Origin of the sequence: Pedobacter sp. UYP1 (assembly GCF_040547305.1) — a bacterium.
Taxonomy (GTDB): domain Bacteria; phylum Bacteroidota; class Bacteroidia; order Sphingobacteriales; family Sphingobacteriaceae; genus Pedobacter.
In genome coordinates this window covers 57672-113494 of sequence record NZ_JBEPPL010000008.1, presented here as the reverse complement: position 1 = coordinate 113494, position 55823 = coordinate 57672, and the positions used below count along the sequence as shown (strand labels likewise).

Here is a 55823-nt window from a genome sequence, read left to right as displayed (position 1 = left end):
TCTTATACCGATACGCAGCTTTCAAGATTAGGAGGGCCGAATTTTCATGAGATTCCAATTAACAGGCCAGTTTCACCAGTACACAATAATCAAAGAGACGGACACATGCGCCAAACCATCAATACCGGGCGCACCAGTTATCAGCCTAACAGTATCAATGATAATTCACCATTGCAGGCCAAGGTTTCAGAAGGTGGTTTCAGCTCTTATCAGGAAAGAATTGATGCGAAGAAAATCAGAGCACGCAGTGATAGTTTCTTTGATCATTTTTCTCAGGCTACACTTTTCTATAACAGTCAGTCCGAAACAGAAAAGAATCACCTCGTTGATGCATTAAGATTTGAACTTGGGAAAGTGGAAATCGAAGATATTAGAAAACGTATGTTGGGTATTTTAACGCAAGTGGATCTTACACTTGCCAAACGCGTTGCAGAAGGCTTAGGTCTGGAAGTGCCATCAGGGCCGGAAAAACCAGTTAATCATGGTGTTCCTGCAGATGCTGATCAACAAAGTTACGAACCTGAAATTGTAAAGAGTACGTTGAAATCGAGTGCAGCACTGAGTATGAAAGATACGCCTAAAGACACTATTAAAACCAGGAAAATAGCTATCCTCGCTACTGACGGTGTGAATGGGAACCAGTTCGATGCTTATAAAAAAGTACTGGAAGCAGCTGGAGCAGTTCCGAAAATCGTGGCGACTCACGACGGACATATTAAAGATGATTCAGGGAAATTAATTAAAGTAGATTTTACTTTCCTGACTACTGCATCTGTTTTATTTGATGCGGTGTATGTACCCGGTGGTGAAAAATCAATCCAAGCCTTAAGTGCCGAAGCAGATGCAGTACACTTTGTGGAAGAAGCTTTCCGACACTGCAAAGCTATCGCTGCTAATGGAGAAGGAGTGGAGTTCATTCTGCTTTCTAACATTCCTGTTAAAGATGAAAAGGAATCGGTTGAAGGATTATTGCTTAACAAAACAGCTAAAGATTTTGAAAAAGCAATACAACAACACCGTTTCTGGGAGCGTGAAAAAAAAGGGAAAATACCAGCTTAATTTTATTTGAAATATAAAAAAGGCGTGATCAATATTATTGATCACGCCTTTTAATATAGACTAAAAGCAGTTTTTGAAATCAATTCGCGTTGCCACTTAGATTTTCCTGTTCCAGCAACGCAATTCCAGCTTCATTTCCCTGCTGAGCTGCCAGATCAAAAACAGATAAGCCTCTGGAATCCAATATTTTCTTATCCGCCCCATAACTTAACAGCAATCTCACCAGTTCATTCCTTCCGAACATCGCTGCAAACATCAAAGCAGTTCCTCCATTTCCATGTTGAAGATTCAGATCAGCCCCATTACTAATCAACAGCTCAGCAATATCAGGATACCCCTTAAATGAGACCCCCATTAACGCCGTATTTCCACCAAAATCCTGCGCATTAACGTCAGCACCGGCATCCACCAATAATTTTACAGCTTCATACCTGTTATTGTAAGCTGCGATAATAAGTGGAGAATATCCCTTTTCATCCTGACCATTTAAATCGGGATTGTCTTGCAGTAATGTTTTTAATTGTTCCAGGTCTCCCGTTCTTGCAGCATTGATGAGCGTATTGGTTTGATTATCCATTTGTTGATCTGATTAAGTTCCGTATTAATGAGTAATAGGAACACCAGAATCCTGAAATGGTTTATTAAAAAGCTCAAAACCGTTTAAGATTCCCTTATTGCGGCCCTTCGCCGGAAAATTATTAGTTTTGAAGATCACCAGGAAAAACAAGCTATGACATTGAATGAATACATTGCTGAAATGCTGAGTACAGATGAAACTTTGCCATTTCCTACCGTTACTGCGGCGTATTCCAAAAAATCTGTCATGACCAGTATAGGGCAGATAGAAAGAAATATCTACTTCCTGAAAGAAGGAATTATAGAAATCGGGATGGAAACCGAAATCGGAAATAAAATCATTGACTTCTGTTTTTCTAACGATCTGGTTTCTTCTTATACCTCCTTTTTAGCGCAAGAGACATCAGACGTATATCTCTACTGTCTAACAGATTGTATCGTGGAAATTGTACCCTATACACAGTTAAATGAGGCCTATAAAAGCTCCCTGCTGGCTAATCAATTTGGCAGGCTCGCTACCGAAGGGCTTTATATGAAAAGAGTGCGGAAAGAAAAAGATGCGCTCACTAAAAATGCAGAGCAAAGATATCTGGAGCTAATTAAATACAGGCCCGAAATGATCAAAGAAATCCCTGTTCACCGTATCGCCAGATACCTGGGAATCCATCCCGAAAGCCTGAGCAGGCTCCGTAAAATAATTTCCTAACATAGGTCAGTATATTCGATAAGCACTATCTGTTACCTTTGTCGCTATAAATAACCCGTAGAGATCATGGTACATTTTCAAAAAAAATTAGCATTACGCTGGGCCGATTTAGATCCCAACTTTCACCTCAGACATAGTAGTTATTATGACCTGGCTGCTCAATCCCGGTTAGAAATTCTGGGCGAACTTGGGTTGACAATGACCGTGATGCAAGAACAGCATTTTGGCCCTGTTATCTTCAAAGAGTCCTGCACATTTATCAGAGAAATCAAATCAGAAGACCAGATCAACATCAATATCAAAGTCGAAAAGATGAGTGTAGACGGTTCAAAATGGTCCATCTTACAAGAATTTACTGATCAGGAAAATAAGGTGAGAGCTATTCTTACTGTTGAAGGTTCCTGGATAGATACAAAATTACGAAAATTGGCAAGACCTGTACCTCAGGTTGCTCAGGATGCTTTTAACCTGTTACCGAAAATAGAAAAAACATTAAACGATAGTTTTTAGTTTATACTAGTATCATCGCAGAATCGGCTAAATAAAATGTAAATTAGAGCTATTGCGGGAAATTCATTGCCCTATGAGAAACGATTACCCAAACAGACTGGTATTTATTGGTGTGCTGTGTATTTCGCTATTGCGAGTAAACCAGGTGCAAGCCCAGCAAGTACCAGATTTACCCACACTGATGCAGCGTGCAGTCAATAAAGACGCTGAACTAGCCAATAAACAGCTTGACGTAGAACAAAGCAAAGATTCCAGGCAAGCATTATCAGATGCCTATTTGCCACGTGTAAGCAGTATGGCAAGCTATGCCTATCTAAACAGCATTGTTAACGCTAGTTTACCATCTTCCACCTTTCCGATCTTAAATATTCCGATTCCGGCATTAGATGGTAGTTTCAACATGCACAACAATACCTGGCTGGCAAATGTAAGCGTAAAAGCATTACTCTTTGACGGGTTTAAAATTGGTAATTATAAAAAAGCAATCACTGAAAAGATGAAAGCTCAGACCGTCATTTTAGAGAATGACCGCCAGGTAATTATCGGCAAAGTAAGTGAAACCTACGATATGCTTGCGCTATTAAAACAGAGCAAAGTAGTACTGGACAATAGCGGTAAACAACTGGAAGCACAATCAAAGATAGCAGATAAAGCCCTTTCTTATGGGCTGATTACTAAATATGAACATAAAAAAATTGAAGTAGCCCGCGCCCAACTACAAGCGAAACTGGTGGAATACGAAGGCAAAAGAAACCTGGTCCTTAAACGTTTAGAACAGCTGACCGGGATCGGAACTGACACCCTTCAATTCATTGACAATAGTTTGGTGCCTTACCTGAATGTTGTCCCAAATCAAGATGTCAATAACCGTCCGGAATTTGCAGCATTGGAGGCTCAGGATAAAGCTTATAATTATCAGCTTAAAGCTAAAAGAAATCATTTGATACCTACCGCTGCAGCATTTGGTTCCGTATCTTATATGAGTTTGAACAACCTGGTTTTTCAGAATAAAGCGGGAACATTAGGATCTAATACCGGCGATGTAAAACTACAGATGAACAAACTGGAATTATTCCCTACGTTTATTGCGGGTGTAGGTGTAAAATGGGACATCTTTGATGGATTTGAAAGTAAACATGAAATCAGGAAAATAAAGATAGAATTACAACAAGTCAGGAATAAAAAAGAAGAGGCAAAGGAACTGCTCTCGCTCGGTCTGATCAAAGCAAATACTGATTACAGTATTGCTACGGCACAAATTGCTGCAAAAGATAAAGAAAAAGCCGTATCTCTGGACGCCTTGCAAATTGCTACTAAAGAATTCAGGACCGGACTGATCAAACCAGCCGATCTTATCACTGCCATAACCGACAGTGAAAAAGCTGAACTAAGCTATTTAGAAACTGTATTCAATCAAAGAAGAGCTGCCGACGAAGCACATAAGGCTGCGGGAAACCTGACTATAGACAAATTCAAATCAAAGAATTAAATATTCTATCAAGATGAAGCATACAAAAATATTATTGCCGTTAATTATGATTTTCTTTGGTATTACTTCCTGTAGCCAGAAAAAATTAGAGAACGCATTTGAAGGAAAGATAAAAAGAGAGACCATTGCTTTTACCACTAAAGTAGCTGGACGTATTTTGAAAATATATGTAAAAGAAGGAGATCTGGTCCACCGCGGAGATACACTGGCTATGTTGAATTTGCCAGAAGTTACAGCCAAAGTAGCTCAGGCACACGGTGTGGTAAAAGCTGCCTCTGCACAGCATACTATGGCCGACAACGGTGCTACCTCAAACCAGCTCAAACAAATACAGGCCAAATATAAAGCCACTTCAGAACAATTCTCCTTTGCACAAAAATCTTTTAAACGTGCGAGTGCAATGTATGCTGACAGTATGATGGCTCCTCAGGCGTATGATGAAGCATATGCTAAATATCAAGGCGCAAAAGCTCAGCTTGAAGCAACAACAGCAGAGCTGAATGAAGCGAAAAAAGGTCCGCGTGCAGAAACGAAAGAGGCTGCAATGGGGCAACAGCAACAAGCAGAAGGCGTATTACAAGAAGCAGAAGTAGCTTACTCTGAAAGGTACATCATTGCTACCAATGACATGGCTGTAGAAACGATTACTTTACACGAGGGAGAACTGGCTACACCTGGTTATGCAATATTCAGTGGTTATATTCCAAGTAGCACCTGGTTTCGTTTCACTATTCCCGAAAGCCAGATTTCTGAACTTAAACAAGGGGGGGAAGTGGCTGTGAAAGTTCCTTACAATCAGCAAACTTTTACTGGTAAAATAGTGACGATTAAGCAAATGCCTAAATATGCGGATATTACTACAGCCTACCCTGATTACAAAATGGACGAAGCCGTTTACGAAATTAAAGTGCTTCCGGCCGATCTTAAAAAAGCTGAAGTATTGCTTTTTAATGCTGCCGTTTTATTACCAAGGCCTGTTGTCATTTCCAAATAAATCTTTCTAATTTATAATTCAATGCACCAGCGGATCAATACCTTCTTCTATTTGGTTAAACGAGAGTTTGGCCTTTTCTGGAGCAACAAAATCTTTGTGGTTGCATTTTTGATCATGCCAGTTATTCTTGCTTTTTTATTGGGCAATGTCTATATGGATGGTGCAGTGAAACACTTGAAAATAGTGGTTGTAGACAAAGATAATACGGCTATGAGTACCAAGCTCATTGATATGTTTTCCGATCATCCAACCCTGCATGTACTGGAAGTAAAACATGAAACTATAGATCTGGATCAAACTATGCTCGACACGCGTGCGATCGCTATTGTCGTGATACCTGAAAGGTTTGAAACTGACGTGCTGAATAAACGCAATCCTGAAGTCAATACTTATCTGAATATGAGCAATACCGTTGCTGCGGGGGCAGTCGGAACTGCAATCGCACAATGTAATGGAGCCCTGAACGCAGGGATCGGTATAGAGGCCATGAAAAAATCAGGTTTGCCTGCAAGCGTTGCAGCGCAAAGAATTCAGCCTTTTCAACTCAACTTATTTCAACTTTATAACCCTGGTCAAAGTTACCTTGTGTTTCTATGGCCTGCACTTATTTTCTCCATTCTCCACCAACTGCTTTTATTAGCAATGGCTGTTAGCTTTTCCCAGGAAATAGAAAACAATACCTTCAATAAAGCAGGTCTTTTAGGGTTTACAACCTCACCATTTCAACTGATCATTATCAAGATGTTTCCTTATTTGATACTGTCAATGATTACTCTGCTGGTCTTTTATTTATTCAGTTTGCACTTTAAATTACCACATCCTGTTCATCCTGAAGTCCTGGTTCTATCACAAATTCTGATGGTCATCAGCACTTGTTTACTGGGCGGTTTATACAGTCTTATTTTTCCATCTCAACTCAAAGCTACCGAACTGCTATTATGTATTGCATCACCTGCATTCACCGTATCAGGCTTTACCTGGCCAGCAGATCAAACCCCTGTTGTTTTAGAAGTTTTTGGTAAAATTATCCCATTAACGCCCTATTTAAGAAGCTTAAGAGCTTTATTGCTTGAGGGGGCAAACATCCATGATGTCATGCCTTTTATCCAGCATCAGCTTATTTTAATAGCGGTGTTTTTTTTATTAAGTTTTATACTGCTGAAGTTAAAAATCAGAAAAAGCCTGCGGGTTTCAAAAGAAGTTAACGCGGAAGAGGAATAACCATGAACAGATTTAAAACATTTTTATCGTTAACCGGAAGGGAATTCAAGTTGTTCAGAAACAATCCGATTATGGTGATGCTGTTTATAGGCGGGCCGATTCTGTATGGGATCATATTTGGTGCAGTTTATCAAAAAGGTAAGTTTACCGATTTGCCTGTGCTGGTTGTCGACAAAGATAACTCTGCAATGAGTACAAAATTTATTGATATGCTCGATGATATGGATGTGCTGAAAGTTGTGAAAGTGAAACACGAGAGCATAGACATGAGAACAGTCCTAATGAATGATAAAGCTTTAGCGGCCGTTGTGATACCTGATCGATTTGAAGCTGACCTTTTGCAGAACACACATCCTGAAATTAATGCTTATGTAAATAACGCGAATCTGATGACTTCCAGTTATGTATCCCGTGCATTACTTACCGCCGGCGGAACATTGAATGCTGGTGTAAAAATAGGGGCAATGCAAAAGCAGGGATTACCGGCAGCAGTTGCTTCAAGCCAATATGAAGCCTTTCATTCCAATACCTTCCGTTTATACAATCCGGCCTCTAATTACATGATTTATTCCTGGCCATCTTACCTTGCTATTATCTTGCAAACCGTAACTATTGTAGTGATGGCTTTGAGTTTTACTTCAGAATATGAAGCCAATACCTTTAAGGAATTGTGTCAGAAAAGTAAAACTGTATCGATGATGATGGCTATAAAAGTCATTCCTTACTGGATCATATCCATAGGTTTAGCTGGTATTCTGGCGTGCTTTTATGTATTTTTCAGAGAGCCCTTCCCCAAACATATCCTTGATGCAGCAGTGATATTTTTCCTGTTTATAGCCGCTGCAACTTTCATGGGAATGGTGGCGAGCATTATTTTTAAAACGCAGCTGAGAGCCGTACAATTTTTAATGGTGCTCTCTATGACCGTATATATTGTATCAGGATACAGCTGGCCTTTTGATCAGACCGGATGGGCAGCACGTGTATTTGCTTATATCTTTCCAATGATGCCATTTGTAAATGGATACAGAATCTTGTTGTTTCAAAGCGGCACATTAAACGATATCAGTGACTACACAACTACTTTGACTATTCAGCTTTGTTTCTATGCCTTACTTTCTTACATTCTTTTGAAAATAAAGGCGCTCAAGGAAATGAAAACGAGCAAGGCATAAGCTAATGACTGAGGAAATGAAACTTTTTGACAGCCTTGCTGTTCTCCAGTTATTATTAAGCGAATAAAGAAATGAGATTACACCAAACCAGCAAGATACAAAATATAGGTCGTATCCTATTAGGTCTGATTCTGCTAATTGCAGGAATTGGCCACCTGAGCTGGGCAAGAGTAGAATTCCTTGCACAAGTGCCGGATTGGGTTCCACTTGATAAAGATCTTGTTGTTATTCTGTCTGGAATTGTGGAAATTTGCATGGGGCTTTCCTTAGTATTCTGGACCAGCCAGCGTATCAAAATTGGCTGGATCTCAGCCTTGTTTTTTGTACTCGTTTTTCCTGGTAATATTTCTCAGCTGATCACGCATACAGCTGCTTTTGGCCTGAATACAGATTTACTTCGTGGTATCAGGTTATTATTTCAACCAGTACTGGTAATCTGGGCATTGTGGAGTACAGGAGCCTGGGCAGCGAGGCGAAAAATTAAGCGCTGAAAAAAGGAATTAATAGTCAATCTTTATCCAGTTTTTTAGTACTATAAGCGGCCTTAATTTCTTTGATATTTCCTGCCGTTTGATTGAAAAAAGTCATAATTCTTGGGTAAAAGCTTTTGAATGCAGGATACTGATCTCTGGAAGATTCGTATTCTCCTAACAGTGAGACTAATTCATTTGTCCAAAGGAAACCCTTATTTATCTGTTCCTGAATCTCGGCCTGTACAACCCGATCATCACTTTGATGATCAATTAAATATCTCACTACACAGGCTCTTACTAAAGATTCGTTGATTACAGTTTGCCAATCGTCATAAGCTTCGCGCTCCATCTCAATACGCTGTGAATCCAGCAAAATCTTACCACTGGTTTCGAGTAATTTCTCATTGCCTTGCTCTTCCAGTATATGATTCACAAACGAATGGTTAAATTCGTGAATTAAGGTGGGCAAATAATCAGTAGTGGAGAATAGCGGTTGACCAGCCCCGTCATAAGTCCAGGAACCCATAATTGCATAAACAATTTTTTTCTGTCCAGCAGGAAATGCACTTGGACCATAATTAGCACCGCCATTTGCAAGCCCTACAACAGTTTTGTAAACTACGCTATGATCACCATAATAAGCTAAATACCAATCAGGATCGAAGGTCACTGCTGCTTGATTAAACCGGGCTGTGGCTACCTTATAAACCTCCTGATGATTTTTAAAGAATACATCAAATGCAGAAATTTTATAAAATTTATTCAGCAGCTCAATAAATTTTAGCGCATCTTCCATTTCCCATTTCCCGGCTATACTGCTTTTTGAAACCTTAATCAAAGAGAATTGATCATTTTTGAATTCAAGATTTGCAGCAAGGAACATGACTCTTGAAAAACCCATTCCTTTTTCTGCGCTTAGTTTCTTTGCAAAACCAATCACCGGCTGATCTTTATATTTTCCAAAATAGGCGTTTATATCTTTCACATATTGCCTGGCAAAATTCATGTTATATTCAGGATTGCCCGCGAGCCTGAAGACAATACTTAATAACTCTACTCTCCGGTCTACTGTTGATTCAACAATCTTGTTTGAGCTAAACATATTGGCTTGTTTTGTAAAAGCTTTCATTTTTGTAAAAGAAAAAGTCAATAGCAGCAGAAAAGTAATAGTTAATTTCATTTGTTACGCGTTAAAATCTGAATAACCGAAGTTATAAAAAAATAAAATAGAACATAATCCCCATCATAAGCGTTATAACGATTGAAAACCTATAAAAACAGTACAATGAAGCATACAACCTATCAGGAAGCGATCGAAGAATACGAATTAAAAGAAAATGAACAGGCTTTATTGCTTTATGCACATTATGGCAGAGCAATCTACATGGGGCAGGTCTTAGAACAACAAACCATCAATATGTTAGCTATAGATGATATCGTTAAAACTAAACCTGATTCACAAGATGCCTATGAGGCCATCTGGGCTAAATATGACCACAGTAAAATGATGGTGGGGGTAATGACTACGTTATTACAAGAAGCCTATCAGATTAGTGATATTGATATGGAAGAGTTTAGAGAAGTGTTATTATTGAGAAATAATCTAGCTCATCGGTATTTTAGATTTAACGATGTATTATTCTCGTCGCACGGTGGACGTAAACGTATGATCAAAGATTTTGTCGATTTCACCAACAGTATCAAAGCAATAGAAGAAAAATTATCAGTTTATATTTCTAAATATAACAGTGCCGCAGGTTTAAGTGCCGAAAGAATTGCCGAATTACTGGCGGAAAGAAAAGAAGAGTGGAAAGATAAAGTGATTGATGATACTTACGATAGTTCATTAAAGTATAACTAACCTGTTACACAAATTAACTCATAATTTCTATAATTTGATCATATTTACGGATCTCGTACTAAATCCTTAAAATGATCAAATCAATTACAATTCATGACTTTATCAATTTACCTGAATCCGTTCCTTTAATTGATGTCAGGACTCCTGCAGAATTTGAGCAGGGTAGGATACCAGGTGCATTTAATGTGCCGATTTTCAGTAACGAAGAACGTGTTCAGGTAGGTACGGCTTATAAGCAAGTGGGAAGAGAGCAGGCAATTTTACTCGGCTTCGATCTGACAGGGAATAAATGGTCTTCTTTTATCAAAACAGCTTTAGCTATTTCGCCCGGAAAAAAGATTGCAGTTCATTGCTGGCGTGGAGGAATGAGAAGTGGCGCAATGGCCTGGGCCCTTGATTTATATGGTTTTGAAATTTATCTTATTGAAGGCGGATATAAGAATTACCGCAGGTGGTCTGCTGCACAATTTGAAAAACAATATCAATTAACTATAGTAGGAGGGATGACAGGTTCCGGTAAAACCAAACTGCTTCATCAGCTCCGGACTATGGGTGAGCAAATTATTGATCTGGAAGAATTGGCACAGCATCAGGGTTCCTCTTATGGGACTATGAATAAAATGGTGCAGCCTACACAAGAACAATTTGAAAACAACCTTGCTTTTCAACTCAACAAGCTAGATCAACAACGCCGGATATGGGTAGAGGATGAAAGCCTCACCATTGGGAAAAGATGTATACCGAATCCTTTTTGGTATCAAATGAGAAACTCTCTTGTATTAAATATAGCTATTCCTTCAGAATACCGTATAGAAGTGCTGGCCGCAGAATATGGAGCTTTAGACCCTGACTTCTTAATAGAATGTACCCAGCGTATCTGGAAAAGGCTTGGCCCGGAACAGACTAAGAATGCTATTTTGGCTATTCAGGAGAACCGTATGCCAGATTTTATCCGGATAGTGCTGGTTTATTATGATAAAACTTATGAAACCGGACTTCAAAAACGGAATCCGGAGAAAATCAAAACAATAGCTATGGATAGCAAAGATATCAAAGTGAATGCAGTTAAAATACTCGCCTCAATACAGGAATTACATTCCGCTTAACAATTATAAATCAGAAAGATGGAATCAAATCCTATAAAACTTACCCAATACTCACATGGTGCAGGATGTGGCTGTAAAATTAGTCCTGCAGTACTGGACAAAATTTTACATACTACAGTTCCTGCTCAAGCTGATCCTCGTCTTTTAGTCGGGAATGATAAAAGAGATGATGCAGCAGTATTTGATTTAGGTAATGGAACTGCCTTAATTTCGACTACAGATTTTTTTATGCCCATTGTGGATGATCCTTATGAATTTGGCAGGATAGCGTCAGCAAATGCAATTAGCGACGTTTATGCCATGGGAGGAAAACCAGTGATGGCGATTGCAATTTTAGGCTGGCCAATTGAAAAGCTTGCACCAGAAGTTGCGCAGAAAGTTTTAGAAGGTGCAAGAGCTATTTGTGCCGAAGCCGGAATTACCCTGGCCGGAGGACATAGTATTGACTGCCCTGAACCAGTTTTCGGATTATCAGTGAATGGGTTGGTTAATATTTCTCAGCTCAAACAAAACTCTACCGCTACTGCCGGTTGCCGTTTATATTTAACAAAAGCATTAGGCGTAGGCATTTTATCTACTGCGCAAAAGAAAGGTGTTTTGTTAACTCAGGATGCAGCAATAGCACTTAAAAGTATGACTACACTCAATAAAATGGGGGAGCTATTTGGTCAGTTACCAAGTGTGACAGCGATGACCGATGTGACTGGTTTCGGTCTGCTGGGCCATTTGGCTGAAATGTGTGATGGAAGTGGTTTATCTGCAATCATTGAATTCGATAAAGTTCCGGTAATTTCATCTTTACCCTACTATCTTTACCTGAACTGCTATCCGGGGGGGACACAAAGAAACTGGAATAGCTATGGACACAAGATTAGTGAATTAACAGATCATCAGAAGTTTATTCTGGCAGATCCTCAAACCAGTGGAGGTTTATTAGTTGCTGTAGAGGCTGAAGGAGTCGAAGAATTCGAAGCACTTTTAAAAAATCAGGGATTAACTGACGCGCATATCGTTTCTTTTGGCTGGCTTGAAAATACGGTAAATGAACCCTTGATTAAAGTAATTTAAAACCTGATATTGACAAACTATGCTTAAGAACATTTTATTAAAAGTATCATTTAGTGCATTGTTATTCATAGCTTTAACAGCTGTTGGTTATGCGCAGACTTCAAAACAACACTTCCAAAGCAATCCATGGAAAGAAGACCAGTTAATTTCACCTGCTGCACTGGCTGGAATGATCAGTAAAAAAGAAGACGTTAAAATTTACAATATCGGAGTTGTTCAAAATATAAAAGGAGCAACAAATCTGGGTGCTGCAAGCGAAGCAGAGAATCTGAATAAGCTGAAGGAAATTCTGAAGACCACACCTAAAAATAAAGCTATTGTAATTTATTGCGGATGTTGCCCGATGGACAGATGCCCCAATATAAGACCAGCATTTAAAGCCTTTGTAGATCAGGATTTTACGAATGTGCGGTTATTAGAACTTCCCACAAATATCAAAACAGATTGGATTGATCAGGGATATCCCGTAGACTAAAAATTACTATTATAGGATAGTTCATGCGAATCAACGGATTCCCCATTTAGCTATCTTAAACCGGAGTAATCAAACTTAGCAAATCACCTGCGATTTTGGATTAAACGGAAGTTATCAAATCAAAAATGGTTATATCATTTTAACCCTCAAAAGATGAAAGAAGTGGATACCTGGGTAGCACAATTCCGTGCACAATGGGAAAGCCGCTTTGACCAATTGGATGAACTATTGAAAAACCAAAACCATAAACAATCATGACAAAAAGAGAAGCAGTCTTTTCAAAGGACATGGAAAACAAAAAAGTTAGCGTAGTCAGGTTATTTGACGCCCCATTGGAACAGGTATGGAAAGCCTGGACAACAGCAGAAATACTTGATTTATGGTGGGCCCCCAAACCCTACAAGGCAGAAACCGGGCTGATGGATTTTCGCGAAGGTGGACAGTGGCTTTACTGTATGGTGAGTCCCGAGGGGGCAAAAACATGGTGCAGGGTAGATTACCACACCATTGATTCCCAAAAGAGTATTACCAGTGTAGTTGTATTTTGCGATGAACAAGGCAATGAAAATCCGGACTTTCCTAAAGTTTACTGGAAGAAGCAATTCAGCCAGTTACACAGTAGCACTACGCAGGTAGACGTCGAAATAAGTTTTGACCAAACAACTGATATGGAAATGCTCCTGAAAATGGGTTTCGAAGGTGGATTTACCTTGGGCTTGAATAATCTTGACGAATACCTTGAAAATTTATAATTGAATAGAAGAATTTATCAGCCGTTTTATCGTGATCAGGTGAGCCAGTAGTACGCTCGGCACTATACAACAGGGAAGCCAGACAAAAGGAAAGTAAAGCAGGGCCAAATTAGGCTGGTTGAATGCGAATTGCTGAATAGGAAAAGGTGAAGATAAAACGGCTGTTGTAACAATATTAGCAAGAGACAGTAAACAAAGAATATTCCATGCGATTAATACTTTGCTGTTCAGCACTTTTTTGATATAACCAAAGTAATAAACTATTGGTGCCGTTAGCCCGCATAGTATATCAAAATTACGACCTTCAAAAGTCATAATTTCAGGAACAACCCGATGCAGACATAAACAATATAGACCTATTTCTACCGGGATTCTAACCAGATGAAGCAATGTCAATGTTTTTAAACTAAAACCATTCAGCATATTCCTTACTTTTCTGGTGAAAAAACTAACCGCAATCAGTATTACCGGTGGAAAAATCAGTAATGCGAATCGGGGAGGGTTGGTGGAGGTAACCGTATAAAATCCAGATAAACTAATAATAGCCTGTAAGGCCAGCCAGCAAAGTAGTATTAGAATTATTGATTTTGAATAATTGCTAGCTTTATAGAGCATCAATACACTGAAAATTGTGCTGAGTATAAAGATGAGTTTGATATAAATAGGTAAATGTACCATAGCTTTATTTGTTTATACAAAGGAAGCATTGTAAACACCGGCAATTCTTGCCATATGACAAGAAATAAGGTTATCTTTTCTTGACCAGCTCTTTTCGTATCCTGCTTAAAGAAGTATCCGTGATGCCAAGATAAGATGCGATGTTTTTTAAAGGCGCATGCTGAAATATTTCTGGATTTGTGGCAAACAGGTGCTCATATCTTTCTTCTGCGGTTTCAGTAATCATAGCTAATGTTCTGATTTTTAGTGTTGCAAATCCTTTGACTAAGACTGATCTGCCGAAGTCCCTGAATTCCGGGAGTGTATGAAAAAGATTATTCAGCTGCTCATAATTGATACTCCAGCCTTCACAATCTGTTAATGCCTGGATATTCTCCTGAGATCTGGTGCGGTTAAAAAAGGAAGAAACTTCAAATATCAACTGTCCTTGCCTATAAAAACTTGTTGTCACTTCATTGCCTTCCGTATCATGCGCAAATGCACGCATGTATCCTTTTTCTAGGAATAAATATTCATCACATATTTTACCAGCTGTAAGCTGAAGTTGATTTTTAGAGATGTTTTTTCGGGTAAATTGTGCTGCAATTTCAACAGCGGCAGCAGCAGAAACCAGGTTCGTGTTTTTGAAGAAACTGATCAGATTTTCCTGAGGCATATATTTGCTGGTGATTAAAAAAACAAGATAGGGTTTTGAGTTCAAAACTTACGCAAAAAACGCTTGGAAAGCTGATATCCCGCACCAATCACCATTAAATAAATGGAAATGCACAACAAGACAATTGTCCAGCTGAAAATACCAAAGTAGGTGAATAGCCTGGCAGAATCCGGGCGTTTGGGGTCATAGACAAATGTGGCATTTTCTCCAACTTTCCAGCTTGCAGGCGAACTGGATGAGGTATGCTTATAAATGAAAACCTGATTGTTCTTTGTTTTGATGGCAAATACCGGTCTATAAGTATCTCCGTCCGAATCGTGTAATAATTCTAATCCTGTTACTGTCCCGGTTGCTCTTTCACTATTTTTCAAGAAGGTTAAAGATTCACTTAGAATAAATAAGGAAGCAAAGCATAAAATAACGCCAAAGATTAAAGTTATGCGGTAATACATTCTGGCTATCAATTGGTCATATGATAAATATAATCAATTGATAACCAAAATAGGCTAATGTCCTGCTGCTTTAGAAAATAAGTTGATGATTAAACTAATTTAGCTAAACGTAGCAAAGTAAAAACAGGAAATAGCCTGCACCTAATACAATTAAAGGTAACGCAAATGAGAGTAACCTCACCGGCCACTTGAAAATACTGGAATAGGAAAGGAGTTTGGCTGTTTCTGGATAATCATTCTCATATGCGAATTTAATCTGATCACCAACAGCCCAGTTTGGCGGAGAACTTGACACAGAATAGGAATAGGTGTACTTTTTATTCTCTTTTGTTTTGAAAGTAAATATTGGCCGGTAGGTATCCCCGTCGCTATCACTCAACTTTTCCAGTTCTACTACTGTTCCAATTGTTTGCGTACTGTTTTTTACAAACGTTATGGATTTTTTCAATGCATTTAGTGCATAACCTAATAAAATAATTCCGATGATTAACGCAACACCATATATCATATAGATCTATTTTAGAACAAATGGTACCTGTAAATATAATTAATTATCATATGATTTTCTTTCCTAAATTGAGCAGGAGAAAAATAAGGATTTTATCATTTACAGACCATCAGCATGAAAGCTAATACGGACGTTTTTTACACTGAACTACCCATGCATCATATGGGGTTAGCTGATCTTTTAAGTAAGGAGAAATTATTTTTCAAAGTCCCTGCCGACTGGCATATCATTATTACTGACCTTAAGAATTCAACCAAGGCAGTACTCCATGGAGAACATCAAACCGTGAATTTCCTGGCTACTGGAAGTATTGTTGCTGTGCTGAATATCGCTAACAACATGAATGTAGACGTACCCTTCTTTTTCGGCGGTGATGGTGCTACGTTTATTGTTCCACCGCTGATTATTGACCCTGTGATGAAGGCTTTATCTTTATACCGGAAAAATACGCTGATTAATTTTAACCTGGAAATCCGCACTGGCACACTGACTGTTGAAAGTATTTATAAAGATGGACACGAACTTCGAATTGCAAAACATAGCAGATCATCTGTTTTTTCAATTCCTGTTGTATTGGGAAATGGACTGGATTATGCAGAGAAACTGATTAAAGGAAATGATTATGACGATATAGAATATATTTCGGAACAAGAGGAACTGGATCTGTCAGGAATGCAGTGCCGTTGGGACAGGATTGCGCCACCAGAAGATCAGGAAGAGGTAGTGGCTTTACTCGTTATTGCCAGAGCAGGGGCGAAGCAGGCTGCTACCCTAAGAAAAGTGATGCTTAAAATAGAAGAGATTTATGGCGACCAGAAGCAAAGACAACCTATTTCAATCGCTAAACTTCGCTTGAAAACAAGTTTTAACAGTTTAAAAACAGAACTATTAGCAAAACTCGGAAGATTTCAGTTTCTGGAAGTTATCAAAGCACAAATAGTGAATGCTTACGGCTTTATCTATTTTCGTACGCTTAAAGGGAAGCGTTATTTAGAAAATCTGATTGAGATGTCTGATACCCTGGTTATTGACGGAAAGATAAATACTATTATTTCAGGGACAGTTTTACAACGTCAGAAACTGGAAGGTTTTTTAACACAAATGGAAACTGCCGAAGAGATCATTTATGGATTATATAGTAGTAAGGCTTCTATTATGTCCTGTTATGTCAGGAATATGGACGTCGGGCATATCCATTTTGTAGATGGTTCTGATGGCGGTTATACACAAGCTTCAAGGATGCTTAAACACAAACTAAGAAGTTTAGCTGATCAGGATTTATAATGCTGATCAGCTAAACTTTCCCAGTCTCCTCAAAATTTAATTAGTATAGCTATCTACTTCAATAACAGCATCTGCGAATGCTTGGGGCGCTTCCTGAGGTAAATTATGCCCTACGCCTTTGATTATTTTGTGCGTACGTTTACCAGAGAATTTTTTAGCATAAGCTGTACCATCTGTAGCCGGGGCAACTCCATCAGAATCACCATCAATTGTAATCGCAGGTACGGAAATTACAGGTCCTTCAGCAAGCCGTTTCTCCAATGCATCGAACTGCGGGTCACCATCAGCCAGGCTTAATCTCCAGCGATAATTATGAATAACAATTGCAATATAATCCGGATTGTTAAATGCTGCGGCAGTGCGTTCAAACGTGGCTTCATCGAAATTCCATTTCGGAGAAACATTTTTCCAGATCAGTTTGGCAAAATCGTTTCTATTAGCCTCATAACCAGCACGGCCACGGTCAGTTGCAAAATAATATTGGTACCACCAGCCCCATTCTGCCTTTGGAGGCAATGGCAATTTATTTCGTTCTAAATTATTAATCAGATAGCCATTAACCGATACCATCGCCTTACAGCGTTCTGGCCAGAGTGCAGCAATGACACAGACTGTTCTTGCTCCCCAATCATAACCAGCCAATATTGCCTGATTAATTTTAAGGGCATCCATCAGGGAAATAATATCTTGGGCAACTACAGACTGCTGACCGTTCCGGAACGTTTTCTTGTCCAGAAAATTCGTTGTACCATGACCGCGTAAATAAGGTACGATCACGCGATAACCTTTTGCTGTAAGTATGGGAGCAACAGCTTCAAAACTGTGGATATCATACGGCCAACCATGTAGTAAGATGACTGGCTGACCTTCTTTAGGGCCCGATTCTGCATAACCAACATTTAGCACACCGGCGTTGATCTGTTTTATTTCGCTAAATGAATTGTTTATTCCCCTGGCTGTGATCTGGAAATCTGCTGCTGCTGCTGCTGCTGATTGAATAGGTTTTGCTGTTGCGGCATCACTGAGCATAACAAGCGGGCCAGCAGCGATCGTGATTGCAGCAGCACTTAAGAAGCGGCGGCGATCATATTTAAGTTGTTCTGACATATTAACTTTCTTTAAGGTTGATTCAAAAATAGTTCGGCATAACTAGTTGTTCAATCTTTAAGTAGCTTAAATAGGCCTATTTGATGTTGAAGAAGGCATTTATATACTTGAATTTTTTTGACTAAATTCTACGTTATTTATTACGATTGAATTGGGGGATTTCCAGGCCGGAAAAAGTCTGACTCGCCTTGAATTATGCCGGATTGAACTGAATTTTTATGAAAGACACATCAATTTTGAAATAATTTTGAGGAACAAATTAAAAGAAAATATGAAAACTTCAGTAATGACACTCTGCTTCATGCTCACCATCCTATCTCTTACCGCATGTGGTCAGAATAAAGAAGCCGCTAAAAATGATATTGCGGTAACTGATGGAAAAGGATTCGCCGTATTAGAATTATTTACATCCGAAGGCTGTTCAAGCTGTCCGCCTGCCGATGAGCTACTGGCGAAAATACAAAAAGAAGTAAGGGATAAACCTGTTTACTTACTAGCTTATCATGTTGACTATTGGGACAGACAAGGATGGAAAGATATATTTAGTAATGCTGATTATTCCAAAAGACAGATGCAATATGGAAAGTGGTTGAATAATCCTCAAATTTATACACCGCAAGCAATTATAAATGGAAAGTCTGAATTTGTAGGGTCTGAAGAATCTCAGATTCGTCTTGCAATTTTAAAGCAGCTGGCTACTAATTCGGGTATTACATTGACTCTCCAGGCAAATCTGGCAGGTAAGGAACTTCAGTTGAAATATCAGACTACAGGAGCACTAAAGGAAAGCATATTATCTATTGCTATCCTGCAAAAGAATGCACAAAGTAAAGTAACGCGTGGTGAGAATACAGGGCGTGAACTTTCTCACGTACAGATCGTTCGAAAATTACAAAGCATTACTTTAAGTGTTACCGGAAATGGAATGGTCACTGTTACATTGCCCAGGGATTTCAACTCACCGGATTTTGAAATCATAGGATTGATTCAGGATAAAGATAATGGCAGGATTTTGGGCGCTGCTAAAGCTGGGCAACTTTTTTAAGTTATAATATCCCTTTTTTAGTTTTGAAACGCTAAGCAAAAACGGGAAAAATTAGTTTAATCTATTAGATGATTAAATGCCGGCCAATCAGATTTTCTATAAAGTTAATTTGTGCATTAGGTATGATATGCCTTTTTGCGCTATTGGCCTGCGTAAACATAAGTGATAAAAATATTCACGTTTCCATTAAAGATAGTGTCAAAGTACACCCAGTATGAACATCGAAGTATTGTTTATCAGACCTTAAATCCATATTCTGCGATTTATTTTGCGGACCTTGGGCTTAAATTTTCTCGTAAATAGGTATCTCTTTTTAAAGGCATTAATGTTAGAGCGTTTCGCAGCGATTAATAGTCAATATGGAAACTTAAAGCTTGCCGTTAACTACCAAAAGCAAGTTCTGGATATTTTTAAAAATTTGCATAATCGTGCCAAAGTTATAAAAGCAAACTCTAATTTTGGATTTTTGGTAAGCAGGCAGGGAAATCTTGAAAATGTTACAAATCTGATCGAAGGTGCACTGACCCAATATAAAAGCGACAAAAATACTGTCGGGATGCTAAAAGCATATACCAAATTAGGCGAGCTGAACGAGTTAAAGGGGCATAGTGGTAAAGCTCTGCTTTTTTTTGCAACTCTTCGTAAATATGGTGGCAGCGGAGGCTTTATCATTACAAGATGGGAATATAAGGCGATGTTTGAGGAGAACGGTGCACCTGCCAGAATTTATTGTATGGTCATGATATTACAGAATTGATGGAAATTACCGGAGAACTCCAGCAGGTTAAAATGAGCCACTCGCATTTAGTAAAACGGCATGATGCAAATTTGATGGGGCTGGGGAAATTAATACAAGATTCGGCTGGATTGATGATGTTCGTGATGCCGCGAAGATGATTATTCAAAGTTCTGTTGACCTTGATAATGTAATCAGAGAACTTTATAAATAAAAAAGACAGCTTATAACAAAAAGCTAAAATATGTTACTCGAAACACCTTTTAACGTAAAAAAAATGGATGTTCCTTTATCAAGCTTACTTTCTATCCTGATTTTTCCGTTGTTATTTTCTATGAATTCTTTGCAAAAAAGAAGTCCTAATCCTGTACCAGTTTCTTTGGCTGTGCCTTTTGTTGAAAACCTTGTGGTAATATCAAATAATCTGTTAATTGTGTTTTCACTCATTCCAATACCCTGATCTTTGATACCTATTACAATAAAATTATCTTCAGCCTGGGTAAGCTCAAATTCTATAGTCTGCCCTGAAAAACTAAATTTCAGTGCATTGCTCGTCAGATTTCGTAAAATGAATGCGACCTCATTCACATCACCAAATGCATAATATGTTGTAACTATAGAATTAATAAACAAAATGTTTTTTTGAAGCGCAGTATCATGATAGAAATCGATTACTTGCTTAATTATTTCTGTAAGATCAAATTGTTCATAACGTACAGAATAATCAGCTGTCTGACTCTTTTTGGAAGCCCATTTTAATAAGTTATCTAATGTTTGTAATGAAGCATTAATACTTGACTTTAATTGTCCGAAAAATTCGGCTTTTTCATTTGCATTTAAAGCATCGTCCTCCAATAAACTAATCATATTTTGGGTACTGATAAAAGGGGCCCGCATATCATGGCCAATAATAGAAAAAATTTTGTCATTGAATTTCACGGCATCCAATAACACCTCTTTTTGTCTTTCGATTACAGCCTGGTAGGTTAGTGCCTGTTTAACCAAATTCATACAGATTAAAGCAACTATCAAATACGGTAAAAATACATTGATGCCATATATATACTCAGCATCAGCTGGTACATACATTCCAGCATAATTTTTTTGATAAACTCTGATACCAACAATTAAAACAAGAATGAAAACTATACTGAACATGCGGTAAGATCCCCGCGGTAAATAAATGCAAAAGCACATTAAAATAATTACCATATAATGCTGTATTCCTACACCACCACCAAACATGACAGCAGCAGTAGTTATCCATATAGTTGTTAAAATTGCTATAAAATGAGCTGCAAACTTATATTTTTCAAGATAATTAAGTATTATTCCTGTTAAAAATATGATTGATAAGACAATCATATAAATACAATACTGTATAGAATCGCGACCTGCAAATGAAAATAAAATTGTAGCAATAGCTGTTATTAAACAAACAAGGTCTGGTATTTTAATCTGGAGGTCTTCACGAAAATTAGCTACAGGGCTAAAATGGCTAAGCAGTTTGTAAAACATGGAGTTTGGTTATTCTTACTGGATGAATTGCCTGATTTCTTAAAAAGAGAGGAGAGGATCTTTTTGTCTTAGAATATTCAATATAGCTAAATTCCTGCAATTCTCGCTCTACTATATGCTCTTTTTCTGTTCAATGCAAATGTCAACATGCTTTTTGAATATTTACCGCTTATATCATTGATCTGTAAGTATTTATTTCGCCAGTTTTAATACCTAATTGGCCCAATTCAACCATTAATGACTGGAGCAATTGAATTTGTAATTTAACTTTGAACTAAGAAAATGGAAAAAATAAAAACCCTTAGGCAATTTTCGCTGATCATTTTCATGGTAGCTTTAGCCGGAATGGCAATGGGACAATCTATGTTCAGTCCTTTGTACAATGGACAGGCTTTGGTACATGGATTACGTTACTCTGCCGCAAAAAAATGCTCGCCGCAGTAGCTATTGGTTCAAACTCGGTTACCCTCATTTCAACTGAAGATGATAAGGTGCTAAAAACGATTTATCTTGGCCGCTCACCCCATGAATCAACGTTTACACCCGATAGATAGTAAACAATACTGCGACCTAACAAACTGTTAAAAAGATTCAGGTAGTGAGTCCTTTTTCACCGAATATCTTCACCAGTCCAAAAGGGGAGTGGGTAGCCTTGACACACAAAGATGTAGGGAAAGTTACCGTAATCAGCACAGCTGACATGTCCATTGCAAAAGTAATTTCCACTGGTGCAACAACCAATCATGTTACCTTCAGTAATATCAAGGGCAAGCTTTCAATGCTCGTTACCGTTGGCGGAGAAAATAAGATCAGAATATTTGATGTGGCAGACGGTTTCAGGCAAACAGACACCATCAACGTAGGGGCTTTGCCTCATGGATTGTGGCCAACACCAGACGGTAAAAGGCTTTATGTTGGGGTTACTGCTGTGGTAAAAGTACCAGATCTGAATGATAGCAGTTTTAAAGACCATCTCCATTATACTTATGATATGGCGCACTGGAAAGGCTAAACAGCAAATAATGGCATTAAATCCATCTTCACAGAAAACCTGGAGAGGGATTTGATGCCATACCCAGCCAGAAGACTCCTTATATTATTTACGATACAGAGCTGACTTAAAAAAAAAGCAATGTTGTCTTGAAAAGTCCAGGTTTATTGTATTGAAAAGTTCAATCGAAAAGAGTTGAAACTTATGCAGGCATTTTTAGGTTATAGTGTTATAAAAAAATAACTATGGAAAATAATAAAGAGATTATTTCAGACCTTAAAGGTTTAATTCACATAATTAACGATGGTAAAGAAGGTTATCTTTCTGCTTCTGAAGCTACTGACAACCTCGAATTGAAGGCCATATTTTTAAAATACGCAGCAGAACGTAAAGTTTATGAAACTGCTCTTAAAGCTCATATTGCAAAGCATGGTGGAGATTCTGATAATGATGATGGCGGTATACTTGGTGCCATACACCGTACCTGGATCGATATTAAAGAGACTTTAACTGGTAAGAGCGAGACTGCGTTACTTGGTGCTGTTGTTACAGGAGAAAATGCTGCCCTTGCAAGATATGATAATGCAATCAAAGACAATAAGCTTCATTTGGATCACCTGAATATGCTGACAGAACAGAGAAATGGAATTGCTGATGCTTTGAAAGAGATTGAAGTACTAGCTCAAAAGTATAAATAAAAAATCACACAAAAAACTGCCATCGGATTAGTACCAATGGGAGCTTTTTTTGTGATGAATTTAATTACTATATTGTTCTACTAAATAGAAATTATATATCTTTGTTTAGTTTTTTGAAGGTCCGTTGAAGATATTGAATTTGCCAGTTGGGAGTGTACTGCTTCAGATCAATTGGTGGCGCATGGCTTAACTGTCCTGACGCTAAATGTTTGCCACGGTCATTGCAAATTATCTTTGCCCTTGGAGATATGAAATTTTGATAACCTATAGTATACTTACATATACAAAGAATAATATCAACGGGCCTTCTTATTTATTTCAAATGAAGTTACAGAAGGATCAAAAAGACTATATCGTTAAGGCGTTCCATAATTTACGAGAACGTGAAGATTTCGTAAATCTACTTAACTATGCTAAAAAAATTCTTTATGGTGAAAAAACTGTATTTTTTGATCTCCGGCAATTAACTTATTATTCCAATCCAAAACTAGGGGCTAAGCGGTATTTAATGTTTCAGGTACCTAAGAAAAATAAAAATTTAAGGACAATACATGCTCCAGTGAGAGGGTTGATGATTATACAGAAATGTTTAAATTTAATTCTTGGATGCATATTTAAACCAACTAAATTTGCAACTGGTTTCGTAGCAGGTAAGTCAATTGTTGACAATGCGGCTTTTCATTCAGGAAATTATTATATCTATAATATTGATTTAAAGGATTTCTTTCACAGCATAGATCAGGCCCGTGTATGGAAATGCCTTCAACTTAAGCCCTTTGAGCTTTCAACTGAAAATGAGCTGAAAAAACAAGATGAAAAGACTTTCCTCGAAGTTGTTAATATAATCGCCGCATTAACTTGTACCAGACTTCAAGTTAAACGGTTAGACAGCAACAGTATTGAGAAAGAAGTTTTCAGAAATGTATTACCACAAGGTGCACCAACATCCCCAATTCTGACTAATATAGTTTGTCAGAAATTGGATTTCCTTTTGTCTGCTACCGCCAGGCGTTTTGGGTTAAAATACTCTAGATATGCAGATGATATTACATTCTCATCTCTTCATCATGTTTATCAAAATGAATCATCTTTTTTAAAAGAGATCCGACGGATTATTCAGGACCAGGGATTTATAGTTAACGAACAAAAAGTCCGATTACAAAGAGATAGTTTCAAGCAACTTGTTACCGGCCTGGTTGTAAATAAACATCCAAATGTTTCGAAAAAATTCGTTGATGGATTGAAAATTGATCTTTATTATTGGGAACGGTATGGTTATGAAAGAGCAAGCGAATTTTTTAGAAAGAAATATAAGAAGAACAAAAGTCAGGCTAAGGATAATGTAGATATGGCAAATGTGATAAGAGGACAAATCCAATTTTTAAAAATGGTAAGGGGCACGGATAGTCCAGTATATATTAAACTTGATGAACGTTTGAAAAAACTTTTAGTTCGTGAACCTACTCCACAAATAGAAAGGTGATGCAAGTGATGACTATTGTGTTTTTACTGTAAAACAATTAAGTGTCAATGGTTCACAAACAATTAGAGTAGATAATATCACTTTTACAAGCGCTGATAATTTTACGCATAGTTTTCCTGTTCATTTTCATGAACAATATACAATTGGAGTAGCTGTCAATGGAATTCAGAAATTTGATTTTCAGGGTGAAAGCTGTTTTGTTGAACCCCATTCTATCTTTCTGATTAAGCCTCATATGGTGCATTCCTACTATCCTGTAGCTGATCTGGAGTTTTAAAAGTCTTTACTCAGTAATGACCTGATGAATCACTTGCTAAGAAATATCGGAATAGAAAGGACAAGTGATTTTCCTGTCGTCATTAAAGATGATACTTTATTTAAGCAATATATCCGTCTTCATGCAAATAGATTATTGCCCGACGAGGTATTTTTAGCGGACTTCGTTTGGCAATTGTTTAGCAAAACTAATCAAAATATTGATCGTGATATGTCTGTCATTCCGGAGAAAATTATAGCTGTAAAAAGGTATTTGTCGGAGCAGCTAAATCAAAAGCTTCATCTGGAAAATGTATCAAGCATCCATGGGATAAATAAATATCAACTGATCAGACAGTTTAAACAGCACATAGGAGTAACTTCTAATACTTATCTAACTATCCTCCGAATTGAAAAAGCAAAAAATATGATCAATAATGGATATCCAATTGTTGAAGCAGCACTGGAGGCTGGATTTGACGATCAAAGCCATTTTCACCATAGTTTTCTGTATTACACAGGGGTTACACCAGGAAACTTCAGTAAACTTCTGATTTAGATAGACAATATTATAAAGTTGTGGCTCATTTCCAGACTCAATTGGTTTAACTTCTTAATTGTTCCTTGGAATTGATTGGTTCTTTGTGATAAGATAACTGACCATGCAACCTAAAATCAATCCTCCAAGTAAATAATATTCAAAATTCAAATTTTCTATTGAAACGGTGCTATAAACTGTTTCTTCTGACTGTGTTTTTAAATCGGGTATTTCAGTAAATGCAGATTTAATTGTTTGTTGTCTCCATATAGTTGAAATTATCATAAATGTAAAGACAATAAAAATGCTGACAATTCTGTTCTTTGTTGTCCTTACAGATGCAAGTAACCAAGTCAAATAAAGTAAAATTGGTGCAAGTCCAATTACCGCTGAAAAAAACAGTGTAGTTCTGAATTGACCAGTAAGTGATGTCGAGTTATATTTCAGGTTTTCAATTTCCGGCAAGAGCAACCCAAATAATTTCCAAAATTGTGTCATTGTCAATATGAATAAAATTATTGATGAAACAATTGTAAGTACTATAAGCGTTTTATTGTTTTTCATTTTGAAATTCGTTCTTTTGAAGGTCTCAATTTGACTGCTTTTAAAGTTATTTCTTTAGAAACCTGAATTAATTTTCAAGCAGGGCTATCTGGAATTAAATATAAGTGATTTTGAGCTAGAATAAAAGTATCAGTTTGTTACGCTCCATAAAATCAGGACTTCAACTTTACAAATTGAACACTGCTTTTAATAAAAATGGAAAGACAAAAATTTGAGTTAATAAATATTAATTATTTTATTTTCAGTTTTACGGGTGATATTTTGTACCTGCTTTACACCTGATAATAATCACTGATGCCCCACTAATTAAAATGATGGTGTTTACTATTTTAGATAGGTAGGGGGGGGCACTTAAAAAATTAATTTTATCCAAAATATTATGAATGAATCACAAATGCTTAATAATCAAACTTTAATTAAAAAAGCATACGCAGCTTTTAATAATAGAAATATAGATGCCGTACAGTCTGTAATGCATTCCGACATTCATTGGCCTAAGGCCTTTGAAGGTGGGTACGTTATTGGACATGAGGCGGTTAAAGAATACTGGACACGACAATGGAGTGAGATCAATCCGATAGTAGAACCTGTCGCGTTTACCGAACGCCCCGACGGTAAGCTTGAAGTTAAAGTTTATCAACTGGTTAAAGATCTGGATGGGAAAATACTTTTTGATGCCAAGGTAAAACATATATATGTAATCAATGACGACTTGTTGCAGCACATGGATATTGAATTAAGCTAAAATGCTTGTTTCAATTTAAACTCTGCTGACAAAATGCTATGCTTATGTTCCAGATAAGACTAAATGAACAATATTATACCCTTTGGGACTTTAACTCCAATATATAGTAAACACCGATAATAGAAATGAGCGAGAACAGGTTAGCAACGGTTGAATTGCGTGAATCTTTTTTTATGATGCTGTATAAAAAAGCTTTCCCAAAAATTGCACGTTACATCGCACGAAATGGTGGTAGCCTTGAGGAAGCGCAGGACATTTTTCAGGATGCGCTAGTCATATATTATGAGAAATTTACGGCTATACAGCCGGATATTGTTGTAAACGATAATGCCTATTTGTTTGGTATTGCAAAAAACCTATGGTTGCAGCGTTATAAAGCTTGTAGTAAGACCCAGTCTCTGAATGATTTCGATATAGAGGCTATACATGTGGGAAAACCCGCCACCGCCAAAATATTGCATTACCTTGGAACTACCGGTAAAAATGCATGGAATTGCTAAAAGCTTATTATTATGATCATTTGCCGGCAGACCACGTCGTTACCCTGTTTGGTTATTCGAGCACACATTCTGCAACAGTAGCAAAATATAAATGTCTCGAGAAAGTTAGGGAAACTGTTAAACAAAAATCATTACACTATGCGGACTTCATTGAATAAGGTCAAAGTGATAGACGATTATATTTCAGGCTACATTGCCCCTGAAGAAGCTCATTTGTTTGAGGCCAACATGCTATTAAACAAAGATCTGGCAAATCATGTTTTGCGTCAGCAAAGCGCATATGCAATGATCAGAGAATATAGCCGCCAGAAAATAAAGGACGAAATTATGACCGTACAAAAAACATTAGCAACCGCACCACCTGGGCTTTATGCAGCGCATAGCCAGCTTGTTTAAAAATCATTAGCTATACATACAAAATATCAAGCCTTACATTATATCTGTTGTAACTTGTGAAATATCCATTCTCGCTTTTAAATCTCTTGTCATTATTTTTATAAATTTTTCTCTATTTTTCTTCGCATCTTTTAAAAGTGCACGTATTTCAGTAGAAACAGAAAGATGTTTATCTGACCAAAACTGTATTTCAAGTAGAATAGGAAGTAAGTCGATTCCCTTCTCTGTTAGCACATACAACACTTTTGCCTTACTATCTGGATGCTCTAGTTTTTTGATGACTTCATTTTCTTCCAGGGCCAGTAACCTTGAAGCTAATATATTAGTAGCAATTTTTTCGTCTGATTTTAGAAAATCTCCATAAGTGCTTTTACCAGAAAATATCATATCCCTGATAATTAATAAAGACCACTTATCTCCAAATATATCCAACATACTGCTTACAGGACATCCAGACCTATTTGCTTTATTTTTCATTTTATTTTAAAATTAATCAAAACCACTTGCAAATTAAAAGTAATTATATATATTTGTACTTGCAATCCGCAAGCAAATTTAATTATAAAACTTTAGAATACAATAGATGCTAATTTACTTTTTGATGGTGTTGGAAAAAATCAGCTTTAATTTACCTGTCTAAAGCTGCTGAAGCGCATAAAATGGTAGAAGGGTGTAAAAAATAGAAATCATGGAAATAAAAGGAAAAACGATATTGATTACAGGCGGTGCAGCTGGCATCGGATTGGAAGCAACAAAACAATTTTTGGCCAATGGAGCAAAGGTAATTATCACCGGGAGAAATCAAGCTAGATTAGATGCGGCAAAAAAAACATATCCTGCTATAATTGCAATAAAGAGCGATGTAGCTAATGCCAATGATGCGCAGTCACTTTTTGACAAGATTAAAGAACTTGGCGGAATTGATATTTTATACAATAATGCGGGTGTAATGAGTAGTCCAGCAAATTTAGGTATAGCCGATGCCAAACATTTTGAGTCAGCAGAAAATGAAATCAACATTAATTATCTCGGCGTCATTCGCTTGACTAACCTTTTTATGGAAATGTTGAAGTCAAGAAATGAAAGTGCGGTTATTAATACATCATCGGTATTGAGCTATGTTCCATTTAATCTTGCTCCAACCTATTCAGCCAGTAAAGCGGCAATTCGTTTTTACACGGTGTCGCTGAGAGATCATTTGACTATATTGAACAGCAAGGTTAAAGTATTTGAACTATTGCCTCCAGTAGTGGCAACAAGTATGACAGAAGCTTTGGAAACAAAAGCAATCGCTCCTGAAAAATTGATAAATGCGCTCATTTTGGGCATTAAAAAGAATAAGTTTACCATACGGGTTGGTGACACAAAGTTGGTGTACCTGATAAACCGTATTGCGCCTAAAATAGCTTACATACTAGTTAATGGTGCGCAAAACGCAAAGCTGCTGAAATAGTGAATAGTGTCGTCGTATGTTTGAATTATCTAACAAAGTCATTTATTAGATAATTCAAAAGTACAATCAAACAGGCCTGATAGAAAAATTATTAGATTTATCTAACATCTATGGTGCTGTTAAACGCTTGATCTTTAGATGTTATAACAAAAGTTAATTTACTAGAAAGGCTTTTGCCAACATTAAATTTCTTAATCAATTTTGCTGAATCGTTATAAATATTTGTGTAAAGTTGATTGTTGAATTCATCGAAAATTCTAATTTCAACTGGAGCCTTATTTACATTATCCAAATTAAGGGTTACCACTCCATCTTTATTTGTCAAAACCGGTTTAAAGGCTTCTTTATTTGAGGGTGTAGAAAGTGAGGCTTTATTATTTTCAATGTTGATTTGATATTCAACCCATTTTAAACCCGTTTCTAATTTCATGATATAATTTCCATCAGGAAAATCAGTTAAGTCATAAGTTTTGCTGGATCCGCCTAATTCATGACCTTTTTTCTCGTATAAGACTTCATTATTCAGGCCATAGAATGTTACTTTCATATCCTGCGTCTGATTTATAGAAAGACGAATGGTTTTTCTTTCTACACTGTTAACTTTCAATGAAAGGTCATCATTATTTGCATAGGTATTTACACTAGTAAAAACGATGGTAGCTATCAGGCTAATTTTGAGTAGATTTTTCATGTCAATAATTTTATAAGAGTTAGTAATTATTTTATGGCTCTAAGTTATTGACAATCAGTTGGCATAAGTGATTGCGTATTTTCCAGTAGTTATGCTATATTAACATTGATATGCATTTTTTTTTGTTAAAAATCACAATAAAGTATATTTTTAAGTTGATAAATAGTTGTTTGCAAACAAATGGAGAAAATAGAGAGTTTATTACCTTTTGGAATACTTTTATCGCTATTAGCCGTTTTAAAAAAGGGATAAATTCAGTAATTTATGAAACTGTTCAGTTTTTAAAAATTTTAAAGGAATAGCAATATTTCTTACACCTCACCTCCTTTTCCCATTTTTATTATTGGTGAGGCAAGAGCAAATGGCTTTTATACCCAGACAATGCAATCCTGTCTTTAAGGTGTATAGAAGACAGGCATATATGGCTATTTCCCGGGGAAACGTCAGTCGTACTTATTAAGACTGTGACTTCCATCACATGAAAATATTGATGTATGTCAACGTCTCTATTTGATTGTTATACTCATCTTTGTGAGATAAATAATTGAAGAAATGAAAAAAGCAATTAAAATTTTAGCCCTGCTTTTAATTAGTGTATTGCCAATTGTGGCACAAACCTCAAAAAATAAAAAAATGGAAAAGAAAGTCTTCAGTCCCTGGAAATGGCAGGACGACAAAAGCTACGTGCAAGCTGTTGAAGTCAAAAATGTTCAAAGTACCCTGTACGTTTCTGGCCAGGCAGCAATGGATGACCAGGGTGTTCCAAGTGATGCCGATATGAAATCACAACTCATTCAGGCAATCCAAAACTTGGAAAAAGTGATCACTCACGCGGGGTATACGTTTGACGGTATCGTTCGTCTTAATATATATACAACTTCTGTAGATGAGCTTTGGCCGCATTTTAGCATTCTTCAGAGCTGGCTGGCCAAAAACAACGTCAAACAGGCCACTTCATTAATACAGGTTACTCGCCTAACTGAAACATTGAAAGTGGAACTCGAAGCCACTGTGGTCAAGTAACATTTTTTTATATTGGTAGCCAGTAGTGAAACCCACGCTGTTTACATCTTGTGTTTCCATAGCGCCCGGTAAAAAATCTGTTTGTTTTTTTTTCTCGTAACTTGTATAAGTACATTCTTTATTAGCTTGTTAGATATTATTGTTTGTAAGGAATGGCTTTAAATCCCGACTATAACAGTATGAGAAAACTAAATTTTTTGATGATCCCATTTTTGGTGCTTGCATTCAATGCTTGCAGCCAAAACGCATCATCGCAGAAAAAAAAAGGAGCGAATAGTCCTTTCGAAAACACCACATTGTATCCTGAAGCTAAACCTGCTGACTATTGGAAGAAGATATTATCTGCTCAGGCCTATGAAATCATGGTAAACCGCGGAACTGAAACTCCCTATAAAAATCCTTATTGGGATAATCATAAAAAGGGAGTTTATGTCAGTGCGGCCACAGGTAAGCCATTGTTTAGCTCAGACACCAAGTTTGAATCAGGTACCGGCTGGCCAAGTTTCTTTCAGCCGATTGATGAGAAGAACATTAAAATTGTTAGAGATGCCTCTGATGGTATGGTTAGAGATGAGGTTGTTGAAGCGAGTACAGGGCTGCACCTGGGACATGTTTTTGATGACGGCCCAGCGCCTACTGGAAAAAGGTACTGTATGAACTCTTACGCCTTTAAGTTTGTTCCGGATAAATAAAATTGAAGTATCATGAATATACATAAATTATGGATGCTTGGGCTTATATTATTGAGCGCTTGTGTCAAAGGGCAAAGTAGCAATCAAGATCAGGTATATGCTACATTGCCTGTAGCAAAACCAAATGAGCAGGTGGCTACCTTTGCGGGAGGTTGCTTCTGGAGTCTTTCAGAAGGATTGAGCGAATTAAAAGGAGTTGATCAGGTTATTGCAGGTTACTCTGGTGGAAATACTAAGAGACCCAGTTATGCACAAGTTTGTGCTGACAATACCGGGCATGCCGAGTCTGTAGAAGTTTATTATGACCCTAAAGTGGTCAGCTATGCAGATCTGGTAGAATCATTTTTATATGCGCATGACCCAACCACTTTAAATCGGCAAGGACCCGATCAGGGCAAGGATTACCGTTCTGTAGCTTTTTATAGAACTCCAGAGGAGCAAAAGATAATAAAAGAGGTAATTGCTAAGGTGAATGCCACCCATCATTATGCACGGCCCATCGTTACTCTTGTGGTTCCTTTTAAAGTGATATATCCTGCAGAAAAATACCATCAGAATTACTACAGGTTACACCCTGATGAGCCGTATATAGAAAATGTATCCTTACCAAAAGTGATGAAGTTAAGAGAGAACAGGGCAGCTTACCTGAAGCCAGAATTTAAAAGAGGTTAAGCATTTGTGGATTATAGTCCAGAATAATAATCATATCCCTGTTCTGCCCAATAATCCCTGGGTCTGCTGTTACTGAAAGTCATAGTTCCTATTCTCTTGAGATTTTTAATTCCGTATTTTACTGGAACAATCAATCGGAGTGGAGCTCCATGCGCTAATGTGAGTGGCTTGTCGTTCATCTCATAAGCGAGTAAAGTTTGAGGATGCAGCACGCTTTCCATTTCCAATCCTACATAATATTCTCCATTTGGGGTTTCCAATCCCATATATTGATTTTTGGTCTGCTCATCCAATTTATAATGCAGCAATAAATCACTTAGTTTTACCCCAGCCCAATGTTGTATCTGATCCCAGCCTTCTACACACTTGAAATCGTAAATGATCTCTGTCTTAGGTAGGGATTTGATCTCTTCGAGGCTAATCTTTAACGGTGATTGATTTTTTCTTTTCACATAAAGTACCCAATTTTTGGGATCAAAGTTTGGATCGTCTTCGATACCAATCAGACTATTAACTCTAACCTGGCTTGCAGCTCTGGATTTTGGATAGGTTTTTACCAAATGGTTATTACCAAAAAAATTTCGAAAGAACAACTCTGTTTTATTTAATGCTCTGCGTAAGGGCGCACGGGCTCCTGCTGTAATACCCGGGGTTTCTTCTGGTGCATCAAGCAGCCATTTCCATCCCGTGACTGCCCCGGCACTCAGTGCAAAGAAAGCACTAAAAGAAATGAAATTTCTGCGCTTTATTTTTTGCGCTGTGCTTAACGGTGGTTTCTTTTGATGTGGTGCTTTTGTCACTTTCTTCATTCTTTTTAAGGATTATTATTTCTGGTCTGGGGGATTTTGAGCAGGTTCTTCAATCACTTCAAATCCGGAAATGACTGAACGAAAATTATTCCAGCCGGCAATGATTACCTGAACAATATGAATCATAAAAAAGAGTACATAACCGACTGTAAGTGTGAAATGTAAAATGCGGGCTAAATGATACCCGCCACATAACCAGGTCATCCAATAAAATTGAACCGGTTTATAAATGGCAAGGCCTGTAAATACCGATCCGAATCCCATTAATATAATCGCTGAATAGGCAATTCGCTGTGCGGCATTGTATTTCTTTTGTGGAGGAAGCATCTTTTTGATATGAAGATCATGAAGCAGTACCTGCCATGCCTCTTTAAAGGAATGTTTGTTGGGGAGCAATTCGCGCCAGGTGCCAGAGAAAATCGTATACAGGAAGTAGAGTAACCCATTAATGAAAAAGAACCACATGAATAAGAAATGAAATGCCATGCCTTCGGCAAGCCGTTGAGGGATATGGAAATAATTATAAAACCATTCTGGAAAGAATTTGATCAGGGTAAAGCCGAAGATGGAAATCCCATAAGCATCATTTGCCCAATAGATTAATAATCCGCTCCAGATCATAATCATTAATATAGGGAAATTCACCCAGTGTGTCCATCGCATCAAAAAGGTATGCTTTTCTTTTATTACTTTCATAATTAGCACGTAATAGGATAATTAATAGAAAATATTCTGGTCTGTATTCTTATTTAAATGGCTGATGTTAAATTGTTGATTCTGGATACTGCTGTAATCTCCCCGGTTTTATTGTTTTGTAAAAATGCGATCAGCGTAGCTTTACTTCGATCAGAAGTTTTAGGAAAGTTTATATGGACTGTGCCATTAGTTCTCCCATCCAAATTGATGTTTTCTATTTCAGTAACGATTTGTACATGATTTAGCATCCGTCCTTTATTTTCCCCTTTTAACACAAGGCTACTTGCGTTCGGATTCACCAGGGCAATGAACAAAATGTTGTTTTCTGTATTTTTACTTGTGGAGTACTTCAGGTTCAGTTCTGCGCTGGAAGACTTGATCAGAGAAAGTTCCAGTTTATTTTTAATTGATTTGGATCTGGCTGTCTGTATACTTTTTCGTAAGGTATTCTCTTCTGAACCTGTAAATTCATGACTTCCATTCACCACTATTTGTGGAGTGTAAATTGTGCTTAAGTTCAGCCAATTAGCATACTGACGCTGGCGTGCTGAAAATTTCGGATTGCTAAAGGGATCTCTCCAACCTAGTTTATCCCAATAATCAACGTGATAAGCAAGTATATATATTGGCTGATCTGCCTGTTCTTTTTCTATTTTCGCAATTAAAGCATCAGCTGGTGGACAGCTGGAGCATCCCTCAGAAGTAAATAACTCTACCACGGCAAATCCGCCGGTTTGTCTTGAATTTGGTTGTTTTTTAATTTGTTTTACTTCCGCTTTCAATCCCAGTACTATTGCACCTATTACAATAACTGGTAATAGTATTCTTTTGATCTTCATAGCCTTTTTTGGATTAGTCGTATTAAAAAGGGATTCCTTACATCCAAAAATTTTAATTGATTGATTTCTAGTGTTTTTTCTTATACAAGATAATTATAATTTATTTAAAACTATAGTGCTATCTCCTTTGTTTATCAATTAGTTATGCGGGTTGTTTTTAAATTAAAAAATATAAGACCTGTTGTTGGGTCTCCACTAGAGCACATAACAAAAAATAGAAATATGAAAAATCACATGTTAAAATCAGCAGGCAAGCTGTTCCTTGCCACATTGGTTGCTATTGGTCTTTCTCTACCAGTTTTTGCGACTCCGGCTGCTGCTCAACAGGAGCCAGCCAAAATGAAATCTTCGAAGATGGAGAAAGGTAAGATGTCAAGTGGTAAGATGTCTAAGATGAAAACTGACACTATGAAAAAATCAAAAATGGAAAAAAACAAAATGTCGAAAGATAAAATGTCAAAACCTAAACAATAATCGAGAAAATATGGGCAGGAGAGCCGCTTGGTGCCTGCCTTATTTCTTTAATGTCTTTTACCTTCCATTACTTTGAACAGGTGCAGTACCGCTGGAAAAATAGCATCTATAGTTTCTATAGCCCCTTTTTCTGAACCTGGTAAAGTTAAAACAAGCGTCTTCCCGATTGTACCGGCTAATCCTCTGGAGAGCATGGCATAGGGCATACGTTCCTGCCCATAACGTCTGGCTGTTTCCATGATTCCGTCAATTTGTTTTTCAAGCAAGGGCAGTACCGCATCGGGGGTAACATCTCTTGGAGATAAACCTGTTCCTCCGGTAAAAATCAGTAGTTGTACTTTGCTCGCCAGCAACTTTGTTCTTTTCTGAATGAGATCGAAATCATCTGGAATGACCTCATAATTAGTGGTTTCAATACCAAAATCTTCTAGTCTGGTAACAATTGCTTTACCTGATCGATCTGTTGTTTCTCCTTCGGATATAGAATCTGAACAGACAACAACTGCGGCCTTAAAGATGATTTCATCTTTCTGTAATGTTGTTTTACCACCTGATTTTTTGAGAAGCCTGATAGATTCAATTTCAACTGCTTTATCTATTGGCTTGAGCATATCATAAATAGTTAATGCTGTAACTGAGGCGCCATGCATGGCTTCTACTTCTACGCCGGTTTTGTAAATTGTATGTACTTCTACCATAATAATAATAGATAAACCTTCAATCTGGTAAGTGATAGAACAGAACTCTATGGGCAGGGGGTGGCAATCCGGAATTACATCACTGGTTTTTTTTACGCCTAGTAAACCTGCTGCCCTCGCAAATTCAAATACATCACCTTTGGGTACTTTTCGCTGTTGCATGGCTTCAATGGTCTCTAAGTTTGATACGCGTACTGTTGCCGTAGCAATCGCGATGCGCAAGGTGTTGGATTTACTTGTGATATTAACCATATTATTTATTTTCTTTCCATTGGTGAGTACCGTCTTCAAAAAATTCTTTTCCCCAAATCGGTAATTCTGCTTTCAGGCGTTCCACGATTTCTTCGCAAGCCTCAATTGCGGGTTTTCTATGAGCAGATGAGGTAAAGACAAAGAGGCAGATTTCTCCGGTTTCTATCCTTCCCAGGGATTGGTAAACATGCAGACAAATCAGTGGATATTTTATGAAAATCTCTTCTCTTATTTTTTGCATTTGTATCAAAGCCACCTCTTCATATGCAGTATATTCAATTGCTAAAACCCATTTTCCTGCTATCTCATCTTTTCTTACCTGACCTAAAAAAAGGCTATGCCCACCAATTTCGGTCTTTGTACTATGTTTTGTAATGCTATCTGCAATGAAAGCCGGCGTTATAGCACCATTTATAAATATGTTTTTGATTCCTTTTTCCATCCGAGGTCAGTGCTAAAGAAGTTTTTCCAGCGGAGAATTCCGCCTTTCAAACGCTGTATTTTTTTTGATGATTTGTATCTTCCAAATAAGTATTCTCCAATTGTTTGGGTTTTTCTGCTTTAATATTGTTATCCGCCTGAAAATGGAGGCATAATTGCAACAGTCGCCTTATGCGTAAGCAGCAAATTAGATTGTACCATTTGTCGATCCATGGCCATTTTGTACTTCATCGTTTTCAATTGCGGGTAGTTGGTTTCAAGGTGTAATTTTAGCCCATCGGTATCTTGAATACCATCAAAAGTTATTTTTTTAGCTGGTATAAATTCGGCTATATTTCCGAACGTGATTAATCTGATTTCTATGTTACTCATTGACCTGAAGAATATCGATTTTAATTAACCCTTTCACAAACCTCCTTCCGGTAGCTATATCACTCGTTGTAATTAACGCAATATCGCCTTTCTCCGTTTTTGCAGAATTAGTCTCAAAGGAAGATAATACTAAAATATGGTTTCCTGTTTCCGAATTGAATATTTCATTCCAGGAATAGACCACTTTATAATTGTCCATAGCTGTACAGACGATATAGTATTCGCTGAGTTTTTTAGGGGATTCAGATATAATTTTGACTTTAGAAAGGAGGTCTTTCAGCAGTACACCATTGATGTTTTTGAGACTGCCTTTGCGTTGTTGCAGATGACTATAAATCACCATGCTGTCCAAATGGACAGATTTATAGCTTTTCAGAGAGGCTAAAGTGACGTTAAACGGTTGGGTAACTTTGCCGGCTATGGTAAATTGCAAATGCTCCTGTGCTTTTACCGTAAGGCTCAGGAAAAGTAATATTAAGATGGAATATTTCATATTATGCATGGGTAAAAAGTAATTTATATGCTGCTAGTGCAAGGACAGTTGCCAATACATTTTTTAATATATTTTGTGGAAATTTTAATGCGCCAAAATAAGCACCCAGAATTCCACCAGTAAAAGCCACCATTACATAAGCAATCATATCACTGTTAAAAGTAATGCCCTTGATCAATTGTCCACCTAAACCTGCTACAGAATTGACAAAGATAAATGCGGCACTAATAGCCGCTGTTTGTTTCTGATCGGTCCATTTTAAAAGTACAAGTATAGGGGATAAAATGATGCCCCCGCCAATGCCAATCATTCCGGAGAGTAAGCCTATGATTCCTCCAATGAGAAGAGAAAGCATTAAGTTCGGCTCTTTTAATTCTTTTGGATCTGTATTCCTGAAAAAGAAAAAGCGGATGATGGGAAAAAGTAACAAGGCGCCAAGAATTTTTTTATAAACAACGTTATCCATCACCATAGTTCCTCCAATAAAAGAAAGCGGAATAGAGGTGAGGGCAAAGGGCCAGAAAAATTTCCATTTAAAATGTCCTGCCCTGTAAAACTGAATAAAAGAAACAGAAGAGACAAATAGGTTGAGTAATAAAGCCGTTGGTTTCATGACCATTGGAGAGATGGCAAAAATGGCCATTAGTGCTAAATAACCACTTGCACCGCCATGGCCTACAGCGGCATAGAGAAAGGCAACCATAAATAACAGGCCAAAAAATAATAAAAGTTCTATCTGCATAATTGCCTATTCCGGAAGTAATAAAATAACTACAATTTCATTCTCTTTGAAGTTTTCTTGATGCTCATTTAAACAAATCATACAGTTTGCCTGGGCAAAAGAACTAAGGCGAAAAGATTCCTGAGCATATAGCGGTTTTACCATCCCATCCTGATAAAAACCTTTTAGGAAATGAGTCAGACCGGAAGGTTTTTGATAAGCCTCTGTTAGTGTTGCTTCTGTTTTCTTTAATGGGTAGTCTTTGTTTGCCATTTTAGATAGTGCTGGAAGCACATAATTGTAGAAACAACTCAATACCGAAGAGGGATTACCTGGTAGTCCAAAGATTGGTGTTGAAGTATGCAGGCCAAAATACAGCGGCTTTCCTGGTTTCTGTTTGACTTTATGAAAAATCTTTCTGACTCCAGATTGCGCTGCCGCCAAAGCTACGTAATCGTAATCTCCAACACTTACGCCTCCAGTTAATAGAACAGCGTCACTTTGCTGCAATGCGATAACCAGGGTTTCCTGCAAAATCTTTAAATCATCGGCTGCATACAGAATTTTAATATTGAAAATCCCTGCCTGTGTTAAAGCGGCTTTTAAAGTATAGGAATTGGATTCATAGACCTGCCCGAATTCAAGTGTTTTGCCAGGCGGACAAAATTCTTTTCCTGTAATAATAATAGAAACTTCAGGCATCGGATAAACAACAACTTCGCTGATGCCTATCCCCGCCAGAAAGCCAATGGCCGCAGCATTTAAGAGATGTCCATGCTTTATGGCTAAAGCTGATGCTTTTATTTCGGCGCCGATCGCTCTAACATGAGCCCCTGGTATCAGTTGAGTATCTAGTATGTTTATATCTCCGTCCTGTAGCGTTACTTTTTCTTGCATCACTACAGTGTCTGCACCTTCAGGGAGTGCTGCTCCGGTAAATATTCTGGTAGTTTGGCCTTTGCCGATTTTTAATCTCATTGTTGTACCAGCGGCCATTTCTCCAATAAGCGTTAGTGGATTCAGGCGATCTTCAAAGCGTATCGCATAACCGTCCATCGAAGATTGCTGAAACGCAGGAATGTCGCAAAGCGCGAATACATCTTCTGCTAATATATGGCCGCAACATTCCTGAATAGGAAATTTAGTTGGGCTAAGCGTTTTAATATTTTGGTCAATTAAATTTTTGGCTTCAGATACGCTGATCATATTGATTTTTAATTATCCACCGATACTGATCATACTTCTATTGATGATGGTTTCGGCATTAAGATGTTCGAAATTCTTATTCAGCTGTCCGCCGAGTTCTTTTTCTTTCGCCTGAATAGAGGCTTTGATTAAAGATAAAACATCTTCGCCAGCTCTTAAAGCTGTTAAGAGATCCGTCTCTGTTCTGGAGAACAAACAATTTTTTAACTTACCATCAGCCGTTAAGCGCATTCGGTTGCAGCTACTGCAAAAAGGGGCGGTCATGGTACTTATGATTGCAAAGGAACCTTTATGGCCTGGTATGCTGTAATGTTTTGCAGTGTCATGCAAACTTGCTGTAATAGGTTGAATCGTGTGATGAGGGCTTATAATGTCAAGAATTTCCTGAAGTGAGCAAACTTTATTACTTGTCCAGTGATTTCCGGCAAAAGGCATGAATTCTATAAACCTAACCTGAACAGGAATTTCCTTGGTCCAGGCAATAAAATCAAGAATTTCATTGTCATTTAAACCTTTCATGAGCACTACATTCACCTTTACTTTCATTTGCTGGCTAAGCAATAATTCTATATTGCTTTTGACCTGATGAAAGGCATCCCGACGGGTAATCATCATAAACTTCTCAGCTTGTAAGGTATCGAGGCTAATATTAATATGCTTAATACCGGCAGATAGGAGAACGGGCAGCATTTCCTGGATTCGGGTGCCATTGGTAGTAAGGGTGAGCTCAATTGGTAGCATTCCTAATGCTTTGATGATTTCAGCGGCATCTTTTCGAACTAAAGGTTCACCTCCGGTAAGTCTGATTTTCTTAACGCCTTCTGCTACAAATAGTGTCGCGAGCTGAATGATTTCATCTTTTTGTAACAATCGCGACGCTGGGCTAAAGTCGTAGTTCTCTTCGGGCATACAATAAAAGCAGCGAAAATTGCAATTGTCTGTGAGGGATATGCGCAAATAATCATGTATCCTGCCAAATGAATCTACTATCATGCCTTTTCCGGTTTCAATGTGATGCTATATGTAATTTAATAATAATACTTATAACTAATCATTAAATATTTGCAGGTATGATAATTGTCTGATTTTAAAAGTGATGTAATCGTCCCATTCATAAAGCTCACGTGGCCATGACATAAGCCGCATGCTCAAATAACAACTACAATCTCGCCTTTGTCAGCTTTTGGTTCCGGTATTTCAACTCTTTCCAATGGTTTGTCCACTCCGTTAAACTGCCATGCTTTCATAATATATGATATTTTTAATTGTATTTAAATTTAGTGTTAATTCATATGTGTTCAAAAATAAACAAATGACGTTTTCGATTTTATTGATAATTAAAAAGTTGGCGGCCAATTAGGCCGCTACTTTAAATGACTAGATTTAATTATAAAAGTTATTAAAATAATAATGCTAACGAACAGATTCCATTCCTCCATCTACAGGCACCAGCTGTCCTGAGATGAAATGAGAATCGTCACTTGCTAAAAATACCATTACAGGCCCGAGATCTTTCGTAGGGTCGCCAAACTTGCCCCCTAAAGGTATTGCTACTTTGGTATCCCTATCATGAGATTCAAGGTCTTCGACAGAAAGCGCTTCCCTGAACTTTTCATACATTGGTGTAACCATATAAGGGAGTACTGCATTAACACGAATACCATCAGGGCCCCATTCACGTGCTACAGAGCGCGTCCATGTATGTACGGCCCCTTTTGTCGCACCATACAGCGCATTATTAACTTCCGCAGTCAAACCAGATCTCGAACCAAAATTAATGATACTACCTCCTCCGTTCGCTTTCATGTAATGATAAGCTACTCCATTGGTATTGAAGGTTCCCAATACATTAATTTTGAATAACGCTTCATATAAGTCAGTTGGAATATTATCGAGGGGAGCATGTTTTTGTATGCCAGCTATGTGGGCCAACACATCAAGTTTCCCACCCAGTTTTTGTATTGCTTTTTTGAAAACGCTTTCTACTTCGCTACGGTTAGAAACATCGCAGTGGTAATAAGTTGCAGTGCCAGGGCCCTTTGCATTAGCTTCCTTAGTCACTTTATCTCCAAGTGCATCATTTACATCTAATGAAATAACATCGGCACCCTCAGCTACATATACCCTTACAATTGATTCGGCAATGCCTTGGGCACCGCCTGTTACAATTATTTTTTTACCTTTTAAACGGTCCATAAATTAAATATTTAATTATAAAATCTAATTTACAGCTCCTTTATTTTAAATCATTTATCCATAACTGTACTGTTCTTGTCCATTACTGAAGTCTCAATTACTGAGAAATAATGACCTGTATTGGCTTGGTGACATTCCTGAGTGCTTCTTGAAATATTTGCTGAAAGAATAGATGTCGCTAAAAGATAGTTTTTCGGCGATTTCACTTATATTATAAGTGGAGTAGGAAAGTAGTGATTTTGCTTCACTAAATAGGAAAGCATTGACAAATGCCCCGGGAGTAATACCTAGCTGTTTTTTAACTATTCTGTGCAGGTAACCAGAGCTTACTGAAATCTTATCAGCATAAAACACCACAGCTCTTTCCTGAAGAAAGTGCTCATTTACAAGCGCTTTAAATTCGTTCACCAAAGTTGTTTCCCTAATATTTCCTGAATTAGGAATATTATATATACTATTTCTCAGGTTAACATCGATCTCATTGAATAAAACAGAAATAAGGCTCTTTGCAGAATACTCCCAGGTCTCCCTGTTGATATTGGTCAGCAGATCGAATAATTTAGCAAAGAATGACGCTAATCGGTAGTAGCTGAAAGGAGACAAAACAGTATATGAAGTGAACTGTGTACTTAGAAATGACGGATGACTTTCTTTAGAGATATCTTCTTTAATATAACTGATAAACCTTTTTGTAAATAGAATAAATGCTCCTTGGCTATCGGGTGAAATATCTATAATTCTGACAATTTGATCAGGCTTGTATATTAAAAATGACTGTTTTCCCATTTTGTGAATACGACCATCTACCTCAATGGTAATTCCTCCTTTATTAATAATCCCGCAACAGAAGTAATTAGGTTTTAGGACAAAAGATTCAAACTGATTCGGAATATCGACCAAATAAAAAAAATCATCAGAATGTTGCCAATCAAGTTCCCTGTATCTTATTATGTCCCTTATAGAGTAACTGTTCATCTGTAAATTTGGTATGTATTATAGTCATTTGAAGTCTAACCAAATAATAAGCTTTCCTCTCATTTAAAAGAAATAGTTCTATTACAGGTATTCAACATCCTAATTCATAAATTTCCTTCGCCTTTATGAACAGCAGTTTTTCGAAAGTTCAATATAAGAATTATCGGAAGTAACTGTGCTTATTTGAGCCGAATTACTACTTTTCCTTTTGCTCTTCCACTTTCCACATATTCCAATGCACTGTTGGTTTGTTCAAAAGGAAAAACCTTATCGATTACCGGCTTGATAACACCAACTTCAATAAGTTTGGTAATCTCTTGTAATTGTTCGCCATCAGCATGCATAAATAGGAAGGAGTAATCTATATCCAGTTTTTTAGCTTTCTTGCGAATACCTAAACTTACAAGTGTTAATATTATTTTTACAAACCAAGGTGCTCTAATTTCCTTAGCAAATGTAGGTGTAGGTGGCCCCGAAATGGAAATGATTTTACCACCCGGTTTTAAGATGTTCAGCGATTTTTTTAATGTTTTTGTATCCTGACTGTTCAGAACGACATCGTAATCTTTTAAAATGGCTTCGAAATCTTGCGTTTTATAATCAATTAAAACATCCGCACCAAGACTTTTCAGCAGGTCAAAGCTTTTTTCACTGGCCGTAGTGGCAATGGTTGCTCCAAGATATTTTGCTAATTGTAATGCAATAGTTCCTACGCCACCAGAACCTGCCTGGATGAAAATTTTCTGATTTTTTTTAAGGTTGGCTTTTTCGACCAAAGCCTGCCATACCGTTAAAGCTACTAAGGGAATAGCGGCAGCTTCTTCCATGGAAAGATTCTTCGGTTTGAATGCTACATCATTTTCATTGATGGCAATGAATTCCGCAAAGGTTCCTATGTGATGATCGGCGGGACGGGAATATACTTCGTCTCCGATTTTAAATTTCTTCACGTTTTTTCCAACCTGAATGACCGTTCCAGCTACATCGTGCCCCAAAATAAGTGGCATCTTGTAAGGAAGTATCAACTTAAATTCTCCCGTTTTAATTTTCGAGTCGAGAAGATTAACCCCAGACGCGTGGATTTCTATTAAAACCTCACTATCGCCAGCTTTTGGAATGGGCACCTCTGCTAATTGGAGGCTTCCTTTGGTGTACTTATTTATTAAAAATGATCTCATTTTCTATATGTTATTTAATAATGGGGCCATAACCTATTTTACGTGGAAAAAATTAGATACTATTAAAATATCTATTATAACATAACAAGTTTTATAATCTTAAAATATCATCTGATTTCTTAGGGTTAACAAGTTTGAAGGCCAGCTTAGGAAAAATACGATTGATTTGATAGAGTACTTTTGCGTCCCCTATACGAATCGCATATTGATCTTTCTCCAATCCACGTATCAGCCCTTTTACCAATGTTTCTGGACTTATTTTTTTACCATCCCGGTCAGCAACCATATCTGTATCCACAACTGGTGGCAATAATTCAAATATTTTCACATGGCTATTTATAATTCTTAAATGCTCTCTAAGTGATCTGGTGTAAAAAGCCAATGCGACTTTGGAAGCAGAGTAAGTGGCTTCCAGTAATGAGGGCAGCGTACTCAGTATAGATGTTGTATTGATAAGTGCAGATTCTTTCCTGGATTTTAACATTTCCAAAAAGAGATTATTTAAACGAATGACACCAAAATAATTTACCTCCATTTCATAAACTGCTCCTTTCAAGTGCTTATCATTTGCAACACCTAAATTTATTGGCGGAACTCCGACACCTGCATTGTTATATAATATATCAATTCCACCCAAAGCTGTCACTTGTCTAAAAAGAGATTCTGCATCTGTAGCATTTGCTACGTCACTTTGTATGGCAACAATTTGGGGATGTGCTTTTTTTGCTGCATCCAATTTTTCCTGATTTCTACCGGTGATGATTACATTTGCACCAAGTGCCAAAAATTGTTTTGCAGCTTCCAGACCTATTCCAGATGCTCCGCCTGTTATCAGGATCGTTTTGTTTTTTAAATTCATGTTTGACTTATATAAGTCTTTGAAAGAAATTTATTTTGCTGCGATTTTTGCTGCTACCTCTTCTAATAAGGTATGAATTAGTTTGGTTTCACCCACTGGTACTTCAAATTGGTTGTTTTCCAAAGCAGTGAACAATTCGTCTGCAACTTCTGATGGAGAAATGCCATTTGCGCCGCCAATTTCTGCCGAAAATTCCGTGTTTACCAAGGGTGGGTAGACTTCATAAATATTCAATTTCTCATTTTCAGAAAATGTATCCCTCAATCCCTGCGTATAGCTGTGTATGGCTGCTTTACTGGCTGAATAGGTTGGTAAATATTTGTTGCCACGGTAAACTGCAATGGAAGAAACGTTGACTACTGCCGCTTCTTCCTGTTGTAATAATTGAGGTAATACCATGGAAGTAAAGTCAATTACGCTGATGTAATTGGTGTTCATTTCCTGATAAGCTTTGTCCGCTGCATTATTTGTGCTATCGCTCAAATCGTTCATAAAAGCTGCACCGGCATTGTTTATGACAATATTTAGGTTTGGGTAGTTAGTTTTTAGCTCCGATGCTATACGATCTCTGTCTTTTTTTACAGACAAATCACCCTGAATGGCAACAGCATTATCCAATTCTTTCAGGGCATTTTGGAGTCTTTCTTCACTGCGTCCGTTAATTATAATTTTGTTCCCTCTAGTACTTAATTTTTTAGCAAATGCTAAACCTATTCCAGCGCTTCCACCAGTTATGAATATTGTATTTCCTGTTGTTTTCATTTTCTTTTTTTTAATTTTAAAATATTAAGGAGGTGTTAGTTGTTCAAAGTAGGATAGTCCGTATATCCTTTCTCACCAGGAGTATAGAATGTGTCCTGGTCAGGCGTATTTAATAAAGCATCGGTTTTGAAACGTGCTACCAAATCAGGGTTAGCCAAAAAAGGAACACCAAAAGAAACCAAATCTGCATCGCCATCTTCGATCACTTTTGTAGCTGTTTCTTTATTGAAACCCCGATTGATAATGATGGTGCCGTTGTAAATTTTCCGGAAATGTTTGGCTACTTCCTGAACTGCATTCTCATTGTCAGATACATCGGTAAAAGGCTCAATTAAATGCACATATGCTAAGCCATAATCGTTTAATTTATTCATGATATAGTTGTACAAAGTAATGGTTTCATCATCGACCAAAATTCCCATAATGCCGTTTAGAGAAGGATTTAGTCGAACACCCACCTTGTTGATGTCTACCGTTTGTTTTAATTCATCCAGAATATCAAATAAAATACGCGCACGATTTTCTACCGAACCACCGTATTCATCGTTACGTAAATTGCTGTTTTTGCTGAAAAATTGTTGCAATAAGTAACCATTTGCACCATGTAATTCCACGCCGTCAAAATCTGCTTGAAAAGCATTTAAAGCACTTTGTTTAAAATCGTTGACAGTTCTTTTAATGTCTTCGGCGGTCATTGCTTGTGGCTCTTCTGAAGGTTTGAAACCTTCCGCTGTGAACACCTGCTGCGCTGGGTTTACATTCGATGGCGCTAAAGGTTTTTTTCCTTCGTGCAAATCTGGGTGCGAATAAGCGCCGGTATGCCAAAGTTGTGCGAAGATAACGCCACCTTCTTTGTGTACTGCTGCTGTGGATAATTTCCAACCTTCTATCTGCGCAGCAGTATAGATACCCGGAACATTCACTACCCCAATTCCTTCTTCACTCACATAAGTACCTTCGGTAATAATTAAACCTGCAGTAGCACGCTGTTGATAATATCTTGCAGTGAGGTCTGTTGCCAATTTTCCCTCGTTTGCTGAACGGCTTCTCGTCATTGGCGCCATTACCATTCTGTTGTTTAGTTCAAATCCGTTAAGTTCATATGAACTGAATAAAATCTCTTTACTCATATTGTTTTGATATTAAAAAATGATTATTGATAATTTAGTTTTTAAGGAAATTGTAAATGCTGTTTCTTTCATTTTATCTAAGTGTCCATTTAAATATACTTTTTAGTCTATTATGTATCAAAAAAATCAACTTGCATACTGATCCAGTTCTGCTTTTAAATTTTTGATTAGGGAGTGCATAGGTTTAATGGTATCCATAGTTCTGCACATTACAATACTTCCTTCAATAGCTGCAACCAATTTAAAAGCATAAATAGCCGGTTCTAGCCTGGATGAAAACTCTCCATCTTCAATTCCTTTTTTTAAAGTGTTTACCAGTCCTTCTTGACCCATTCGAAATAAAGCTGCTACTTTTTGTTTAATAATCGGGAAATTGTCATCGGCTTCTACAGCGGTATTGAATAGAGGACATCCCCCTGAAACATATGTATCTATAGGGTCTTTGTAGAAATCCATAAAAGCAAATACTTTTGCTCTTGCGGTTTTTCCTTTGGAAACAGCTAGATAAACCTTATCGGTAACCTGCTTTAACATCCTATCAATTACCTGTTCAGATAGATCATCTTTATTTTCAAAATGACCGTATAAACAACCTTTGGTCAGCTTGGTTGCTGCCAGGATATCATCTATACTAACTCCGGAAATACCTTTCTCGTTATAGAGCGGTGCCGCCGTTTCCAGTATAAATTGTTTTGTTCTTTCAGATTTTGTCAACATAGTGTTCTTGATTACTTAGCAAATATACTAAAAAGTTTATTTAATAAATAAATATAAATTGTTTTATATAAAAGTCTATGCTGCAAAATTGTATCTATTACAACAATTACACCTGCTAAATAGGTCGTCAGAGTTTGGTCTTGCCAGGGTTTTAGTTTACAGTTATGTCTGGTGGATATTTCTATTTTAAACTATATTCTATGATTTTATTGAGATGTGACTTCTTACTTTTTCGAATAAAACTGTGTCAAAAATTCTTTTGCTGATGTTGGCTTTCTGCCCAACAAATTTTCTAAATCTGTTTTTTCAGACGAGAATTCCCCTTGCTTGATTGCCTCTGCTGTTCCTGACAACATCCTAACAAATTCTGCCGGTACATCAGCTTTTGATAAAGCGTCTGCATAAACTTCTGGAGTTGGACTTATATAATTTACTGGTTTACCTGTTACGTTACCTATAATTTCAGCAACTTCACGCATAGAAATGTTTTCAGTATTGCTGATGAAATATGTTTTATTATCGTGCCCTTCGCTGGTTAATACATTGGCTACTGCCTCTGCCATATCCCGGCGTGAAGCAAAGGCAGACTTTGTTTCTCCTGCCGGAAAGAATACGCCTGTCTGTGAAAAGTTCTCTCCAACAAAAAATGGCAAAGCATCCAGATACATATTGTTTCTAAAAATGGTATAAGATATTCCGCTTGCTTTAATCAAATTCTCAGTATAAAGATGCGATTCTGCAAGAAATGCAACCGGCGAAGTCTCAGTATCATTTTTACGCTCAAAACTAGTGTAGTAAATACGCTTTACGCCAATCTGCTTGGCTGCTCTGATCACACTTTCCTGTTGTTTTGAACGGTTGACCACGTCGGTGCCCGAAATTAAGAAAAGCTTATCGACATCTTTAAATGCGGTGACCAAAGAAATGTAGTCGTCATAGTCTCCAATTTTTAAGGTTACGCCTTTTGCTTTCAAATCCTGTGCTTTGGCTTCCTCTCTAACTAATGCGGAAATTTGGTTTGCTTGAATACCCTTTTCCAATAGCGAATCGATTGTTGCTTTTCCTAAATGTCCTGTTGCTCCCGTTACTAAAATCATTGTTTCCTGTTTTTTTATTTAAAAATTATATTGATTACACAAAAGTAAACTATGTTTGCTATACAAAAGGTAGTGGTATACCAAAGTATAGCGCTATACTTTGGTATACCATCAATGTAAAATGCAATTGGAAAATGGAAAAAATATTTAGTATAAAGGATGCAAAATCTTGTCCGACTCAGTTTATACTTGCTGTAAATGATACACTGAATGTGATTAGCGGTAAATGGAAATTACCCATAATAGGCTCTTTACTCTTTGATAAAAGAAGGTTCACAGAAATCCAGCGAAATATTCCAAAAATTACCCCAAGAATGCTGAGCAAAGAATTGAAGGATTTGGAAATGAATGGAATAGTGATTCGTAAGGTTTATGACACAACGCCTGTGTCTGTAGAATATGAATTGTCAAATTCAGGCAAATCCATTGCAGACGTATTAGATAAAATGTTAGAATGGGGTATTAAACATAGAGAGTCAACCATTTCTAGATCTTAGTTTTTTAGTTCGCTTTTTTTGATCAGTGAACTGGTAAACAGTAAAAAGTATCTGACTTAAAGTAAATTGTCTACGTTGTAAATGAAATTCAAAGGTGTTTTTGTATTAGTATTGAAGTAAATATACCTTTTCAAATTATCACCTGTAATTATTATTATTATCCAGATGGCAGAACAACTATTTAATTTACCACAATTTCTGAAATACCTCGAATTTTCGGGAATAAAAGATGACGACATTCACATTGTCAGTTTTGAGTTGGAGGAACACGGAAGACTGAAATCGGACTTAGTAAGTATCGATTTTTACATATTTGCACTAAAACCACCTATCCATAAGGATCTGGTGTACCAAATTCCTTTGGAAGACCAGGCGAGCTCCTATATGTTTGTTAATTCCCCAAATAGTTCTCAGAGCTGGGATATAGAGCCACCATCATCCGGTTATGTGATATGCGTTAGCGAAATGTTCATAAAGAAAATTGTGAAGGACTATAGCTTCTTTCACTATACCACAGTTCTTGAAGCTATTTTTCTTATGCCTGAAGAAGAGGTGTTACTTTGGAACCTTTATAAAAATGTATATGAAGAATTCAGAAAGACTAAGTTCAACAGGCAAATTCTTCTGTCATACATTTCGTTGATCTTAAGTTACACCCAGACCTTTTACGATAGACAGTTTCAGAGCCGTAGTAACCTTTATAATAAGGTAATTGCTGATTTTAATCAAAATATGATAGCTTACTTTTCCCATGACACATTTGTTACCGGGCTTCCATCTGTAGCTTACTTTGCACAGCTCTCTTTTTTATCACCCAATTATTTTGGTGATCTGGTTAAGCATTTATCTGGTAAATCTCCAATAGAACACATTCATAACTATGTAGTAGAGCTTGCTAAAGAAAGATTATTGAAAACAAAGCTTTCTATTAGTGAAATTTCTTATGGACTGGGGTTTGACTATCCCAATTATTTTGCTCGTTTCTTCCGTAAACGTACAGGTTTTTCTCCAAAGTCCTATCGGGATCAATAATGAACTGCCAGTTAAGAAAACAGGGCATCAACCAGTAAAATGTATCCTATTTAAAGTAATCTGTCTACGTTATTTAGGATTGACCGGATTAATTTTGTAGTAATAGATACGATGAAATTATGAAACAGAAAGTTAGGTTTAAACGTGATGAGCTTACGTTAGTGGGTAACCTTTTCACTCCAGATAACCTGAACGAAGATGGCCAATATAAAGCTATAATCGTTCAAGGATCATTTACATCCGTAAAAGAGCAAATGCCAGCAAGCTACGCGGAGAAGTTTTCCGGGCAAGGATTTGTTGTGCTTGCATTTGATTACAGTCACTATGGTGAAAGTCAAGGTTCACCTCGCCAATATGAATCTTATATAGAGAAAACCAGCGATCTGAAGGCGGCTGTTTCTTATCTAACCGGCCTACCATATGTACAGGGTGTAACTATGGTGGGCATATGCACTTCAGCTGGAAATACGGCTTACCTGGCCGGCGCAGATCTGCGCATCAAGGCAATTGCAACAGTTGCCGCATTTCTGCCTACTCCGGAATTATTTAATATGATGTATCAGGCAGATGGGATTGCGAAACGAATTGAAGCCGGAGATGAAGCCAAATGTAAATTTGAAAAAAATGATGAAGAAACCCTTATAGCTGCCTATAGTGAAACGGATCCTAACGCAGTAAATTATATGGACCGAAAAGGTGCCTTTGACTATTACCTGAACGAAGAACGTGGCAATGTTCCCAATTACACAAATGGTTTTAACGTAACGGCCTGGGAAACGATGCTCGCCTTTGATCCGATTACCCATGCGTCACAAATAGAAGTTCCTGCTATGGTCGTACATTCAGATGAGTCCGCATTTCCAGACAATGCCAGGGAGTTTTACAGGAGATTGAAAGGACCTAAAGAATTGGTGTGGGCAGACGGAAACCACTATGACTATTATGATAGTGACGAACAGATTGATAACGCCGTAAAAAACGTTGGCCGTTTTTTTAATGAACACGTAAAATAGATTATCAGGTTTTCGTAGCCAGGCTTAACATACAATGCTAGGTTCTACCATCCTGCAATCTTAATTATTTAGATAAAATTGTAACGCTGCATGAGCGCATCCGAGGAAAAACCATCATCATAACCGGTGCCGAGATTGGATTTGGTATTTCATCAGCTGAAGACAAGTGAAGAAATAACCAAAATTCTACCGGCCGTAAGTCTGTTAACAATAGTTGCAGATGTATCTTTGGAAGATGTGGCTAAATATTATGTGGAGCAAACAATGAAGATGTTTGGGCGAATATTAACGGCACAATAAATGCTGGAAAAACACATAGACCCAAATAAATATGATAAAAAAGCTTATTCCTGTCATTCTTTTGATATTCATGTTTTCGGTGGCCACGGCGCAACCTTTTTTGCTCAAATCAACTAATGCGGCGAAGTCTTTTCACCTGGACATATACTATGGAACTGAAGGGAAAGGTGCATTTATAAAGTATCGTGGACAGCAAGGGATCATATCCTTAAAACTAAAAAGCCGGGTCAGTCAGGGTGAAAAAGGGCAACCAAAGATTATCTACGTATGGGACGAAGTTATTAAAGGAAAAGTAACCGGAACATATGGGCTTACTCAGGAGACGGGCAAAATTTCTGAGGTATGGTATAGAAACAACGATAAAAAAACATTTCAGCTGGAACATGTACCGGATCAAGAGGAGTATGCAGGAATCGGCAAATACCTGCTGCATGGCGTACTGATTTCCTTTCATCACACTTCTGCTGAACTGCTCACTTTTAATTATTCTGACGGCAGTATAAAAAATAGCCAGCTACCAGGCTTCGACCATCCGGATCCACAGCGGCAGGGTACCATTGCCGATTATAATTTCGATGGTTATGACGACCTGGCATTCTCTATTCCAGACGCCGGAATGGGTGTATACCGGACTTTTAGTGTTTACCTTTATAACCCGTCCACCAAACGATTTGACCTACTTCCCGAACCAAATGCTTCCAGGGCGAAATGTTCGGGACTTTGTGAGGTAACATTGGATAAAAAAAATAAGTTGTTCATCACCGCATGCCGTGGTGCAGCAACCTGGTGGAAAGATGTTTACAAACTCTCTCCTTATAACACCCTGATATGGGTGAGTTCATCGAAAATATTGAACTGATTATAAAACCATCCAGGGTAGTACGTCGTTCTGTTTATATTGATCGAACTAATTAGACAGTTCGATCAGCGTGCCACAGGTTGTCCATAGACTACAAAGCAAGCCGAACAACAGGCAATACAAAAATATATCGATCTCCTTTCTCAATTTAATCCAGAATACCACCACAAACATCAGCGGGCATGTGGCCATAAAAATGAACATAATAGTAGCCAGCGTCTCAAAAAAATCCGGTCTGAAATCCATTAACAATATCCGGATTCCGGCATGTAAAAGCCAGACGAAAAATGGAGAGAGGAAGCAAAATAGCCACTTCCAAACCCTCTTGAATATAAGTTGTTCAGGAAATGTGCTTCGATAGTTCCTAACCAACAATACGATTATACCAACTACAAATAAAATCAGGATTCCAATCTGGATGTATTTATTCCCGATGGTGTCTGCACGGGTATTAATCCTGTTGGCCGAAATAAGCTTTTCATGATCAAATTGTTTAACACTGGTTCGTTCCCCATTGACAAATGTTTGTATCACCACCTTGTTACTACTACTGTCTTTGATAGTCCAAGTGGAGTCTTCCAATCCCATTTTGTAAAATCCCTCTATGAGGAGTTTACCATTTTTTGTTCTGCTGAACCTACCGTCCAGACGCCCACCATTGAACCTTAATGAGTCCTTACCCTGTACTGTACTGATGCTTAGCGTAGTAACCTTGCCAGGGGGAATCAAGCTTGCACTGTCTGCGATTTGAGCTAAAACATCCTTATCAAGTTCTTTAATTGAACGATTCTTGTTATAATCATCGTCCTTAACGGGTTTAGCGATATATACCTGATTGACCTTAATGACGAGCAACGAATCCTTTTTGTAAAAATTAAAGTCGTAATTTAAGGTAGTATCCGGGGTAGCAGCAGATCTCAAAAGCACATACTCCGGCTGATCAAAACCCTGGACATACCTTTGCTGACTGGTGGCACAGAATGAAAAAATAGTAACAGCCCCGATAAATAAGGCGCTTAACCGAGTGATTAAGGAATTACTCAGAGATATGTTCGGATCGCCTTTTATATGGAACCAGCCAAGCAACAATATGGGTAAAGCAATAAGATCGGTAGGATCTACAGTCCGCTGAATGCTGAATATGGTATTTAGCAGTTCAATAAATCCAGAAGCAAATTCGCTTTTCCAGAATATAAACAGTATTCCGCTTAGGATAAATACCCATAACTTTTGTTTGGGAAATACAGCCGACCAGAAAATCGGAAAAATAAATAGTCCACAGAAATCGGAAAGTTTGCCTGTAAGCACGTTATGGAAAGTTGCTTTCAGAATGAAGTCGTTAACAATTAATAGCACGAGGCAGAAAATGAAAAACGGCGACAATAGAATCTTTATACGGTCAGACATGATTATTGAAGTTTCTATTAATACAAATAATGTAGTTTAGTAACCTTGAATATTATAATGTAAATCAAAAAATATGGTCTGGTTGCAGTGGGTACAAAACAATTTCGGGCCTTATTGCATTATAGTTAAGTAATTATAAGTATGGGTATTTTAAACTAAATAAAAAAATGCCCGGTAAAAGGCAAATATTTTAAAAGTGACGGTAGATTAGATGAATTTAGCCATTCAGCCCATATGTATTATATCAGACAAACAATATTTAGCCTTATATTTTTTTTACTGATTTTTGCGACGACTTATTTTCAATACGGACTTAGTAATATTATTGATTTAATTAAAGATCACATCCTTTAATCAATCCTTTTGATAAGCCGATTTTTTTAAATTCACCATCCTTTTTAATCTCGACAAATCTTTCTACACGTTGGCTACGTTCAACAATGTAATCCTGATCTTGATAATAATTAGTTATTAACTGAGTATTGCCTTGCATTGCTGTGTTTGAACCAGTGTAAATCCGGTTAGTTTTTAGTTGATTAAAATTATGGATCATCTGTATAAAATATTTACCCGGTTTTAATCCTTCGAAGCTAAATCTTCCTTGTTCATCGGCAATCGCTTCAATAGCATATTTATTTGCTTCTTTTGACATATAAACCGATATTTTTTTACCTTCCTTCTTATCCCTGAGTGCATACCACTCTTCTAGATATGGTGTAACAGGGTATAACATAACTTTAGCACCTCCAGCCTTAAAGATTAATCCATCAACCTTTGAACATGCTCTACCTTCGATTCTAGATAAGCCACGGCTTAATGCCGATTTGGCCAGCACTGCATCGAAGCTACCTTGTGGATAGATAGAACGCTTCGTTTTTCCGGATGTGGCCGAGATTTTGCCTCCCAAATCGCTATATTTCTTCCGGTCCAGATCAGCCATTTTGGAATTTCCTATAGCATCATAACAATCGGCACGATTGATATAAGCCAAAAGATATTTCGGATCAATTTCGATTGCTTTTGTATAATTTGTAATTGCCATGGTAAATTCTTCTTTAGCGCCGTAGACAGCTCCAATGTTATTATATCCATCAGCTGCTTTAGGTAGTAACTTAACCGCCATGTTATAATCTGCAAGAGCTAAGTCTGACTTTTCCAAATTATTCAAATAAATATTGCCCCGGTAGTTGTATAAATAAGAGTAATTTTTTCCGCCAAAGTCTATAGCTTTTGTATAATTTGCAACAGCCAATTCATAATTCTTTAGAATTTCATAAATGATACCCTGGTTCTTATACACATCAGGGTCTTGTGGCTCAAGTTGGGCAACTTTTGCATAATCGGCAAGTGCCTGAGTGTACTGTTCTTTTTTTTTGTAAGAAACGCCACGGTTAAAATAAGCATTAGAAAATTTAGGATCAAGCGCAATCGCCTTAGTATAGTCGGTAATGGCTAAATCATATTTCTGTTCTTGTAAGTAAGTACAACCCCGATCAAAATACGCTTTTGCGGTACGGGGGTTTTGTTCATTAGTAACATTTTGAGCAGATAGAGTATTGATATTAGCAATTAGTATGATGACTATTAGAATAGAAAATTTGCTTAATTTTTCATGCATGATATCAGTTGTTTCGTTTACTTGTTTGAATCAATAACGGAAAGTAGTTTGAATATTAGTCTCATCACTTAGATTCAAATATAGTAATTAACTGAAAAAAATAATCAATGGAAAAATATTACCAGATGTAACCTGGTTTATCATCAACTGTGTGTTAAACACATCTCTGTTCCCTATCAAGTGGAATTATTTACTCCATTCCATATTATTTTCCGCCCATTGTTTTGCAGATGTGGTTTCAATCGAATTTTGAAAATTGAAAGTTTTCTCAAGTTCCCAGGATACACCACGGCCATCTCCAAAAATGGACCTGTATTTTTTTACGAAATTTGTTGGGTCATTTTGTAAATCATTTTTTAACTCTTCAAGATCAGCTACTGTACGTTCAAATTTTTCTCCCGATAAAGAATCTATTACATCAGCAAATTGGCCATAAGTAATGGTATCCCCACTGATGTAAACTATGGTGTTTTTTATTTGAGGTTCTGCGAAAAAGATTGCTGCGGTCAGTTTGCCGATGTCACCTGGTGTGGTAACAGTTACGGCAGTATCTGGACTACCCAATGCGTTTACAATTTTTTTATCAAAATCAACCAAACCAAACGACTTTTCGAAGAGATAGCTGGTGAACATACCTGTTGAAATAATGACCCATTCTGTAATGGTCTGTGATCTGAGAAGCTTACGGACGTCGAGCTGTTCATCGAATAAGTCTTGTGCACTACCGCGACCAATAACCTCAAAGTCAACACCAAATTGCCATGGGAAGTAGCGTTTTACTCCAGCATCAAGTACTGCACTAGCAAGTTTCAATTGAAATCCGCCAGCTCCACTACCATATCCAGTACATGAAATGACAACATCGAAGTTTTTGAAAATGGAAATCAAATCTGAAGATGGGGCGGAGAGATCAGCCGCGAGTAAAGATGCCCCCAGCGACCTGATTTCATCTATATTTGTCTTTTTTTGTTCATCGTCAGATTCGATTGTTGTACCACGAAGCAATACGGTGACTTTGACATTATTGTATTTT

67 protein-coding genes (2 of these 67 cut by a window edge) are annotated in these 55823 nt (G+C 37.4%); 35 read left to right on the top strand and 32 right to left on the bottom strand.

Annotation, left to right across the window (positions count from 1 at the left end):
• Positions 1-1059, top strand: partial view of a catalase HPII gene (katE, locus tag ABIB30_RS16775; protein WP_354303961.1) — the end only. It extends 1089 nt beyond the left edge of the window; only the last 1059 of its 2148 coding nucleotides appear in the window; its start codon lies off the left edge, out of view; its stop codon occupies positions 1057-1059.
• A gap of 79 nt (positions 1060-1138) precedes the next feature.
• Here katE and ABIB30_RS16770 read toward each other — a convergent pair whose 3' ends face one another.
• Positions 1139-1636, bottom strand: a complete 498-nt coding sequence (locus ABIB30_RS16770; protein ID WP_354303959.1) for an ankyrin repeat domain-containing protein — start codon at positions 1634-1636, stop codon at positions 1139-1141.
• 153 nt (positions 1637-1789) lie between these two features.
• Between ABIB30_RS16770 and ABIB30_RS16765 the strand changes: the two genes are divergently transcribed.
• From ABIB30_RS16765 to ABIB30_RS16735, 7 genes are all read left to right on the top strand, one after another.
• Complete coding sequence (locus tag ABIB30_RS16765; RefSeq protein ID WP_354303957.1) at positions 1790-2341, top strand: Crp/Fnr family transcriptional regulator; 552 nt, start codon at positions 1790-1792, stop codon at positions 2339-2341.
• 66 nt (positions 2342-2407) lie between these two features.
• Complete coding sequence (locus tag ABIB30_RS16760) at positions 2408-2851, top strand: acyl-CoA thioesterase (protein WP_354303955.1); 444 nt, start codon at positions 2408-2410, stop codon at positions 2849-2851.
• Between the two features lie 73 nt (positions 2852-2924).
• Positions 2925-4340: a TolC family protein gene (locus ABIB30_RS16755; protein ID WP_354303954.1), complete on the top strand. Its 1416-nt coding sequence runs from the start codon at positions 2925-2927 to the stop codon at positions 4338-4340.
• Positions 4341-4353: 13 nt separating this feature from the next.
• On the top strand, positions 4354-5334 hold the full coding sequence (locus ABIB30_RS16750) for an HlyD family secretion protein (protein WP_354303952.1): 981 nt from the start codon (positions 4354-4356) through the stop codon (positions 5332-5334).
• A 21-nt stretch (positions 5335-5355) separates the two neighbouring features.
• Entirely contained in the window at positions 5356-6555 is a 1200-nt protein-coding gene (locus ABIB30_RS16745) for an ABC transporter permease (RefSeq protein WP_354303950.1), read from the top strand.
• Between the two features lie 2 nt (positions 6556-6557).
• On the top strand, positions 6558-7730 hold the full coding sequence (locus ABIB30_RS16740; protein WP_354303948.1) for an ABC transporter permease: 1173 nt from the start codon (positions 6558-6560) through the stop codon (positions 7728-7730).
• 71 nt (positions 7731-7801) lie between these two features.
• Positions 7802-8221, top strand: a complete 420-nt coding sequence (locus ABIB30_RS16735) for a DoxX family protein (RefSeq protein ID WP_354303946.1) — start codon at positions 7802-7804, stop codon at positions 8219-8221.
• Positions 8222-8237: 16 nt separating this feature from the next.
• Here the strand turns inward: ABIB30_RS16735 and ABIB30_RS16730 are convergent, their stop codons facing one another.
• Entirely contained in the window at positions 8238-9383 is a 1146-nt protein-coding gene (locus ABIB30_RS16730) for a DUF4932 domain-containing protein (RefSeq protein ID WP_354303944.1), read from the bottom strand.
• Between the two features lie 105 nt (positions 9384-9488).
• Here ABIB30_RS16730 and ABIB30_RS16725 point away from each other — a divergent pair, with 105 nt between their 5' ends.
• The 5 genes from ABIB30_RS16725 (at position 9489) to ABIB30_RS16705 (ending at position 13465) form a co-directional block, all read left to right on the top strand.
• Positions 9489-10064: a hypothetical protein gene (locus ABIB30_RS16725; protein ID WP_354303942.1), complete on the top strand. Its 576-nt coding sequence runs from the start codon at positions 9489-9491 to the stop codon at positions 10062-10064.
• Positions 10065-10135: 71 nt separating this feature from the next.
• Positions 10136-11170 (top strand): tRNA 2-selenouridine(34) synthase MnmH, encoded by a 1035-nt coding sequence (mnmH, locus tag ABIB30_RS16720; protein WP_354303940.1) that lies wholly within the window; start codon positions 10136-10138, stop codon positions 11168-11170.
• Positions 11171-11188: 18 nt separating this feature from the next.
• Complete coding sequence (gene selD, locus ABIB30_RS16715; RefSeq protein WP_354303938.1) at positions 11189-12238, top strand: selenide, water dikinase SelD; 1050 nt, start codon at positions 11189-11191, stop codon at positions 12236-12238.
• Between the two features lie 19 nt (positions 12239-12257).
• Positions 12258-12713, top strand: a complete 456-nt coding sequence (locus tag ABIB30_RS16710) for a rhodanese-like domain-containing protein (protein ID WP_354303936.1) — start codon at positions 12258-12260, stop codon at positions 12711-12713.
• A gap of 254 nt (positions 12714-12967) precedes the next feature.
• Positions 12968-13465 (top strand): SRPBCC family protein, encoded by a 498-nt coding sequence (locus tag ABIB30_RS16705; protein ID WP_354303934.1) that lies wholly within the window; start codon positions 12968-12970, stop codon positions 13463-13465.
• On the opposite strand, the gene ABIB30_RS16700 is transcribed toward ABIB30_RS16705, so the two are convergent.
• The 4 genes from ABIB30_RS16700 to ABIB30_RS16685 all read right to left on the bottom strand — a co-directional run bounded on the left by ABIB30_RS16700 (position 13460) and on the right by ABIB30_RS16685 (position 15758).
• Entirely contained in the window at positions 13460-14143 is a 684-nt protein-coding gene (locus ABIB30_RS16700) for a DUF8737 domain-containing protein (RefSeq protein WP_354303932.1), read from the bottom strand. The genes ABIB30_RS16705 and ABIB30_RS16700 overlap by 6 nt on opposite strands.
• A 70-nt stretch (positions 14144-14213) precedes the next feature.
• Positions 14214-14798, bottom strand: coding sequence for a Crp/Fnr family transcriptional regulator (locus ABIB30_RS16695; RefSeq protein WP_354303930.1), 585 nt, complete (start codon positions 14796-14798; stop codon positions 14214-14216).
• 41 nt (positions 14799-14839) lie between these two features.
• Complete coding sequence (locus ABIB30_RS16690) at positions 14840-15169, bottom strand: DUF3592 domain-containing protein (protein ID WP_502931092.1); 330 nt, start codon at positions 15167-15169, stop codon at positions 14840-14842.
• A 184-nt stretch (positions 15170-15353) separates the two neighbouring features.
• Complete coding sequence (locus ABIB30_RS16685; RefSeq protein ID WP_354303926.1) at positions 15354-15758, bottom strand: DUF3592 domain-containing protein; 405 nt, start codon at positions 15756-15758, stop codon at positions 15354-15356.
• A gap of 114 nt (positions 15759-15872) precedes the next feature.
• Here ABIB30_RS16685 and ABIB30_RS16680 point away from each other — a divergent pair, with 114 nt between their 5' ends.
• Complete coding sequence (locus ABIB30_RS16680) at positions 15873-17042, top strand: DUF3095 family protein (RefSeq protein WP_354303924.1); 1170 nt, start codon at positions 15873-15875, stop codon at positions 17040-17042.
• Positions 17043-17078: 36 nt separating this feature from the next.
• Here ABIB30_RS16680 and ABIB30_RS16675 read toward each other — a convergent pair whose 3' ends face one another.
• Positions 17079-18149, bottom strand: a complete 1071-nt coding sequence (locus tag ABIB30_RS16675) for an alpha/beta fold hydrolase (protein ID WP_354303922.1) — start codon at positions 18147-18149, stop codon at positions 17079-17081.
• 271 nt (positions 18150-18420) lie between these two features.
• Here ABIB30_RS16675 and ABIB30_RS16670 point away from each other — a divergent pair, with 271 nt between their 5' ends.
• Together ABIB30_RS16670 and ABIB30_RS16665 are read left to right on the top strand one after the other, a co-directional pair.
• Positions 18421-19194 carry a DUF1223 domain-containing protein gene (locus ABIB30_RS16670; protein WP_354303920.1) on the top strand — a complete coding sequence of 258 codons (774 nt, stop codon included), beginning with the start codon at positions 18421-18423 and terminating at the stop codon, positions 19192-19194.
• A gap of 325 nt (positions 19195-19519) precedes the next feature.
• The gene (locus ABIB30_RS16665; RefSeq protein ID WP_354303918.1) at positions 19520-19951 is read left to right on the top strand and encodes a hypothetical protein; all 432 of its coding nucleotides are present in this window, start codon (positions 19520-19522) and stop codon (positions 19949-19951) included.
• Positions 19952-20167: 216 nt separating this feature from the next.
• On the opposite strand, the gene ABIB30_RS16660 is transcribed toward ABIB30_RS16665, so the two are convergent.
• Complete coding sequence (locus tag ABIB30_RS16660) at positions 20168-21448, bottom strand: sensor histidine kinase (protein WP_354303916.1); 1281 nt, start codon at positions 21446-21448, stop codon at positions 20168-20170.
• Positions 21449-21730: 282 nt separating this feature from the next.
• Between ABIB30_RS16660 and ABIB30_RS16655 the strand changes: the two genes are divergently transcribed.
• From ABIB30_RS16655 to ABIB30_RS16630, 6 genes are all read left to right on the top strand, one after another.
• Positions 21731-21892, top strand: a complete 162-nt coding sequence (locus tag ABIB30_RS16655) for a hypothetical protein (RefSeq protein ID WP_354303914.1) — start codon at positions 21731-21733, stop codon at positions 21890-21892.
• Between the two features lie 154 nt (positions 21893-22046).
• Positions 22047-22460: a YncE family protein gene (locus ABIB30_RS16650; protein ID WP_354303912.1), complete on the top strand. Its 414-nt coding sequence runs from the start codon at positions 22047-22049 to the stop codon at positions 22458-22460.
• Positions 22461-22684: 224 nt separating this feature from the next.
• Complete coding sequence (locus ABIB30_RS16645) at positions 22685-23137, top strand: PA2169 family four-helix-bundle protein (protein ID WP_354303910.1); 453 nt, start codon at positions 22685-22687, stop codon at positions 23135-23137.
• 322 nt (positions 23138-23459) lie between these two features.
• Complete coding sequence (locus ABIB30_RS16640; protein ID WP_354303908.1) at positions 23460-24620, top strand: reverse transcriptase family protein; 1161 nt, start codon at positions 23460-23462, stop codon at positions 24618-24620.
• A gap of 61 nt (positions 24621-24681) precedes the next feature.
• Positions 24682-24897 carry an AraC family ligand binding domain-containing protein gene (locus ABIB30_RS16635; protein WP_354304079.1) on the top strand — a complete coding sequence of 72 codons (216 nt, stop codon included), beginning with the start codon at positions 24682-24684 and terminating at the stop codon, positions 24895-24897.
• Positions 24898-24921: 24 nt separating this feature from the next.
• Positions 24922-25434, top strand: coding sequence for a helix-turn-helix transcriptional regulator (locus ABIB30_RS16630; RefSeq protein WP_354303907.1), 513 nt, complete (start codon positions 24922-24924; stop codon positions 25432-25434).
• Positions 25435-25488: 54 nt separating this feature from the next.
• Here ABIB30_RS16630 and ABIB30_RS16625 read toward each other — a convergent pair whose 3' ends face one another.
• Positions 25489-25977, bottom strand: coding sequence for a hypothetical protein (locus ABIB30_RS16625; RefSeq protein WP_354303905.1), 489 nt, complete (start codon positions 25975-25977; stop codon positions 25489-25491).
• A 379-nt stretch (positions 25978-26356) separates the two neighbouring features.
• Here ABIB30_RS16625 and ABIB30_RS16620 point away from each other — a divergent pair, with 379 nt between their 5' ends.
• From ABIB30_RS16620 to ABIB30_RS16605, 4 genes are all read left to right on the top strand, one after another.
• Positions 26357-26722 carry a nuclear transport factor 2 family protein gene (locus tag ABIB30_RS16620; RefSeq protein ID WP_354303903.1) on the top strand — a complete coding sequence of 122 codons (366 nt, stop codon included), beginning with the start codon at positions 26357-26359 and terminating at the stop codon, positions 26720-26722.
• Positions 26723-26847: 125 nt separating this feature from the next.
• Positions 26848-27222 (top strand): RNA polymerase sigma factor, encoded by a 375-nt coding sequence (locus ABIB30_RS16615; RefSeq protein WP_354303901.1) that lies wholly within the window; start codon positions 26848-26850, stop codon positions 27220-27222.
• Complete coding sequence (locus tag ABIB30_RS16610; protein ID WP_354303899.1) at positions 27210-27380, top strand: hypothetical protein; 171 nt, start codon at positions 27210-27212, stop codon at positions 27378-27380. Before ABIB30_RS16615 ends, ABIB30_RS16610 begins: the two co-directional genes overlap by 13 nt.
• Positions 27361-27618, top strand: a complete 258-nt coding sequence (locus tag ABIB30_RS16605) for a hypothetical protein (RefSeq protein ID WP_354303897.1) — start codon at positions 27361-27363, stop codon at positions 27616-27618. The genes ABIB30_RS16610 and ABIB30_RS16605 overlap by 20 nt, the downstream gene beginning before the upstream one ends.
• 33 nt (positions 27619-27651) lie before the next feature.
• Here ABIB30_RS16605 and ABIB30_RS16600 read toward each other — a convergent pair whose 3' ends face one another.
• Positions 27652-28095 (bottom strand): winged helix-turn-helix transcriptional regulator, encoded by a 444-nt coding sequence (locus ABIB30_RS16600; RefSeq protein WP_354303895.1) that lies wholly within the window; start codon positions 28093-28095, stop codon positions 27652-27654.
• A 211-nt stretch (positions 28096-28306) separates the two neighbouring features.
• On the opposite strand from ABIB30_RS16600, the gene ABIB30_RS16595 reads away from it, so the two are divergent.
• Positions 28307-29071 (top strand): SDR family oxidoreductase, encoded by a 765-nt coding sequence (locus ABIB30_RS16595; protein WP_354303893.1) that lies wholly within the window; start codon positions 28307-28309, stop codon positions 29069-29071.
• 97 nt (positions 29072-29168) lie between these two features.
• On the opposite strand, the gene ABIB30_RS16590 is transcribed toward ABIB30_RS16595, so the two are convergent.
• The gene (locus tag ABIB30_RS16590) at positions 29169-29762 is read right to left on the bottom strand and encodes a hypothetical protein (protein ID WP_354303891.1); all 594 of its coding nucleotides are present in this window, start codon (positions 29760-29762) and stop codon (positions 29169-29171) included.
• Between the two features lie 552 nt (positions 29763-30314).
• On the opposite strand from ABIB30_RS16590, the gene ABIB30_RS16585 reads away from it, so the two are divergent.
• From ABIB30_RS16585 to msrA, 3 genes are all read left to right on the top strand, one after another.
• Positions 30315-30785, top strand: coding sequence for a RidA family protein (locus ABIB30_RS16585; RefSeq protein ID WP_354303889.1), 471 nt, complete (start codon positions 30315-30317; stop codon positions 30783-30785).
• 179 nt (positions 30786-30964) lie between these two features.
• The gene (msrB, locus tag ABIB30_RS16580) at positions 30965-31477 is read left to right on the top strand and encodes a peptide-methionine (R)-S-oxide reductase MsrB (RefSeq protein ID WP_354303887.1); all 513 of its coding nucleotides are present in this window, start codon (positions 30965-30967) and stop codon (positions 31475-31477) included.
• Positions 31478-31489: 12 nt separating this feature from the next.
• Positions 31490-32149 (top strand): peptide-methionine (S)-S-oxide reductase MsrA, encoded by a 660-nt coding sequence (msrA, locus tag ABIB30_RS16575; protein ID WP_354303885.1) that lies wholly within the window; start codon positions 31490-31492, stop codon positions 32147-32149.
• 11 nt (positions 32150-32160) lie between these two features.
• Here msrA and ABIB30_RS16570 read toward each other — a convergent pair whose 3' ends face one another.
• From ABIB30_RS16570 to ABIB30_RS16560, 3 genes are read right to left on the bottom strand one after another with little or no spacing between them, the layout of a single operon-like run.
• Positions 32161-32958: a molybdopterin-dependent oxidoreductase gene (locus tag ABIB30_RS16570; protein ID WP_354303883.1), complete on the bottom strand. Its 798-nt coding sequence runs from the start codon at positions 32956-32958 to the stop codon at positions 32161-32163.
• Between the two features lie 15 nt (positions 32959-32973).
• Entirely contained in the window at positions 32974-33654 is a 681-nt protein-coding gene (locus ABIB30_RS16565) for a cytochrome b/b6 domain-containing protein (protein ID WP_354303881.1), read from the bottom strand.
• A 53-nt stretch (positions 33655-33707) separates the two neighbouring features.
• A complete protein-coding gene (locus ABIB30_RS16560) occupies positions 33708-34493 on the bottom strand; it encodes a DUF1223 domain-containing protein (protein ID WP_354303879.1) in 786 nt (261 codons plus the stop codon).
• 222 nt (positions 34494-34715) lie between these two features.
• Between ABIB30_RS16560 and ABIB30_RS16555 the strand changes: the two genes are divergently transcribed.
• Complete coding sequence (locus tag ABIB30_RS16555) at positions 34716-34967, top strand: hypothetical protein (protein WP_354303877.1); 252 nt, start codon at positions 34716-34718, stop codon at positions 34965-34967.
• Positions 34968-35014: 47 nt separating this feature from the next.
• Here ABIB30_RS16555 and moaCB read toward each other — a convergent pair whose 3' ends face one another.
• The 15 genes from moaCB to ABIB30_RS16480 form a co-directional block, all read right to left on the bottom strand.
• Positions 35015-35956, bottom strand: coding sequence for a bifunctional molybdenum cofactor biosynthesis protein MoaC/MoaB (gene moaCB, locus ABIB30_RS16550; RefSeq protein WP_354303875.1), 942 nt, complete (start codon positions 35954-35956; stop codon positions 35015-35017).
• On the bottom strand, positions 35919-36359 hold the full coding sequence (locus ABIB30_RS16545) for a molybdenum cofactor biosynthesis protein MoaE (RefSeq protein WP_354303873.1): 441 nt from the start codon (positions 36357-36359) through the stop codon (positions 35919-35921). The genes moaCB and ABIB30_RS16545 overlap by 38 nt, the downstream gene beginning before the upstream one ends.
• 128 nt (positions 36360-36487) lie before the next feature.
• Entirely contained in the window at positions 36488-36730 is a 243-nt protein-coding gene (locus tag ABIB30_RS16540; RefSeq protein ID WP_354303871.1) for a MoaD/ThiS family protein, read from the bottom strand.
• A complete protein-coding gene (locus ABIB30_RS16535; protein ID WP_354303869.1) occupies positions 36723-37223 on the bottom strand; it encodes a molybdopterin-binding protein in 501 nt (166 codons plus the stop codon). Before ABIB30_RS16535 ends, ABIB30_RS16540 begins: the two co-directional genes overlap by 8 nt.
• Before the next feature lies 1 nt (position 37224).
• Complete coding sequence (locus tag ABIB30_RS16530; RefSeq protein ID WP_354303867.1) at positions 37225-37965, bottom strand: sulfite exporter TauE/SafE family protein; 741 nt, start codon at positions 37963-37965, stop codon at positions 37225-37227.
• A 6-nt stretch (positions 37966-37971) separates the two neighbouring features.
• Entirely contained in the window at positions 37972-39150 is a 1179-nt protein-coding gene (locus ABIB30_RS16525) for a molybdopterin molybdotransferase MoeA (RefSeq protein ID WP_354303865.1), read from the bottom strand.
• Positions 39151-39162: 12 nt separating this feature from the next.
• Positions 39163-40143, bottom strand: a complete 981-nt coding sequence (gene moaA, locus ABIB30_RS16520; RefSeq protein ID WP_354303863.1) for a GTP 3',8-cyclase MoaA — start codon at positions 40141-40143, stop codon at positions 39163-39165.
• A gap of 420 nt (positions 40144-40563) precedes the next feature.
• On the bottom strand, positions 40564-41346 hold the full coding sequence (locus ABIB30_RS16515) for an SDR family NAD(P)-dependent oxidoreductase (protein ID WP_354303861.1): 783 nt from the start codon (positions 41344-41346) through the stop codon (positions 40564-40566).
• Between the two features lie 93 nt (positions 41347-41439).
• A complete protein-coding gene (locus tag ABIB30_RS16510; RefSeq protein ID WP_354303859.1) occupies positions 41440-42321 on the bottom strand; it encodes a helix-turn-helix domain-containing protein in 882 nt (293 codons plus the stop codon).
• A 179-nt stretch (positions 42322-42500) separates the two neighbouring features.
• Positions 42501-43499 carry an NADP-dependent oxidoreductase gene (locus tag ABIB30_RS16505; protein WP_354303857.1) on the bottom strand — a complete coding sequence of 333 codons (999 nt, stop codon included), beginning with the start codon at positions 43497-43499 and terminating at the stop codon, positions 42501-42503.
• A 91-nt stretch (positions 43500-43590) separates the two neighbouring features.
• On the bottom strand, positions 43591-44358 hold the full coding sequence (locus tag ABIB30_RS16500; protein WP_354303855.1) for an SDR family oxidoreductase: 768 nt from the start codon (positions 44356-44358) through the stop codon (positions 43591-43593).
• A 30-nt stretch (positions 44359-44388) separates the two neighbouring features.
• On the bottom strand, positions 44389-45120 hold the full coding sequence (locus tag ABIB30_RS16495; protein ID WP_354303853.1) for an SDR family oxidoreductase: 732 nt from the start codon (positions 45118-45120) through the stop codon (positions 44389-44391).
• Between the two features lie 35 nt (positions 45121-45155).
• Positions 45156-46250 carry an alkene reductase gene (locus tag ABIB30_RS16490; protein ID WP_354303851.1) on the bottom strand — a complete coding sequence of 365 codons (1095 nt, stop codon included), beginning with the start codon at positions 46248-46250 and terminating at the stop codon, positions 45156-45158.
• A gap of 126 nt (positions 46251-46376) precedes the next feature.
• A complete protein-coding gene (locus ABIB30_RS16485; protein ID WP_354303849.1) occupies positions 46377-46967 on the bottom strand; it encodes a TetR/AcrR family transcriptional regulator in 591 nt (196 codons plus the stop codon).
• A gap of 224 nt (positions 46968-47191) precedes the next feature.
• Positions 47192-48064: an SDR family oxidoreductase gene (locus tag ABIB30_RS16480; RefSeq protein WP_354303847.1), complete on the bottom strand. Its 873-nt coding sequence runs from the start codon at positions 48062-48064 to the stop codon at positions 47192-47194.
• A 134-nt stretch (positions 48065-48198) separates the two neighbouring features.
• Between ABIB30_RS16480 and ABIB30_RS16475 the strand changes: the two genes are divergently transcribed.
• The 4 genes from ABIB30_RS16475 (at position 48199) to ABIB30_RS16460 (ending at position 51765) form a co-directional block, all read left to right on the top strand.
• The gene (locus tag ABIB30_RS16475; protein WP_354303845.1) at positions 48199-48561 is read left to right on the top strand and encodes a winged helix-turn-helix transcriptional regulator; all 363 of its coding nucleotides are present in this window, start codon (positions 48199-48201) and stop codon (positions 48559-48561) included.
• A gap of 165 nt (positions 48562-48726) precedes the next feature.
• Positions 48727-49593, top strand: a complete 867-nt coding sequence (locus tag ABIB30_RS16470; protein WP_354303843.1) for a helix-turn-helix domain-containing protein — start codon at positions 48727-48729, stop codon at positions 49591-49593.
• Between the two features lie 119 nt (positions 49594-49712).
• On the top strand, positions 49713-50606 hold the full coding sequence (locus ABIB30_RS16465; protein ID WP_354303841.1) for an alpha/beta hydrolase: 894 nt from the start codon (positions 49713-49715) through the stop codon (positions 50604-50606).
• Between the two features lie 331 nt (positions 50607-50937).
• Positions 50938-51765, top strand: a complete 828-nt coding sequence (locus ABIB30_RS16460; protein WP_354303839.1) for an XAC2610-related protein — start codon at positions 50938-50940, stop codon at positions 51763-51765.
• Positions 51766-51813: 48 nt separating this feature from the next.
• On the opposite strand, the gene ABIB30_RS16455 is transcribed toward ABIB30_RS16460, so the two are convergent.
• From ABIB30_RS16455 to ABIB30_RS16445, 3 genes are all read right to left on the bottom strand, one after another.
• Positions 51814-53172, bottom strand: coding sequence for a toxin-antitoxin system YwqK family antitoxin (locus ABIB30_RS16455; protein ID WP_354303837.1), 1359 nt, complete (start codon positions 53170-53172; stop codon positions 51814-51816).
• 334 nt (positions 53173-53506) lie between these two features.
• Positions 53507-54790 carry a tetratricopeptide repeat protein gene (locus tag ABIB30_RS16450; RefSeq protein WP_354303835.1) on the bottom strand — a complete coding sequence of 428 codons (1284 nt, stop codon included), beginning with the start codon at positions 54788-54790 and terminating at the stop codon, positions 53507-53509.
• A 186-nt stretch (positions 54791-54976) separates the two neighbouring features.
• Positions 54977-55823 carry the 3' portion of an aromatic alcohol reductase gene (locus ABIB30_RS16445; protein WP_354303833.1) on the bottom strand. 80 nt of this gene lie beyond the right edge of the window, so the window shows 847 of its 927 coding nt (coding positions 81-927); its start codon lies off the right edge, out of view — the gene reads right to left on this strand; the stop codon is at positions 54977-54979.

What these genes read in the sequence shown, in the direction of transcription:
- ABIB30_RS16770 (WP_354303959.1), bottom strand. Translation starts at nt 1,636, where the DNA reads ATGGATAATCAAACCAATACGCTCATCAATGCTGCAAGAACGGGAGAC.
- ABIB30_RS16765 (WP_354303957.1), top strand. Translation starts at nt 1,790, where the DNA reads ATGACATTGAATGAATACATTGCTGAAATGCTGAGTACAGATGAAACT.
- ABIB30_RS16760 (WP_354303955.1), top strand. Translation starts at nt 2,408, where the DNA reads ATGGTACATTTTCAAAAAAAATTAGCATTACGCTGGGCCGATTTAGAT.
- ABIB30_RS16755 (WP_354303954.1), top strand. Translation starts at nt 2,925, where the DNA reads ATGAGAAACGATTACCCAAACAGACTGGTATTTATTGGTGTGCTGTGT.
- ABIB30_RS16750 (WP_354303952.1), top strand. Translation starts at nt 4,354, where the DNA reads ATGAAGCATACAAAAATATTATTGCCGTTAATTATGATTTTCTTTGGT.
- ABIB30_RS16745 (WP_354303950.1), top strand. Translation starts at nt 5,356, where the DNA reads ATGCACCAGCGGATCAATACCTTCTTCTATTTGGTTAAACGAGAGTTT.
- ABIB30_RS16740 (WP_354303948.1), top strand. Translation starts at nt 6,558, where the DNA reads ATGAACAGATTTAAAACATTTTTATCGTTAACCGGAAGGGAATTCAAG.
- ABIB30_RS16735 (WP_354303946.1), top strand. Translation starts at nt 7,802, where the DNA reads ATGAGATTACACCAAACCAGCAAGATACAAAATATAGGTCGTATCCTA.
- ABIB30_RS16730 (WP_354303944.1), bottom strand. Translation starts at nt 9,383, where the DNA reads ATGAAATTAACTATTACTTTTCTGCTGCTATTGACTTTTTCTTTTACA.
- ABIB30_RS16725 (WP_354303942.1), top strand. Translation starts at nt 9,489, where the DNA reads ATGAAGCATACAACCTATCAGGAAGCGATCGAAGAATACGAATTAAAA.
- mnmH (WP_354303940.1), top strand. Translation starts at nt 10,136, where the DNA reads ATGATCAAATCAATTACAATTCATGACTTTATCAATTTACCTGAATCC.
- selD (WP_354303938.1), top strand. Translation starts at nt 11,189, where the DNA reads ATGGAATCAAATCCTATAAAACTTACCCAATACTCACATGGTGCAGGA.
- ABIB30_RS16710 (WP_354303936.1), top strand. Translation starts at nt 12,258, where the DNA reads ATGCTTAAGAACATTTTATTAAAAGTATCATTTAGTGCATTGTTATTC.
- ABIB30_RS16705 (WP_354303934.1), top strand. Translation starts at nt 12,968, where the DNA reads ATGACAAAAAGAGAAGCAGTCTTTTCAAAGGACATGGAAAACAAAAAA.
- ABIB30_RS16700 (WP_354303932.1), bottom strand. Translation starts at nt 14,143, where the DNA reads ATGGTACATTTACCTATTTATATCAAACTCATCTTTATACTCAGCACA.
- ABIB30_RS16695 (WP_354303930.1), bottom strand. Translation starts at nt 14,798, where the DNA reads ATGCCTCAGGAAAATCTGATCAGTTTCTTCAAAAACACGAACCTGGTT.
- ABIB30_RS16685 (WP_354303926.1), bottom strand. Translation starts at nt 15,758, where the DNA reads ATGATATATGGTGTTGCGTTAATCATCGGAATTATTTTATTAGGTTAT.
- ABIB30_RS16680 (WP_354303924.1), top strand. Translation starts at nt 15,873, where the DNA reads ATGAAAGCTAATACGGACGTTTTTTACACTGAACTACCCATGCATCAT.
- ABIB30_RS16675 (WP_354303922.1), bottom strand. Translation starts at nt 18,149, where the DNA reads ATGTCAGAACAACTTAAATATGATCGCCGCCGCTTCTTAAGTGCTGCT.
- ABIB30_RS16670 (WP_354303920.1), top strand. Translation starts at nt 18,421, where the DNA reads ATGAAAACTTCAGTAATGACACTCTGCTTCATGCTCACCATCCTATCT.
- ABIB30_RS16665 (WP_354303918.1), top strand. Translation starts at nt 19,520, where the DNA reads ATGTTAGAGCGTTTCGCAGCGATTAATAGTCAATATGGAAACTTAAAG.
- ABIB30_RS16660 (WP_354303916.1), bottom strand. Translation starts at nt 21,448, where the DNA reads ATGTTTTACAAACTGCTTAGCCATTTTAGCCCTGTAGCTAATTTTCGT.
- ABIB30_RS16655 (WP_354303914.1), top strand. Translation starts at nt 21,731, where the DNA reads ATGGAAAAAATAAAAACCCTTAGGCAATTTTCGCTGATCATTTTCATG.
- ABIB30_RS16645 (WP_354303910.1), top strand. Translation starts at nt 22,685, where the DNA reads ATGGAAAATAATAAAGAGATTATTTCAGACCTTAAAGGTTTAATTCAC.
- ABIB30_RS16640 (WP_354303908.1), top strand. Translation starts at nt 23,460, where the DNA reads ATGAAGTTACAGAAGGATCAAAAAGACTATATCGTTAAGGCGTTCCAT.
- ABIB30_RS16630 (WP_354303907.1), top strand. Translation starts at nt 24,922, where the DNA reads ATGAATCACTTGCTAAGAAATATCGGAATAGAAAGGACAAGTGATTTT.
- ABIB30_RS16625 (WP_354303905.1), bottom strand. Translation starts at nt 25,977, where the DNA reads ATGAAAAACAATAAAACGCTTATAGTACTTACAATTGTTTCATCAATA.
- ABIB30_RS16620 (WP_354303903.1), top strand. Translation starts at nt 26,357, where the DNA reads ATGAATGAATCACAAATGCTTAATAATCAAACTTTAATTAAAAAAGCA.
- ABIB30_RS16615 (WP_354303901.1), top strand. Translation starts at nt 26,848, where the DNA reads ATGAGCGAGAACAGGTTAGCAACGGTTGAATTGCGTGAATCTTTTTTT.
- ABIB30_RS16610 (WP_354303899.1), top strand. Translation starts at nt 27,210, where the DNA reads ATGGAATTGCTAAAAGCTTATTATTATGATCATTTGCCGGCAGACCAC.
- ABIB30_RS16605 (WP_354303897.1), top strand. Translation starts at nt 27,361, where the DNA reads ATGCGGACTTCATTGAATAAGGTCAAAGTGATAGACGATTATATTTCA.
- ABIB30_RS16600 (WP_354303895.1), bottom strand. Translation starts at nt 28,095, where the DNA reads ATGAAAAATAAAGCAAATAGGTCTGGATGTCCTGTAAGCAGTATGTTG.
- ABIB30_RS16595 (WP_354303893.1), top strand. Translation starts at nt 28,307, where the DNA reads ATGGAAATAAAAGGAAAAACGATATTGATTACAGGCGGTGCAGCTGGC.
- ABIB30_RS16590 (WP_354303891.1), bottom strand. Translation starts at nt 29,762, where the DNA reads ATGAAAAATCTACTCAAAATTAGCCTGATAGCTACCATCGTTTTTACT.
- ABIB30_RS16585 (WP_354303889.1), top strand. Translation starts at nt 30,315, where the DNA reads ATGAAAAAAGCAATTAAAATTTTAGCCCTGCTTTTAATTAGTGTATTG.
- msrB (WP_354303887.1), top strand. Translation starts at nt 30,965, where the DNA reads ATGAGAAAACTAAATTTTTTGATGATCCCATTTTTGGTGCTTGCATTC.
- msrA (WP_354303885.1), top strand. Translation starts at nt 31,490, where the DNA reads ATGAATATACATAAATTATGGATGCTTGGGCTTATATTATTGAGCGCT.
- ABIB30_RS16570 (WP_354303883.1), bottom strand. Translation starts at nt 32,958, where the DNA reads ATGAAGAAAGTGACAAAAGCACCACATCAAAAGAAACCACCGTTAAGC.
- ABIB30_RS16565 (WP_354303881.1), bottom strand. Translation starts at nt 33,654, where the DNA reads ATGAAAGTAATAAAAGAAAAGCATACCTTTTTGATGCGATGGACACAC.
- ABIB30_RS16560 (WP_354303879.1), bottom strand. Translation starts at nt 34,493, where the DNA reads ATGAAGATCAAAAGAATACTATTACCAGTTATTGTAATAGGTGCAATA.
- ABIB30_RS16555 (WP_354303877.1), top strand. Translation starts at nt 34,716, where the DNA reads ATGAAAAATCACATGTTAAAATCAGCAGGCAAGCTGTTCCTTGCCACA.
- ABIB30_RS16545 (WP_354303873.1), bottom strand. Translation starts at nt 36,359, where the DNA reads ATGGAAAAAGGAATCAAAAACATATTTATAAATGGTGCTATAACGCCG.
- ABIB30_RS16540 (WP_354303871.1), bottom strand. Translation starts at nt 36,730, where the DNA reads ATGAGTAACATAGAAATCAGATTAATCACGTTCGGAAATATAGCCGAA.
- ABIB30_RS16535 (WP_354303869.1), bottom strand. Translation starts at nt 37,223, where the DNA reads ATGAAATATTCCATCTTAATATTACTTTTCCTGAGCCTTACGGTAAAA.
- ABIB30_RS16530 (WP_354303867.1), bottom strand. Translation starts at nt 37,965, where the DNA reads ATGCAGATAGAACTTTTATTATTTTTTGGCCTGTTATTTATGGTTGCC.
- ABIB30_RS16525 (WP_354303865.1), bottom strand. Translation starts at nt 39,150, where the DNA reads ATGATCAGCGTATCTGAAGCCAAAAATTTAATTGACCAAAATATTAAA.
- moaA (WP_354303863.1), bottom strand. Translation starts at nt 40,143, where the DNA reads ATGATAGTAGATTCATTTGGCAGGATACATGATTATTTGCGCATATCC.
- ABIB30_RS16515 (WP_354303861.1), bottom strand. Translation starts at nt 41,346, where the DNA reads ATGGACCGTTTAAAAGGTAAAAAAATAATTGTAACAGGCGGTGCCCAA.
- ABIB30_RS16510 (WP_354303859.1), bottom strand. Translation starts at nt 42,321, where the DNA reads ATGAACAGTTACTCTATAAGGGACATAATAAGATACAGGGAACTTGAT.
- ABIB30_RS16505 (WP_354303857.1), bottom strand. Translation starts at nt 43,499, where the DNA reads ATGAGATCATTTTTAATAAATAAGTACACCAAAGGAAGCCTCCAATTA.
- ABIB30_RS16500 (WP_354303855.1), bottom strand. Translation starts at nt 44,358, where the DNA reads ATGAATTTAAAAAACAAAACGATCCTGATAACAGGCGGAGCATCTGGA.
- ABIB30_RS16495 (WP_354303853.1), bottom strand. Translation starts at nt 45,120, where the DNA reads ATGAAAACAACAGGAAATACAATATTCATAACTGGTGGAAGCGCTGGA.
- ABIB30_RS16490 (WP_354303851.1), bottom strand. Translation starts at nt 46,250, where the DNA reads ATGAGTAAAGAGATTTTATTCAGTTCATATGAACTTAACGGATTTGAA.
- ABIB30_RS16485 (WP_354303849.1), bottom strand. Translation starts at nt 46,967, where the DNA reads ATGTTGACAAAATCTGAAAGAACAAAACAATTTATACTGGAAACGGCG.
- ABIB30_RS16480 (WP_354303847.1), bottom strand. Translation starts at nt 48,064, where the DNA reads ATGATTTTAGTAACGGGAGCAACAGGACATTTAGGAAAAGCAACAATC.
- ABIB30_RS16475 (WP_354303845.1), top strand. Translation starts at nt 48,199, where the DNA reads ATGGAAAAAATATTTAGTATAAAGGATGCAAAATCTTGTCCGACTCAG.
- ABIB30_RS16470 (WP_354303843.1), top strand. Translation starts at nt 48,727, where the DNA reads ATGGCAGAACAACTATTTAATTTACCACAATTTCTGAAATACCTCGAA.
- ABIB30_RS16465 (WP_354303841.1), top strand. Translation starts at nt 49,713, where the DNA reads ATGAAACAGAAAGTTAGGTTTAAACGTGATGAGCTTACGTTAGTGGGT.
- ABIB30_RS16460 (WP_354303839.1), top strand. Translation starts at nt 50,938, where the DNA reads ATGATAAAAAAGCTTATTCCTGTCATTCTTTTGATATTCATGTTTTCG.
- ABIB30_RS16455 (WP_354303837.1), bottom strand. Translation starts at nt 53,172, where the DNA reads ATGTCTGACCGTATAAAGATTCTATTGTCGCCGTTTTTCATTTTCTGC.
- ABIB30_RS16450 (WP_354303835.1), bottom strand. Translation starts at nt 54,790, where the DNA reads ATGCATGAAAAATTAAGCAAATTTTCTATTCTAATAGTCATCATACTA.